The following is a 57,671-nucleotide window of genomic DNA, read 5'->3' on the forward strand; positions in this document are numbered from 1 at the left end:
AATCTGGCAACTTTTTGCCAGACCTGGGACGACGAAAATGTCCATAAATTGATGGACCTGTCGATCAATAAAAACTGGATCGACAAAGAAGAATATCCGCAATCCGCAGCCATCGACCTGCGCTGTGTAAATATGGTTGCTGACCTGTGGCACGCGCCTGCACCGAAAAACGGCCAGGCCGTTGGCACCAACACCATTGGTTCTTCCGAGGCCTGTATGCTCGGCGGGATGGCGATGAAATGGCGTTGGCGCAAGCGTATGGAAGCCGCAGGTAAGCCGACCAATAAACCAAACCTGGTCTGCGGTCCGGTGCAAATCTGCTGGCATAAATTTGCCCGCTACTGGGATGTCGAGCTGCGTGAGATCCCTATGCGTCCCGGCCAGCTATTCATGGATCCGAAACGCATGATTGAGGCCTGCGACGAAAACACCATCGGCGTGGTGCCGACTTTCGGCGTGACCTATACCGGTAACTATGAGTTCCCGCAACCGCTGCATGATGCACTGGATAAATTCCAGGCCGACACCGGTATCGACATCGACATGCACATCGACGCCGCCAGCGGTGGTTTCCTTGCGCCGTTCGTGGCGCCGGATATCGTCTGGGACTTCCGCCTGCCGCGCGTGAAATCGATCAGTGCTTCAGGCCATAAATTCGGTCTGGCTCCGCTGGGCTGCGGCTGGGTTATCTGGCGTGACGAAGAAGCGCTGCCGAAAGAACTGATATTCAACGTTGACTATCTCGGCGGTCAGATTGGTACTTTCGCCATCAACTTCTCCCGTCCGGCGGGCCAGGTGATTGCCCAGTACTATGAATTCCTGCGCCTCGGTCGTGAAGGCTATACCAAAGTACAGAACGCCTCTTACCAGGTTGCTGCTTATCTGGCGGATGAAATCGCCAAACTGGGGCCGTATGAGTTCATCTGTACGGGTCGCCCGGATGAAGGTATCCCGGCGGTGTGCTTCAAACTGAAAGACGGGGAAAATCCAGGATACACCCTGTATGACCTCTCTGAACGTCTGCGCCTGCGCGGCTGGCAGGTTCCGGCATTTACCCTCGGTGGTGAAGCCACCGACATCGTGGTAATGCGCATTATGTGCCGCCGTGGCTTCGAAATGGACTTCGCTGAACTGTTACTGGAAGACTACAAAGCCTCCCTGAAATACCTCAGCGATCACCCGAAACTGCAGGGTATTGCCCAGCAGAACAGCTTTAAACATACCTGATAACCGAATGTCACCTGCATGCCAGGAGCATGCGGGTGTAATTCATTCACGGTAAAGAAATATATCCTATAAATAAGAGTAGTGGCGTAATGATCAGGATGCTAATTCTGATCATTTTTTTGTTTTTTGGGAAATTCATATAATTGAATAATTTGCAATGTAAATTAAATCTTGTACAAATTACAATAGGATGCATCAGCTATTATTCATATCCGTTATTATTGCTTATTTTTGCTCTAATAGATTGAAAAATAAGTGACCTGGAACAATGCTTCTAACCACTTAGGATGCTATTATTTTTTTTTCGTTTAAGCTTTTTTTAAATCGCGATTTGACTTAGGGTGTTAGCGTGCTACATTAAATACAATAATATGTTTCTGTTATAGTGTATTAATGATGCAATCACTACATGGAACTTGTTTAATTGCGTACGCAAAGCATAAATATATTCTTACCATGCAGAATGGTGAATATCGCTGTTTTAACGGTGGTGATTTGGTTTTTGCGGATGCAAACCAGATTTTAGTTGATAACTGTGCAGAGAACGTCGTCTTTGTCACGAAGGAAACACTTTCATTATTTCTCCCAATGCTCAAGGAGGAGGCATTAACTCTTCATGCCTGTAAAAAAGTTCCTTCGTTAATCGTGCATCACTGTACCCGAGATATCCCCGTTTTTCAGGAAGTTGTACAGCTTTCACAGAGTAAAAATCTCCGCTATGGTGAGATTTTACGTAACAGGGCATTAATATTCGCAATATTGTCGGTTTTTCTTGAAGATGAACAGTTTATAGCGCTACTCATGAATATCCTACAGCCCAATATGCGAACTCGGGTTTGTACGGTCATTAACCGTAATATTGCTCATGAATGGTCATTGGCGAAAATAGCCAGCGAGTTATTGATGAGTCCAAGTTTGTTAAAGAAAAAATTGCGTGAAGAAGAGACGTCTTATTCGCAACTGCTTACCGAATGTAGAATGCGACGCGCGTTACAATTCATTGTAATACATGGCTTTTCTATAAAGCGAGTGGCCGTGTTGTGTGGCTATAACAGTGTGTCGTATTTTATTTATGTTTTTCGCAATTATTATGGCATGACACCGACTGAGTATCATGAACGAATAGCTGAAAGAGGGGGTGATAACCCTCTGATGATGGACATTTGTTTGGCAGGAAAGTGTTGTCACCCTGAAAGGATAGTAAGGTTATAATTGCTTTTTGAAGATAAAAAAAAACCGGCATAGGGGACCGGGAAGAGGATAGTCTGCCGTCTCCAGACTAATAAGCCGTTATAACACTCCATGTTGGCACGGGAAACTTTGTGCTCTCAGTGGGTTAAATATAACTTTTGCTGGAGATAAGATCAGCCAATTTTTTATAAACATAAGCTATACACAAATTTAAGATATATCACGCATGCATTTACTTTTTATGGCTTAACTGATATATGCGCTTATGTATGTGATTACTTTTTGGTCCTACCAATTTTGGCAGTTTTGGATTTTTACAGGAGTCATACATCATTTCATTTGTATACTGAAATTGTAATGGTTGTAGTAATGGAATATAAGGGCTTGTCATGACACACGTTTGCTCAGTGATCCTCACCCGCCGTTCATTTGATATTTATCATGAGCAGCAAAAACTCTATTTGCAAAAAGAGAGTATTCTTTTGATGGATAAATATATGGTGGAGAATTTTCCTTTTGATGAATCCCATGCCCGTAGACTAGATATCGATGAAAGGATCATTAGCCATTATTTGCACAATGTCCGTCTTTCGGGTCGGTGTTTAGGGCTGCATGGTAAAAAACGGTTGCTAGTTAACCCAACACCACCAATGCCGCTGGTCACTGCGATATTTGATAGTTTTGCTCAAGAAGATATTGCGTCCAGAACATTAAGTAATATGCTTTACTTTTCCTGTCTTTCGATGTTTTCACGAAATAAAGAACTTATTCCCTTCCTTTTTAATAGCATTAGTACTGTTTCAGGTAAAGTTGAACGCATTATTAGCTGTGATATAGCCAAACGTTGGTATCTGCGTGATATCGCCGAAAAAATGTATACCAGTGAAAGCCTAATCAAGAAAAAATTGCAGGATGAAAATACCTGCTTCAGTAAAATATTGTTGGCCTCGCGAATGTCGATGGCCAGACGATTACTCGAGTTACGACAAATCCCGCTGCCGATGGTCGCAGAAAAATGTGGCTATAGCAGTACGTCGTACTTTATTAATACTTTCCGCCAGTACTATGGCGTAACACCGCACCAGTTTGCGCAACAATCAACTGGGACCTTTAACTGACAGGATTTCTCATTCGAAAGTCGGTCAGGATCTCCCTCACACTTCATGTGAAAATCTTTCCTCATTAACTCTGCCGGGTCACCGGCAAGTTTGCTTTCGCAGTTTGCAAAACACTAAACGTATTTTCAGGAGGAAAAGACGCGGCATGTTCAGGATTATTAAGTTTGCAATTCATACAATTACGGGAATTCTGGTCAGTGTCGTGTTGTTTAAATTGATAACCAACGGTTGGAGCGGGTTCTACTTTCAATGCTGTTTACTGAGTCTGATGTTCCTGGCGGTAAGCTGGCTGTTGAGTGGCGAGTGGTTAGCGGGAAAGAGTAAGGCTGAACCCTCACGTTCAACCTTACTCTCGTTTACGCGTTACGCTTTTTTAAAGCGGGCAAAGAGATGTTCCACCACAACGAAAAAGACCGGAACGAAGTAAATCGCTAGCACCGTTGCTGCAAACATCCCCCCCATAACGCCTGTACCTACTGCGTTTTGCGCACCGGAGCCTGCGCCATGACTGATAACCAGCGGCAGTACGCCGAGAATAAAGGCCAGAGAGGTCATCAGGATTGGGCGTAAGCGCATCCGTGCCGCTTCGATAATCGCTTCCATCGGTGTCTTCCCTTCTTTTTGCATCATCTCAACCGCAAACTCGACAATCAGGATGGCGTTCTTGGCGGAAAGCCCAATGGTGGTCAGCAGACCAACCTGGAAGTAGACGTCATTGCTTAACCCGCGCAGATCTGTAGCCAGTAACGCGCCAATTACCCCAAGCGGTACGACCAGCATTACCGAGAATGGAATCGACCAGCTTTCATAAAGTGCGGCGAGGGCAAGGAACACCACGACCAGCGAGATGGCATATAGTGCCGGGGCCTGGTTGGAAGATAACGCTTCCTGATATGACAGTCCGGTCCATGAATAGCCAACGCCAGTCGGAAGTTTTGCGACCAGATCCACCATAAATTTCATTGCGTCACCCGTACTTTTTCCTGCCGTCGCTTCACCTAAAATCTCCATTGCTGGAATACCGTTGTAGCGTTCCAGACGTGGTGAGCCGTAGGTCCATTCTGTTGAAGAATAAGCAGAAAGCGGCGCCATCGTGCCGGAGGCGTTGCGCACATACCATTGGTTTATATTATCTGGCAGCATGCGGAACGGTGTTCCCGCCTGGACATACACTTTTTTCACTCGTCCCTGGTTAAGGAAGTCGTTCACGTAGCGACTACCGAAAGCGGTGGAAATGGTCTGGTTGATATCGGACAACTCCACGCCCATCGCCTCAGCTTTCGCAGCGTTGACGTTGACTTTGAACATCGGTGTATCTTCCAGGCCGTTCGGGCGTACCCCGGTGACCTGGTCAGGGGATTGTGCTGCCAGAGACAGCAACTCATTTCTCGCCTGGGTCAGCTTTTCATGTCCCAGGTTACCGTTGTCCAGTAGTTCCATATCAAAACCTGACGCTGTTCCCAGTTCTGCTACCGCCGGTAAGTTGAACGGGAAAATAACTGCTTTATTGATGCGGCTAAGAGCCACCATCGCCCGCTGAATAATCGCGGTCACCGAATTTTCTTCGCCGACGCGTTCAGACCACGGCTTCAGGCTGATAAACGCCAGACCGTTGTTTTGCCCCTGGCCGCTGAAACCAAAGCCGCCAACGGTAAACACCGACTGAACATTATTTTTCTCTTTTGTCAGATAGTAATCGGTCACCTGCTGCAGCACTTTAGTGGTGTTAACCATCGTGGAACCTGATGGTAGCTGTGCAGTGGTCATAAATACCCCTTGATCCTCTTCCGGCAAGAAGGAGGTCGGTGTACGCAGAAACAGCACCGCCATCCCGGCACAAATCAGCAGGTAAACCACCATATAACGACCCGTGCAGCGCAGCAGTGAGCGGGTACTGTCGGTATAGTGTTGAGTTGATTTTTCAAACAGATGGTTAAATCGCACAAACAACGCATTCTGTTTGTGACCGCCTTCTGGAACGGCTTTCAAAATGGTGGCGCAAAGGGCAGGCGTTAGACTCATCGCCACAAACACCGAAAGCAACATGGAGGAGATCAGCGTAATGGAGAACTGACGGTAAATTTCCCCGGTCGCGCCGCTCATAAAGGCCATTGGCATAAACACCGCGGAAAGCACAACGGCAATCCCGACCAGCGCACGTTGGATTTGCCCCATTGATTTATGCGTCGCTTCCTTCGGCGGCAGCTTATCTTCTGCTATCACGCGCTCGACGTTTTCTACCACCACGATAGCATCATCAACCAGCAACCCTATCGCCAGCACCATCCCGAACATGGTGAGGGTGTTGATGGTAAACCCGACCGCCGACAAAATCGCGAACGTGCCGAGAATAACGACCGGTACGGCAATAGTCGGGATGATCGTAGCGCGAATGTTTTGCAAAAACAGGTACATGACCAGGAAGACGAGGATGATGGCCTCAACCAGCGTTTTGAAAACTTCCTGGATTGAAATTTTAATAAATGGTGTCGTGTCGTAAGGATAAACCGTCTTCAGGCTGGCGGGAAAATAGGCCGATAAACGGTTGAGCTCCTCTTTTACCGCCCGGGAGGTATCGAGCGCGTTTGCTCCTGTAGCCAGTTTGATCGCGATCCCGGCGGCAGGTTTGCCGTTATAGCGCGCTACGGTGGAATAATCTTCCGCTCCCAGCTCGACGCGGGCAACGTCGCGCAGCAGCACTTGTGAACCATCTTGCTGAACTTTCAGCAGGATTTTGCCAAATTCTTCCGGTGTTTGCAGACGTGTCTGCACAATGATCGAGGCGTTCAGTTGTTGGTCTGCCGCCTGTGGCATTCCGCCCAGTTGACCGCCGGAAATCTGGTTGTTCTGTACCTTGATTTGGGAAATAACATCGGCAGGAACAAGGTTGTATTTATTGAGTTTTTGCGGGTCCAGCCAGATACGCATGGCGTACTCTGAACCAAAGAGCTGCACGCTACCGACACCTGCGGTACGACTTAATGGGTCTTTAATATTAGAAGCCACATAGTCCGCAATGTCGTACTGGTTGAGGCTGCCGTTTTCAGAGATAAACGCTGCCACCATCAGGATATTGCTGCTCGACTTATTGACGCTAATCCCTTGTTGCTGTACTGCTTCGGGGAGTGATGGCATAGCAAGTTGCAGTTTATTCTGCACCTGAACCTGCGCAATATCGGGCGACGTTCCTGTCTCAAAGGTCAGTGTGATGGAGGCATTACCCGCCGCATCACTGGTTGATGACATATACATTAAGCCATCAAGTCCATTCATATTTTGCTCAATCACCTGAGTGACTGAATCTTCTACCGTTTGCGCATCAGCACCCGGATAGGTGGCGCTCACGGTGATGGTCGGTGGTGCAATCTGCGGATATTGCGCCACCGGTAAGTTCATGATCGCCAGCCCGCCTGCGAGCATCAAAATAATGGCAAGTACCCAGGCAAAAACCGGGCGATCAATAAAATAGTTAGCCATGAAAGTCCCCTTAAGCCTGCAACGTTATTGTTTCGATTCGGTGCTGGCGTTTTCCTGGCTGGAGGAAATTGCGCGTGCTTTGATACCTGGGCGAATGCGTTGCAAACCGGAAACGATCACCCGATCGCCAGCTTGCAAGCCAGAGGTAACAACCCACTGGTTGCCGATGGCTTTGGTAGCGTCAATTTCGCGTAACTGCACGACATCATCTTTATCAAGAATGAGCGCCGTTGCTTTGCCCTGAGCGTTGTGAGTAACGCCTTCCTGCGGCACCAGTAACACATTCTGGCGACTACCTTCATCCACTAATGCTGTGACGTACATGCCTGGCAGTAAGTCACCATTTGGATTGGGGAAAATCGCGCGCAACGTGACCGAGCCGGTAGTTTCATCCACCGTCGGGTCAGAGAATTTCAGCGTACCGCTCTGGCTGTAACGTTTGCCATTTTCCAGATTGAGCTGAACTGGCGTACTGCCCTGAACCTGTTTGATTTGCCCACTGGCGACCTCTTCTTTCATGCGCAAAAAATCTTGTACCGACTGCGTGAGATCGACATAAATCGGGTCCAGACGCTGCACCGTAACCAGCGAATCTGCCTGATTAGCAGTAACGAGTGCGCCGACGGTCACTGATGATTTCCCACTGACGCCTGTAATGGGCGAGGTGACGTTTGCGTATTGCAGATTGATCGTCGCCTGCTCAACAGCCGCTTTAGCAACGGTGACATTGGCTTCTGCCTCATTCAGCTGGGTGCGCGCGGTGTCGTAATCCTGACGGCTGACGTAGTTGGTTTTTAGCAACGATGCCTGGCGATTAAAGGTAATGCGGGCATTGCTGGCGGTAGAGAGGGCTTTCGCCAGCGAACCTTTGGCTGAGTTCAACTCTGCCTGCAAGGGCGCAGGGTCAATCTGATACAACGAATCGCCCTGGTTAACTTTATCGCCTTCGATAAAATTGCGCTTAATGATGATGCCACCCACCTGCGGGCGAATCTCAGCAACTTCATAAGGAACAGTTCTGCCGGGCAATTCGCTCATGACATTGATTGAGCCGGGGGAGAGCGTCACCACGCCCACTTCTGGCGTCATGGCGGCAGCATTTTGCGCTGATTTGTCGTCGCATGCGGTGAGTATTACGCCGCAGAATAACAACGGTATTAACAGTTTTCTTTTTCTGTTCATTTTATTCCCTGAAAATTCGTGAAAAATTACGGATTTTTTGAATGTGTGCGGGGAGAGGCATGAGGGATTTACAGACCTGCGGCATAGTGCAAGCCATGGGGATGTATGCCTGTGATGGCGCATGCAGGCCGAGTGACCAATGTGGCGATTTAGATGGCAAAAAAAATGTTGCCGTTCTGCTGACAGTCTCTGCCTGCGTCCGGGCAACGAATGTTTCTACTGGTGGATACATAAACCAGGGGAATAAGTTCGTTTTTGCTTCTCCTTTGGTTATCACCGGGAGTAATGGAGTCAGCATTTGCATCCCTCGTCATGCCAGCCGTCAATTTCAGGCACTTATCGCTGGGCCACATCAACGCCTTCTTAAAAATAAGAAGAGATCCCCAGAGTCACGATGTCGCTCATACGTCTAAGTTTCAGCTTGTACATAATATTGAATTTCTGGATCTTTAATGTCTGCTGCGAAATTTTCAGTGTTGACGTGATATTACTTTCATTTTTGTTCTTCAGGATTAATTGCATAATTTTGAATTGATTATGCGAGAAACATAATTGAGAATTCTTATGAGGCAAGTGTTTTCCATAAGTAATATCAATCAGATTTTTAATGCTTTCTTTACGGCTGATAAAAAAGATAGGCGACTGACTTTTAAGTTTGCTGATGTGGTAAGGTGCCAGAACAATGATTCTTTCAGCATCTAACTTCTCAAGAAACTTAATCGCTTCTTCATCAAGGATATGATTATGATAGGTATCAATGATCACCTTGAATGGTTTGTTACCTATGCTTTTTATCTCTGACAGGGAATTGATTTTTATCATTTCGTGATTATCTTTCAACTGCAAAAAGCCCTGTAAAAGAAAAGAATCCTTCGTCATGAGAAAAATCATAACTTGCTCCTTAGCCGTTATTGTTTCGAACATGTCATCCTTTTCATTATTTACATCCATGTCCGAATTCGTTGTTCAATATAGTAAACGCCTATAAGAACGTTGCCCTTCGTGAACTAATACGTCTATTAACACTAATCAAAACTTGAGATTTATCCATCACGCACTCCATATATTGATCCTAGGTAACATTCCTGGGTGTTATAAATTTGTTAGTGCTAACATGAAATTAACAACTCCCATATTTTTACCAAGAATAAGTTATCAATTTAAAGTTTGTGATTTCTGAATGATAAAACTAAAATAAAAAAGTAATCCGATTTAAATATCGAGTCTCCTTGTTTCTACTTAAGCTGGCAATTGGAATTGCCAGCTTTCTTTTTAATTTTTGGGGAAAATTAACATCAACTGCATTAATTACCTTCTTATTGAGCCAATGCTTGCCAAACCTTGATTTCATTTTCCCACAGCACTTTTAAACATTAAACCTGACTACAGAAAATATCAGCCATGATAATGTTTGAAATGGCTAATTTGCTGTGAAATTTATAAAACCATAAAGGTTTCAGCGAGTTGTTTAATGAGTCGCACGGTAATTATTTCAACGATGGTTTATGTTTTGCCATGGTGGCGATATGAAGCGGGAGTGTTATATGCCTCATAGTCACCATAAGTGATTATGAGGCGGTGTGGGAAATACTGTGCCGACGGTCTGATATTGATTATTTTTTAACGAATAAACTAGCGAAGCTAAACAAGCTGGCAGCGCTGAATATTAGTTCTATCCCCACCAGTGTAGAAACTAGTGTTACAGAAACCATTGGCGTTGCACCCAGGAATATCCATGCAATGATGATATCCAGGATACCAATGACTAGTTGTAGCCAGCTGCCTTTCATTGAACGCTGGCGATACCAGCTCATCAAGCGAATAACCCCAGCGACACAAAACAAGCCAGCGATAAACGCCGCAATAGCAAAAATTCCCAGTTCTGGTGCGCGGATGAAGAAATAGCCGATCAACAAATAGGCGACAGCGACAAGGAAGCCGGATAATACAGGCCAGAAATTATGACTCCGGTTGCTGAATAAACCGACAATAAGCGCAATGCCTGAGCAGATTAATAATGCGCCAACGACTGTGCTAAGGATATCGCCAGAGACAAACGGGAAGCTTATACACAGTAAACCGACAATAAACAGTAGCACAGCAATAAACTGGATTGCTCTCCGATGCTTCTTAAGCATATCCAGATCAAATTTCAAAATTGTTGCCTTATCTATATATAACATAGAACCACCCTATAAATTTAAGAAGAAAAATCCCTACTATCAATCTATGCCAAAAATGCATCCAGGAATGCATGTGATTTAATAAAAATTTCCTAATTAATGTGTCCAACACCCATGTAACTTGTTGTATTTAAATAAAAATATCTTATTTTGATATTTTATCTCAACATGACATACCCAAAAAACCAGGTTATAACCTCAATGTCGAAATTGATTCGTGACGGCTCTTTCACTTTATAGTTGAGGATATTACGATGAAAAAAGTATTAGGTGTAATTCTTGGTGGCCTGCTTCTTCTGCCAGTTGTGAGCAATGCCGCGGATGCACAAAAAGCAGCTGACAATAAAAAACCTGTCAACTCCTGGACCTGTGAAGATTTCCTGGCTGTGGACGAATCCTTCCAGCCGACTGCAGTCGGTTTTGCTGAAGCACTGAATAACAAAGATAAACCAGAAGATGCGGTTATGGATGTTCAGGGCATTGCAACCGTAACCCCAGCTATCGTTCAGGCTTGTACTCAGGATAAACAAGCCAGCTTTAAAGATAAAGTTAAAGGCGAATGGGACAAGATTAAGAAAGATATGTAATTCATGGAATGCGTTGCATCGTATTTCCTTGAATATTGAACAGGCAGGAATACCTCGCGTTAAAAGCAGATAATCCTCCTGTTCATATATACTTTATTTGTTGAATGGGTTGTAAAATGAATATTTCATCTCTACGTAAAGCCATGATTTTCGTTGGCGCTGTAGCGGCACTTTCACTGGTTAATGCACAATCTGCACTGGCTGCTAATGAATCTGCTAAAGATATGACTTGTCAGGAATTTATTGACCTGAATCCAAAAGCGATGACACCGGTTGCATGGTGGATGCTGCATGAGGAAACGGTTTACAAAGGTGGTGATACTGTAACCTTAAATGAAACTGATCTGACTCAGATTCCTAAAGTGATTGAATATTGTAAGAAAAATCCGCAGAAAAATTTGTATACCTTCAAAGATAAATTGGCAAATGTCCTGCCGAATTAACAGGAATAAAGCAAAAAGGAGTAGCAAGTTGAGCCATCTTGCTGCTCCTTTTTGCATTTTTATATGACTGCAGAATTTATTATTCGTCTAATCCTGGCTGCTATTGCCTGTGGTGCTATTGGCATGGAAAGGCAAATCCGCGGCAAAGGGGCAGGGCTTCGTACACATGTCTTAATCGGTATGGGTAGCGCCCTGTTTATGATTGTGTCGAAATATGGTTTCGCTGATGTGCTGGCGCTGGATCACGTCGGGCTTGATCCCAGCCGTATTGCCGCTCAGGTTGTCACTGGCGTCGGTTTTATAGGCGCGGGTAATATCCTCGTCCGTAATCAAAATATTGTCGGCCTCACCACCGCTGCGGATATCTGGGTAACAGCTGCAATCGGTATGGTGATTGGTAGCGGCATGTATGAGCTGGGGATTTACGGTTCTGTAATGACCTTGTTGGTACTGGAAGTCTTCCATCAATTAACTTTCCGGCTGATGAACAAGAATTACCATTTACAGCTGACGTTGGTGAACGGTAATACGCTGTCGATGCTCGACTGGTTTAAACAACAAAAAATAAAAACTGATTTAGTTTCGTTGCAAGAAAATGAAGATCATGACGTAGTTGCTATTGATATTCAGCTTCATGCGGCGACGTCGATTGAAGACTTATTAAAGTCGCTAAAAGACATGACGGGTGTGAAAGGTGTTTCAATCAGCTAATGTGAATATTAATGATATCGACGGGAGTACACCCGGTACTCCCGTCGTATTTAACTATCGAGGACAATCAGCGGAGAATGATTGGCAGGGGCGTTTAATACAGTAATATCCGCGCCGTAGAGCATAGTCAGCGCCTGCTGTGTCAACACGTCCTGCGGTTTACCATTGGCGATAACCTTTCCTTTTTGCATCAATACAACACGGTCGGCATAGCGGGCGGCAAGATTAAGATCGTGCAATACACAGCAGACGTTGAATTGCCGTTCGCGAACTAACTGACGTAATAAACGAAACAGATGCTGCTGATGGTGAATATCCAGCGCCGACGTTGGTTCATCAAGAAATAACCATTTCGGCGAGGGTATTGCTTCCCAAAGTTGTACCAGCAGGCGCGCTAATTGCACACGCTGTTGTTCACCGCCGGATAATTGCCGATAGTCGCGGTTTGCTAACGCCTGACAGTCGCATAGCGCCATTATCTGTGCCGTTTCATCCCCCTGATTACCGGTACGATGCGGATGGCGCCCCATCTGGATCACTTCTTGTACACTGAATGGAAACGCCATATGGCTATTCTGACGCATCACGGCCCGGTGTTTCGCCAGTTCGGTAATTGACCATTCATTTAATGGCTTATTAAATAACCGGCATTCGCCGCTATCAGGTTGAAGATAGCCGGTGAGCTGGCGAAGCAACGTGGATTTTCCCGCACCATTAGGGCCGAGAATGGCAACAATTTCCCCGCCGGGAAAAGTCAGCGAGACATTGTCAGTCAGGCGTCGCCCATGAAGGCTATAAACCAGGTTCCGGGCGCTAATCATGCGATCCTCCGGTTGCGCAGAATCAACCACATGAAATACGGGCCGCCAAGCAGGCTGGTTAGTAATCCGACAGGCATTTCTGCTGGCTGTACCAGTGTGCGGGCAAGCGTGTCTGCCATCAGTAATAAGCAGGCTCCGGCAAGGGCAGAGCAAGGAATTAGCCAGCGATGATTTGCTCCGGTAGTCATGCGAATCAGATGCGGGATCACCAGGCCAATAAAGCCGATAATGCCGCTTACCGATACGGCAGCGCCAACGAGCAGTGAGCTAATCAACAGTAATTGTTGGCGTTTACGCTTTACGTTCACGCCGAGGTAATGGGCTTCTTCATCACCAAGTTGCAGCAAATTCAGCGTTCCGGCGAGACACGTTGTTGCCATAATGGCGGGCAGAATGAAGGAGCTGGCAACCAATAACGTTGGCCATTGCGCCTGACCGAGATTGCCCATCATCCACAACGTGAGTTGTCGTAGCTGTTGCTCATCGCCTATATAGCTCAGTATGCCGATCGCTGCGCCGCACAGGGCATTGATGGCGATCCCGGCGAGTAACAATTGCATCATGCTGCCATCGCGATGGCGCTGCGTGATGAGAAAAATGATGGTGCAGACCACTAAACTTCCGGCGATGGCAAACACCATTTGTTCATAAAGCACCAGCACCACGGGGAAGGAAAAGGGCAGCACAATAGCAACGCCAACCATTAATGCCGAACCGCTACTGACGCCGAGTAATCCTGGGTCAGCCATGGGGTTGCGGAAAAGCCCCTGCATAATCACCCCGGCGGTTGCCAACGCGGCGCCTACCAGCACGGCCAGTAAAACGCGCGGCAGGCGAATATTTAGCCAGATATCGCGGTATTCCTCATCAAGAAGGGCGCTAAAGCTGATTTTTAACGCGCCCTGACTGGCACCGAACAGCACCAGGGCAAGCAATAATAGTGATAGCCCCATAAAGACACTGGCGGATGAAAATGAATCCTTGAGCACGCAAAACTCCGTTATGACGTTGCGGCGCGGAGAGTCTGCGCCGCATGGGATTACGCCGGTTTCAGGTCAGGTTCAATCAGACTGTAGATCTGCTTGTTGAGTGCTGGCGCGTTTGCCAGTTCATGAATGTGTGCGGCGACATCGGCACGGCGGACAAAACCATGACACTCCTGATTTTGTATCCGTTGTGCTTTGCCTGTTGCTGCGCCGTCAAGCAGACCGCCAGGGCGGAGAATGGCGTAGTCTAGCTGGCTGGTTTGCAGCCAGCTTTCCGCCAGTGTCTTTTCGCGCACCGCCTGACCAAACGCGGCTTTTGCCCGATCCGATAAGAACGGCCAACTATCGCCGCATCCCAAAGAAGTCACCAGAATCATGCGACTGATGCCTGCCTTTTCGGCCTCATCAATCACCGTTCTGTGGGCCAGATAATCCTGTGCGCCGCCCATTGTTGAGATGATAAGTGCTTGCGGACCAGCCGCGCGGCAGGCGGCTGCGACTACGCTGGCGTCACAAGCGTCGCCAGTAAAAGCCTGCACACCTTGTTGCGTCAGTTGAGCCGCAGCGTCTGCACGGCGAACGACAGCGACGACCGGACGTTGTTCCGCCAGCGCCAGTTCAAGCGTTCTGGCGCCCACACCTTTTCCGCCCGCGCCAAAGAGTAGCCACGGTGTCATCAGGCGTGTTCCTTTAACGATGCTGCCAGAGCATGGAAGGCGTTGACCTGTTCACTCAGGAGCTGACGATGGTCATCCCTGCCGAGGAAGATTTTCAGCATGGCGCTGCCTTCTTTGTTGAAAAAGAGAATGGATGCGGTGTCCATGCCCATAAATTTACGTTCGATTAAGGCAATATGCGTGCAGTTTTCTGCTTTGATATGCCCGGACATGCCGTGCTTTCCACGCAGATTGAAATAGCCGTGGCGGTGGAAACCCGAAGGCAGTTCGCCGCTAAATTCGAGGATCACATCGGCAGTATGCACCAGCGTGGTGACGTTGCCCCATTCGCAGACGGTATCCCAGACAGTATCGAATTTATCGCCTGACACAACAGTCGGAGAGGGCAGATTTTTCACTACCTCCAGCAACGTGGTGTTGTATTGTTCGGCGATCGCCTCCAGCGTACCGTCTGGCTCCTTTTTCAAAAATTCCTGTAACGAGACATGGCTCATAAATCACTCCTGTTATGGTTTTTCAAGCGCAATCGCTGGCGCATTAAGTACCTGAATCAGTTCATTAAGAGACTGCAAAATGTTGCTTGCCCAGAAACGACCTTCATTGGTCAACCGCAGGCACGTTGAAGCATCGCGGCTTAAGCCTTTTTGGTGCCACTGGGCCAGTAATGGTGCGAGTTTTTCAGCATGTGGCGTAAGTTCGTACAGCGGTACACGCGCCGTTTCAATGCCCGACTGCAAGGTATGACGCCACTGCGCGTTACGTTCGGCGTTACGCATGATCATCATCAGCGGTTTTTTGCCTGCCGCGACGGATTCATGCCAGGTCTGTAGATTGCGTTCGTTCATCCAGGAGTAACCATTAATCGAACCACCTGCGCCGGAACCAAAGGCCAGACAATCGGCACCTTGTTTTATCAGCAGGTTATAGAGATTGCGTTCGCGTGTGGTACGGCCCCAGTGGCTGTTACTGATGCAGCGCCAACCGGCATCGTCCATAAAATCACACCCTTGCAGGTAAAGATCGCGACGCTCCGCCGGAGAGGGCACGGTAGTGCGCCCGTTTTCCACGGCTTTGCCCAGTGGCGTGTTGGGCAGGACGTTGAGCGCATAGAGGTCGACGCCGTCAAGACCGATATCGCGGGCAATAGCCAGATCTTCTCCCCAGGTTTGCGCATCCTGACCTGGCAGGCCAAACAGCAGGTCACAGACCACCGCAGCACGGTCGCGTTTGACCAGGCTTTCCATAAACGCAATGGCGGTTGGGCCATCCGAGGTGCGGGCCATTTTCTTGCGGATTTTGCTGTTAAACGACTGAATACCAATTGAGAAGCGGTTTGCTCCCGCATCAAGGCAAGCGTCGATTCGCTCAGCGTCAAAATTCAGTACCCGGCCTTCAATGGTGATTTCACAATCGGGTGCCAGTGGTAATTTTTCTCGTAGTGTGGTGATGATTCTTGCCAAATCGCGCGCGGAGAGTGCGGAAGGCGTACCGCCACCGAAATAGACCGCATGGATGGGCGCGGACTGATGCAATACGCTGTCTGCCTCCTGTTCGATTTCTCGAATCAGGGCATCGGTATAATGAGCACACGCATCTTCATTAAAACGATTCTGATAAAAACCGCAAAACGTGCAGTGTGTCGCGCAAAAAGGAATATGAAGATAAACCAGTCGCTTACGAGGTGAGGTTGTTTGACTGATCATCTCTTGCCAGGTCTGTGCCAGTTGTTCTTTGGCGACCGGAATGGCCCCACGAAACGGCATCATGGCACGCCTGTCTTTAAATGGCTGGTCACCGTCTAAAGCAAAATGAGGCGTGAGATCCAGGGTGTTTTTCATGTTCATACGTCTGATTTAAATCCGTTTATTGCGGCCAAAGTTGCTGGTGTAAAGACTCAACGACATCAGCAATACGCGGGCCCATTCCCAGAATCAGGTTTTGATCAACGGTGATAATGCGCTGGTTCTTCCAGGCGGCGGTGTGGGTAATTCCGGCAATAGAACGTAGCCGATTAATATCGCCATCGACCATTTGTGAGGTTACGACAATCACTTCAGGGTTAGCCGCAATCAGCGATTCCGCGCTGTAGCTTTTGTACTGCTGGTGGGTAGCGACGTTTTCTGCTCCGGCAAGCGACAGAATGGCGTCTGCGACGCTGCCTTTACCGGCGACCTGTGGCGCGCTGCCGCCAGCAGAGAGAATAAACATCGCTTTAACCGGGGCTTTTTTTGCCGCCACGCTTTGCTGTACTCGCTCCAGGCGTTGGCTGATTTGTGTCACCAGCGCCTCGCCTTGTTCAGGAACCTGTAACGTTTTTTCCAGTTGGCGAATGTTGGCGTACATCTGCTCAAGGGTGGCTGGTACACGCGGCAGAGTGACGACGTTGACCTTTTGCGCCCGCAACTGGTCGAGCACAATTTGCGGTCCTGCATCCTGCCAGGTAATTACGCTATCCGGGCGAAGTGACAAAATGCCTTCGCTGCTGAGTTGTTTCCAGTAGCCAATATGCGGCAGTTTGGCGGTTTCTGGGGGATAAGATGTCGTTTCATCGACACCCACCACGCGCTCGCCAGCACCCATCGCGTAGATTAGCTCCGTCAGTGATCCTCCAGCGACCACAATGCGTTCGGCAGCCGTTGCGCTAAAAGCCCAGCTAAGAGCCAGTACTGCCGTAAACAATTTTTTTCGTTTTACCGCAGTCTTCGCGACAGAGGCCACGGCTGAAATACATAACGTTAGTGGGGAAAAAAGATACGGCCTGTTGGTGATCCTTGGCATCATATGAGAACTCTTATCGAATTGAGAATGATCATGATTATCATTTGAGTTATATATGAAATACAACCGTCGATTCAATACGCAAGGCGTTACAAGCGTATTTATTTTTGATTTTTATCAAGATGCTTCGTCAGCTAACGTTCTTGTTACCGACAAAATTTCAGGGCGGGAAAAAGCTGAGATCTCAGAGATATCGCGGCTTGCAGAGCAAAGAGAAGAGAAAATTATCGCGGTTAACGACAACGTTTCGTTATGAGGTCGTGGGGGACTGCCACAAGAAAAAAATGGTTTTCTGGATACAGGATAGCTTTCATAACCCCCTGTTTATTGTGTTAATGGCGGTTAAAAAAAAGCTTGATCATAAAAAATTGATCGATAATAATTCTCATTATCACGCCTGGCTTTAACAAAATATGACTATATGGATAACAAAATCATAGCTTTTGCAAGGGATAACGCACAGCGCTCTTCACTCCAGATGCGGCATATCGCTTTGCCTGACAAAGAGGGCAAATTGTCCGGGATACCAGGCAATTTCACCGGATATTAACGCCCGTTAACTCACCCGGCGAATATTATCGCTTTGAATTGTAAATAAATTTATTTTTCGCCAGCCATCCCGGTATTAATCCAGGTAGCCAGCATTTTTTATTTTCCTCATGGAGAATCGCTATGTCACGTCCGCAATTTACCTCGTTGCGCTTGAGTTTGTTGGCTTTGGCTGTTTCTGCCACCTTGCCAACGTTTGCTTTTGCTACTGAAACCATGACCGTTACGGCAACGGGGAATGCCCGTAGTTCCTTCGAAGCACCAATGATGGTCAGCGTCCTCGACACTTCCGCTCCTGAAAACCAAACGGCGACTTCAGCCACCGATCTGCTGCGTCATGTTCCTGGAATTACCCTTGATGGTACCGGACGAACCAACGGTCAGGATGTAAATATGCGTGGTTATGACCATCGCGGCGTGCTGGTTCTTGTCGATGGCGTTCGTCAGGGAACGGATACCGGACACCTGAATGGGACTTTCCTCGATCCGGCGCTGATCAAACGTGTCGAGATTGTCCGTGGACCTTCGGCATTACTGTATGGCAGTGGCGCGCTGGGTGGGGTTATCTCCTACGATACGGTCGATGCAAAAGATTTATTGCAGGAAGGACAAAGCAGCGGTTTTCGCGTTTTTGGCACCGGTGGCACGGGGGACCATAGCCTGGGATTAGGCGCGAGCGCGTTTGGGCGAACGGAAAATCTGGATGGTATTGTGGCCTGGTCCAGTCGCGATCGTGGTGATTTACGCCAGAGCAATGGCGAAACCGCGCCGAATGATGAGGCTATTAATAACATGCTGGCGAAAGGAACCTGGCAAATTGATTCTGCCCAGGCTCTGAGCGGATTAGTGCGTTATTACAATAACGACGCGCGCGAACCAAAAAATCCGCAGACCGTTGAAGCGTCTGACAGCAGTAATCCGATGGTTGATCGTTCAACGATTCAACGTGATGCTCAGCTTTCTTATAAACTCTCTCCAGTGGGCAACGACTGGTTAAATGCTGATGCAAAAGTTTACTGGTCGGAAGTTCGTATTAATGCGCAAAACACGGGAAGTTCCGGTGAGTATCGCGAACAGACAACAAAAGGTGCCAAACTGGAGAACCGTTCCACTCTGTTTGCCGAGAGTTTTGCCTCTCACCTGCTGACGTATGGCGGTGAGTATTATCGTCAGGAACAGCATCCGGGCGGCGCGACGACGGGCTTCCCGCAAGCAAAAATTGATTTCAGTTCCGGCTGGCTACAGGATGAGATCACCTTACGCGATCTGCCGATTACCCTGCTTGGCGGAACCCGCTATGACAGTTATCGCGGTAGCAGCGACGGCTACAAAGATGTTGATGCCGACAAATGGTCATCTCGTGCGGGGATGACTATCAATCCGACCAACTGGCTGATGTTATTTGGTTCATATGCCCAGGCATTCCGCGCGCCGACGATGGGCGAAATGTACAACGATTCTAAGCACTTCTCGATTGGTCGCTTCTATACCAACTATTGGGTGCCAAACCCGAATTTACGTCCGGAAACCAACGAAACTCAGGAATACGGCTTTGGGCTGCGTTTTGATGACCTGATGTTGTCCAATGATGCCCTGGAATTTAAAGCCAGCTACTTTGATACCAAAGCGAAGGATTACCTCTCCACAACCGTCGATTTCGCGGCGGCGATAACCATGTCTTATAACGTCCCGAATGCCAAAATCTGGGGCTGGGATGTGATGACGAAATATACCACTGACCTGTTTAGTCTTGATGTGGCCTATAACCGTACCCGCGGCAAAGACACTGATACCGGGGAATATATCTCCAGCATTAACCCGGATACCGTTACCAGCACCCTGAATATTCCTATCGCTCACAGTGGCTTCTCTGTTGGTTGGGTCGGTACGTTTGCCGATCGCTCAACACATATCAGCAGCAGCTACAGCAAACAACCTGGCTACGGCGTGAATGATTTCTACGTCAGTTATCAAGGGCAGCAGGCGCTCAAAGGCATGACCACGACTCTGGTATTGGGCAATGCCTTCGATAAAGAGTACTGGTCGCCGCAGGGCATCCCACAGGATGGACGTAACGGCAAAATTTTCGTGAGTTATCAATGGTAATCATCAGCCCCGATATTTCGGGGCATTTATCTGGAAGGAAGAGAGACAATGAACCACTACACACGCTGGCTTGAGTTAAAAGAACAAAATCCCGGAAAGTACGCGCGTGACATCGCAGGTTTAATGAATATCAGCGAAGCAGAACTGGCATTTGCGCGCGTCACGCACGACGCGTGGCGGATGCGCGGCGATATTCGTGAAATTCTGGCGGCGCTGGAAAGCGTTGGTGAAACCAAATGTATTTGTCGTAATGAATATGCAGTCCATGAGCAAGTTGGCTCGTTCACAAACCAGCATTTGAACGGTCATGCCGGATTAATACTCAACCCGCGCGCGCTGGATTTGCGACTGTTTCTTAATCAGTGGGCCAGTGTTTTCCATATAAAAGAAAACACGGCTCGCGGTGAACGTCAGAGTATCCAGTTTTTTGATCATCAGGGCGATGCGTTACTGAAAGTTTATGCTACTGACAATACCGATATGGCGGCATGGAATGAGCTTCTGGCACGCTTTACCGTCAAGGAAAATACGCCGCTTGAGTTAACAACGGTTGATGCGCCTGTCGCACAAACCGACGTCGATGCCAGTGTTGTAGAACAAGAGTGGCGTGCGATGACGGATGTCCATCAGTTTTTTACGTTGCTCAAGCGCCACAACCTGACTCGTCAGCAGGCGTTCAATCTGGTGGCAGACGATTTGGCCTGCAAAGTACCTGGTAGTGCGCTGGCGCAAATTCTTGAATCTGCACAGCAGGATGGCAATGAAATCATGGTGTTTGTTGGCAACCGTGGCTGCGTACAGATTTTCACGGGTGTGATAGAAAAAGTGGTGCTAATGAAAGGTTGGCTGAATATTTTCAACCCGACGTTTACTCTTCATCTATTAGAAGAGAGCATTGCTGAAGCCTGGGTTACCCGTAAACCGACCAGCGATGGCTACGTAACCAGCCTGGAACTGTTTGCTCATGATGGTACGCAGATTGCGCAACTTTATGGTCAGCGTACTGAAGGGGAACAGGAGCAGGCGCAATGGCGTAAACAGATTGCGGCGCTGACGCAGGAAGGCGTTGCTGCATAACGAGTCATTGTCCGGAGGTCTGGCTGTCGCCGGGCCTCTTTATAAATATCAGCTGGAGATTTCAGACCAGATAATCAATATGTTGATGACGTACCAGCTCATTGATCCGCTTAAGATTGAGGATCATCATAATATTGTGTTTATGGCAGTAGAATGTTTTCAGCGATATTTTGAGTTTCCCCAGAATATCTTCTGTCGTCATTTGATTCGCAATGCAGCTCAGAACCTGATGCTGTTTGCGCGAGAGTGACACGTCTGCTTCAGGTACAGAGCAATAACTGCCATTGAGCAGTGCGATGAAGTCAATAATCGTAATATTTCTCTGGACAAAGGTTACCGGAACTTTCCCCAGACAGCGTTTAATATTAAACGGCGAGAAAACAATGACATGAACAGGCCGCAGGCGTTCAATTTTGTTGAGCATTGATGAGTGGAATACATTATTCATTAATGTATCAATAATCACTAAGGCATTCTGATGCAACGTTAAGTCAATCTCTTCTTCGTTCTGTATATGAACGACATTACCTTTACTTACAATATTTTTCATCGCGGTGAAAAACATGGTGTCTTTGGTAATTATAAGAAACATAACCGACTCCCTTTGCGAACATTAACTTTATAATCAGGTTGCCAAAGGTAATAAAAAGGTCAGAGCTTGTAATTATACTAATTAGCTTGCTGTACATTAATTGAATGTGTTCAAAGATGCAGATATCTCATCAATATCTGCATCTTCAGGTAATGTTATTTGACCAGTTCTGGCGTTACCTGGCTAACCGCATCGGTATAGTAAGGAGTGCCGCCCCAGCCGGGTTCTGGCCAGAATGCGCCGTAGCCGTAATCCCACAGGTTATAGGTTGTGTTCACCACTTCTCGTAAATGCCACACCTGAATCCCCTGCATATTCACTTCAAGGAAGTTATATGGGACTTTATTGATAAAGCCAGGTTGTTCGCCCTGAATGGTTCCGAGGATGGTGACATAGTGGTTACGGTAGTTTACTGGGTCAAGGAAACCACTTTGTCTGGCGAGCAGTCGCCCTTGATAGTTGGCCTCAATGTCAGGTTTCGCATAGCTATCCAACGGCAATACGGCGATTTCTAGCAATGTATCGGTTTTGCCATTAATGACGTTAATGACTTTACCGCCAAAGCGGGCCTGCTGACCAACGTATAAATTTGGTTGGTTATGAACAGCAACAAAACTTTTTTGGATATCAGGCTGGTTATTACCTTTGATATTTTGTGGAATAGAACTACACGCGGCAAGCAATAATGCAAGGCTGACGATGAGAGCACCTTTTGACTTGTTCATGTTACTATCCTTATCAACAAATGTTAAAACCATAATAGATATTTCTTTATGGTTTTCATCTGATTTTCAGGTGATATGCCTGATAGTAACGTAAACCTGTCTGATATTTATATCCTTGCAGATGAGATCCGGAAAGCATTGATGCGTGATGTTATTATGTGTCTCCTTATAATATGGGATATTATAAGGCGGCTCTTATTTCTAATGGCACATGGTGTAAAGATTGTTATTGATGTGATGATAATGGTTTATAAATGTTAGATATGCAAGCCATTCGTAATTTTAACTTTGGGGACCTTCAATTTAAAAACACTTATTATATGACTCATTTTATCTGTTCATTAAAAAAACATTGTTTATCCGTCCTGCATGGATATCAATAAGTTACTGAAATTGCACGATCGAAATTATGTATTTTTTGTCAATAATGAGAGGGCGCAGCCGCCCCCTTTGTTTATTTTAATCGTTTACCCGCCTCATCAACCACTTTCTCGCCATCTTCCTTGGTGAACGCGCCTTGTTGCGCATCTGGCAGAATTTCCAGCACCACTTCTGAAGGGCGGCACAGACGAGTTCCCAGCGGTGTAACCACAATCGGGCGATTAATCAGGATGGGATATTGCAGCATAAAGTCGATTAACCGATCGTCAGTAAATTTATCTTCCGCAAGGCCCAGATCCTCATATGGCTCGACGTTTTTACGCAGCAGCGCGCGTACCGAAATCCCCATATCGGTAATGAGTTTGACCAGTTCATCGCGCGTCGGCGGTGTTTCCAGATAATAGATAATGGTCGGTTCTGTACCGCTGTTGCGGATCATCTCCAGCGTATTACGCGACGTGCCGCAGGCCGGGTTGTGATAAATGGTAATGTTGCTCATATCAGTATCTCATTACGATGTGAAAGAGAGGCGTAGCGCCAGCGCGGTCAGCGTCACAAACAGCACCGGCAGGGTCATGATAATTCCTGTACGGAAGTAATATCCCCAGCTGATTGTCATATTCTTCTGCGAAAGTACGTGCAGCCAGAGCAGCGTTGCCAGACTACCAATCGGGGTAATTTTCGGCCCTAAATCGCAGCCAATCACGTTGGCATAAACCATCGCTTCTTTGATAACGCCAGATGCCGTACTGCCATCAATGGACAACGCGCCAACCAGTACCGTCGGCATATTGTTCATAATAGAAGAGAGGAAGGCGGTGAGGAATCCGGTGCCGAGCGTCGCGGCCCACAGGCCGTTATCCGCCAGCATGTTGAGTACGCCAGAAAGATATTCCGTTAGTCCGGCATTGCGCAGGCCATAAACCACCAGATACATGCCGAGCGAGAAGATGACAATCTGCCAGGGGGCACCGCGCAGGACTTTGCCCGTATTAATCGCATGACCGCGTTTAGCGACGGCAAATAATATCAGCGCGCCCACAGCTGCAATGGCGCTTACCGGAATACCGAGCGGTTCCAGGACGAAAAATCCCACCAGCAGAAACAGTAAAACAACCCAGCCAGTTTTGAACGTAGCAGGATCTTTAATCGCTTCGGCGGGAGATTTCAGTAGCGCCATATCGTAGTTCTGCGGAATATCTTTGCGAAAATAGAGATGCAACATCGCCAGGGTAGCCAGTATCGCGGCGATATCCACCGGCACCATCACCGAGGCATATTCGCGAAAGCCAAGACCAAAGAAATCTGCGGAAACGATATTCACCAGGTTGGAGACGATAAGCGGCAGGCTGGCGGTATCGGCAATGAATCCCGCTGCCATCACGAACGCCAGCGTCGTGCCTTTACTGAACCCTAAAGCCAGCAGCATGGCGATGACAATCGGCGTCAAAATAAGCGCCGCGCCATCATTGGCAAACAGGGCCGCAACGGCGGCACCGAGCAGGACAATCCAGGTAAACAGCAAGCGACCGCGTCCATTGCCCCAGCGTGAAACGTGCAGCGCCGCCCATTCAAAAAAGCCGGACTCATCCAGCAGCAGGCTGATGATAATGACGGCAATAAACGCAGCCGTCGCGTTCCAGACGATATTCCACACCACCGGAATATCACCCGGATGTACCACGCCCGTAACTAACGCCAGTACTGCGCCGAGCGTTGCACTCCATCCGATGCCTAAACCTTTCGGCTGCCAGATAACCAATACGATGGTCAGGACAAAGATAGCGCCTGCCAGTAACATAATGCCTCCCGGATAAAACACATGCGAAAATCCATATGTGTTTGGATAAATTTTTTAACTGCAAATGTTATTACCGTCTGCGGAACAATTTTGTCGAGACAGGTTGCGGACAATCGCCTGAACCTTTTCCTGCTCACACCGCCAGGCCTCATCAATAATTTTCGCCGCCCACGATGGAATATGCGGCGATAAGCGGTAATGAACCCACTTTCCTTGCTTGCGGTCCAGCAACAAACCACTTTCCCGAAGTAACGCCAGATGGCGGGAGATCTTGGGCTGCGACTGATCGAGGGCAGTGCAGAGATCACAGACGCATAACTCGCCCAGCTCGCTGAGCAGTAAAACGATGCCCAGACGGGTATCATCGGCAAGAATTTTGAAGAGTTGGATGGGTAACAGAAATGACATATTGCGCTCCTGATTGTTGCAGGTAGTGTCTCTCTTCAAAGCGGATAAGTCAAAAACATATATGAATTAATGAATGTGTAAGTGCAGAAGATGGTAATAGGTGTGAATTTTGAGTTGGGTATTCATTTGAAAGGCGGTCTGAATCAGGACGTAAAAAAACCGACTTTGCGTCGGTTTTTTACTCTTCAGCCTGAGTTGGTGGCTCTGGCCGGAGTGAGAGAGCTCTTATCTAACAGTTCAATACTATTAGCCAGTGGCTAACATTGCAAGAATTAGCGATTTCTTCAGCTGGCGGAGGGGCCACTTCGGTATATATCGCAGTGAAAGACGATTTATATACTTTCACCGGATTATCGCCGTATTAAGGCTTGTCCGAATCAGGACGTAAAAAAACCGACTTTGCGTCGGTTTTTTTACTCTTCAGCCCTGAGTTGGTGGCTCTGACTGGAGTGAGATGGTCATCATCTAACGCATCAATGCTAATACCATACTGAAACTATTGCAAGGACGTGCTGGTTTTATGACCTGCTCGTACTGTATGATTATCCAGTTAGCTCTGAGGCATTTTCACTCTGGCAATGCGCATAAACGCTTTCAAAGTCCTGATCGGTGGTACGGGTGGTGCCGTTAACTGATGCTCTGGCCGGAGTGAGAGAGTTCTTATCTAACAATGAGACATGCGCCGTGACAGGCAGTGGATGAGTAAGCGGATGCATTCTCACTCCATCGCATGGAGAAAACGGGTGATTGATAAAGCAATCATCGTTCTTGGGGCGTTAATTGCGCTGCTGGAACTGATCCGCTTCCTGCTTCAGCTTCTGAACTGATAGCGGAAACGTAATTAAGGGCTAAGAGCGCACTACTCTTAGCCCTTTAACATTTAACGCATTGTCACGAACTCTTCTGCCGCTGTCGGGTGAATGGCAACCGTGTTGTCGAAGTCTTTTTTGGTTGCGCCCATCTTCAGCGCCACCGCGAAGCCCTGCAACATTTCGTCCATACCAAAACCAATGCCGTGAATACCGACAATCTTCTCTTCTGGTCCAACGCACACCAGCTTCATGCGGCACGGCTGGCGGTGAGTGGTGACGGCGGTATACATCGCGGTGAAAGAGGATTTATACACTTTCACCTGATCGTCGCCGTACTGCTCGCGCGCCTGCGGTTCCGTTAAACCAACAGTACCAATCGGCGGATGGCTGAAGACCACGGTCGGAATGTTGCTGTAATCCAGATGCTCATCCGGCTTGTTATTAAACAGGCGTTCAGAGAGACGACGACCCGCTGCAACTGCCACCGGTGTCAGTTCCACTGCACCCGTGTTATCGCCTACCGCGTAAATACCTTCAACGTTGGTGTTTTGATATTTATCGACGACGATATAGCCTTTTTCGTCGGTTTTAACGCCAGCGGCTTCCAGGTTGATGTTGTCATTGGCAGGCTCGCGACCAATCGCCCAAATCAGGCAATCCACCGTTTCACTGCGACCATCTTCCAGCTCCAGCGTCAGGCTGCCATCGGCATTTTTCACCACCGCTTTCGGGATGGCGTTGGTGTGCAGCTGCGGGCCTTCGGCGTTCATCACTTCAACCAGCGTTTCAGAGATCATCGGGTCGAAACTGCGCAGCGGCGCATGTTTACGCACAAACAGATGCGTTTTCGCGCCCAAGCCGTTAATCACGCCCGCCAGCTCAACAGCGATGTAACCTGCGCCAACAACCGCTACACGCTCTGGCAAAGCAGGAAGGGCGAAGAAACCATCGGAATCAATACCATATTCCACGCCTGGAATATCCGGGTGGCTCGGACGACCGCCGGTGGCGATCAGAATATGATCGGCCGTGATGGTTTCGCCGTTTACCTCTAGCGTTTTGGCATCAACGAAGCGGGCAAAGCCTTTGATTACATCAACGTTATTTTTACCGAGCACGTTTTCATAGGAAGTATGAATACGGTCGATATAAGCGGTACGGCTGGCGATCAACGTTTCCCAGTTGAATTTATTGATAGTGGTATCGAAACCATAATCCGGGCCGTACATATGGATCGCTTCACGGATTTGCGCCGCGTGCCACATCACTTTTTTCGGCACGCAGCCGACGTTCACGCAGGTGCCGCCCAGCTCTTTGGCTTCAATCAGCGCGCATTTCTGGCCGTACATAGCCGCGCGGTTGATGGAGGCGATACCGCCGCTGCCGCCGCCGATGGCGATGTAATCATAGTGTTTAGTCATGACAGAGTGTCCTTATCGTTGATTACCGCGATTGTAGCGCGAGACGTAATAGGTGCCAGCAATGGCTGCAATTACTCCGGCACGATCCAGCTTACGGTGGCGTGCCCGGTGCCAGCCGGAACCAGTTTGCTGTGCAGCCACGGCAGCACGTTATTCATCTGCTGTTCCAGCTTCCACGGCGGGTTAATCACAATCATGCCGGAAGCGGTCATGCCACGGCGATCGCTGTCTGGCAGCACCGCCAGTTCAATTTGCAGAATTTTGCGAATGCCGGTCGCTTCCAGGTCGTGGATCATGCGCTTGATTTGCTGACGCAGCACCACTGGATACCACAATGCGTAAGTGCCAGTGGCGAAACGTTTGTAACCTTCTGCTATCCCGCTGACCACCGCCTGATAGTCGGTTTTCATTTCATACGGCGGGTCGATAAGGATTAAACCACGGCGGGAAACCGGCGGCAGCTTGGCCTTAAGCTGCTGGAAACCGTCGGCTTTTTCCACGCGCGCACGGCTGTCTTTCTGAAATTCAGAACGCAGCAACGGGTAATCGCTCGGGTGCAGCTCGGTCAGTTGCAGGCTGTCCTGTTCACGCAGTAGCTGGCGAGCAATCAACGGTGAACCGGGGTAGTAACGCAACTGACCGCTACGGTTGAAGTGTTTTACCACATTGATGTACGGCTCCAGCTCCGCAGGCAAATCCTCCTGCTGCCAGATACGGGCAATACCTTCGAGATATTCGCCGGTACGCTCGGCATGTTCGCTGCCTAACTGATAACGCCCGGCGCCTGCGTGGGTGTCGAGATAGAGAAACGGTTTATCTTTCTCTTTCAGCGACTCGATGATCAGGCTCTGAACGGTATGTTTAAGGACGTCGGCGTGGTTGCCAGCGTGAAAGCTGTGGCGATAACTGAGCATGGGTAAAGGTGTTCCGGTAAGTAAAAATCGGCCCGTATTCGGGGCGCACAAAAGCGTATCCGGACAGTATACCGAAAAGAGGCCGCCGCCGCGAAAGCGTAACGTTTCTCATTGAAATTCACTACACTTAACCCCATGCTATTGCCATTACGCGCCGGATGAGATGCTTTGTGTCACACCCGGCGAAAGCGCCTGTGAGCGTTTTGTTCCCCTCTTTAACCAGGACTGTACCTATGACGAATCCGTTACTGACTCCCTTTGAATTGCCTCCGTTTTCTAAAATTCTCCCGGAACATGTGGTTCCAGCCGTGACTAAGGCGCTGAACGACTGCCGCGAAAATGTGGAGCGCGTAGTAGCGCAAGGGGCACCGTACACCTGGGAAAATCTCTGCCAGCCGCTGGCGGAAGTGGACGATGTGCTGGGGCGTATCTTCTCCCCGGTCAGCCACCTGAACTCGGTGAAAAATAGCCCGGAGCTGCGCGAAGCCTATGAACAAACCTTGCCGCTGCTGTCAGAATACAGCACCTGGGTAGGGCAACATGAAGGGCTGTATAAAGCGTATCGCGACCTGCGCGATGGCGATCATTACGCCACGCTGAACACGGCGCAGAAAAAAGCGGTTGATAACGCACTGCGCGACTTCGAACTCTCTGGCATCGGTCTGCCGAAAGAGAAACAGCAGCGTTACGGCGAAATTGCTACCCGTCTTTCCGAGCTGGGCAACCAGTACAGCAACAACGTCCTTGATGCGACGATGGGCTGGACCAAACTCGTTACCGACGAAGCTGAGCTGGCGGGTATGCCAGAAAGCGCGCTGGCTGCGGCAAAAGCCCAGGCCGAAGCGAAAGAACTGGAAGGTTACCTGCTGACGCTGGATATCCCAAGCTACCTGCCGGTAATGACCTACTGCGACAACCAGGCTCTGCGTGAAGAGATGTATCGCGCTTACAGCACTCGTGCTTCCGATCAAGGGCCGAATGCCGGTAAGTGGGATAACAGCAAGGTGATGGAAGAGATCCTCGCGCTGCGTCACGAACTGGCGCAACTGCTGGGCTTTGAAAACTACGCCTTTAAATCCCTCGCCACTAAAATGGCAGAAAACCCGCAGCAGGTGCTGGATTTCTTAACCGATCTGGCAAAACGCGCGCGTCCGCAGGGCGAAAAAGAGCTGGCGCAGCTGCGCGCCTTCGCCAAAGCCGAATTTGGCGTCGATGAGTTGCAGCCGTGGGATATCGCTTACTACAGCGAAAAACAGAAACAGCACCTCTACAGCATCAGCGACGAGCAGCTGCGTCCGTACTTCCCGGAAAACAAAGCAGTTAACGGCTTGTTTGAAGTGGTGAAACGTATTTACGGCATCACCGCTAAAGAGCGTAAAGATGTTGATGTCTGGCACCCGGATGTACGTTTCTTCGAACTGTATGACGAGAACAACGAACTGCGCGGCAGCTTCTACCTCGACCTGTATGCCCGTGAAAACAAGCGCGGCGGGGCGTGGATGGATGACTGCGTAGGCCAGATGCGTAAAGCAGACGGTTCGCTGCAAAAACCGGTCGCGTATTTGACCTGTAACTTCAACCGCCCGGTAAATGGCAAACCGGCGCTGTTTACCCACGACGAAGTGATCACCCTGTTCCACGAGTTCGGTCACGGCCTGCATCATATGCTTACCCGCATTGAAACCGCTGGTGTTTCCGGGATCAGCGGCGTGCCGTGGGATGCGGTCGAACTGCCGAGCCAGTTTATGGAAAACTGGTGCTGGGAGCCTGAGGCGCTGGCGTTTATCTCCGGTCACTATGAAACCGGCGAACCGCTGCCGAAGGAGTTGCTGGATAAAATGCTGGCGGCGAAGAACTACCAGGCGGCGCTGTTTATTCTGCGTCAGCTGGAGTTCGGCCTGTTCGATTTCCGCCTCCATGCAGAGTTCCGCCCGGATCAGGGAGCGAAAATCCTCGAAACTCTGGCAGAAATCAAGAAACTGGTTGCCGTGGTACCGTCTCCGTCATGGGGCCGTTTCCCGCACGCTTTCAGCCATATTTTCGCCGGTGGTTATGCGGCAGGCTACTACAGCTACCTGTGGGCCGATGTGCTGGCAGCAGATGCCTTCTCGCGTTTTGAGGAAGAGGGCATTTTCAACCGTGAAACCGGGCAGTCGTTCCTCGACAATATTCTGAGCCGTGGTGGTTCAGAAGAGCCGATGGATCTGTTCAAACGTTTCCGTGGTCGTGAACCGCAACTGGATGCGATGCTGGAGCATTACGGCATTAAGGGCTGATCATTCAGTGAAAATCTGCTTAATTGATGAAACGGGCGCCGGAGACGGCGCCTTATCTGTTCTGGCGGCCCGCTGGGGGCTGGAACATGATGAAGACAACCTGATGGCGCTGGTGTTAACGCCGGAGCATCTGGAACTGCGCAAGCGCGATGAGCCAAAGCTTGGCGGCATTTACGTTGATTTTGTTGGCGGGGCGATGGCACACCGCCGCAAATTTGGCGGTGGTCGCGGTGAGGCGGTGGCGAAAGCGGTGGGCATTAAAGGCGATTATCTGCCGGATGTCGTCGATGCTACCGCAGGGCTGGGGCGCGATGCCTTTGTGCTGGCTTCGGTCGGCTGCCGCGTACGGATGCTGGAGCGTAATCCAGTGGTTGCTGCATTGCTCGACGATGGCCTGGCGCGTGGTTATACGGATGCGGAGATCGGCGGCTGGTTGCAGGAGCGTTTGCAGCTGATCCACGCCTCCAGCCAGACGGCGCTGACTGATATTACCCCGCGCCCGCAGGTGGTCTATCTCGATCCGATGTTCCCGCATAAGCAGAAAAGCGCGCTGGTGAAAAAAGAGATGCGCGTGTTTCAGTCGCTGGTGGGGCCGGATCTCGACGCCGATGGGTTGCTGGATCCTGCGCGGCTGCTGGCGACCAAACGTGTGGTGGTAAAGCGCCCGGACTACGCGCCGCCGCTGGCGAATGTTGCTACGCCAAACGCGGTTGTCACCAAAGGGCATCGCTTTGATATTTATGCTGGTACACCGGCATAAAAGTAAAACAGGGTAGCGTTATCGCTACCCTGTTTTCTTCCAAAATAATCAATGGCTTTCCGGCGTCTCAATCATGCGTTTCAGCCACGGCACCATCAACAGCATCACTACTGCAACGGCCAGTGTAACCAGACCAATCTTACCAAACACGTTGGTATAGACAGGCAGCGTCTCAAGCGGGTCGGTAATGTTGTCTGGTACTGCGGTAAATGTTGCCACATAGCCGCCCAGCAAGAACGCGGCAGCCTGCGTAAGGAACCACATCCCGAGAATAAAGCCCATCAAATGTTGTGGCACCAGAGCGGCAATCATTGCCAGGCCCAGGGCGCTAATAAGCAGTTCACCTAAGCTCTGGAATAAGTAAACCAGCACGATAAACCATGGCGATGTCAGCCCCTGGGCATCCGCAAACCACATTCCCGCTGCGGCGGCTGTCAAAAAGCCTAGCGAGCACATAAACATACCGAGAGTAAATTTCATCGGCATGGAGAGGTCTTTGCCTTTGTTACCCAGATGCGTGTAAATGCCTGCCAGAACTGGGCTGGCGAGCACCACCCAGAACGGGTTAAGCGCCTGGAAGCTCACCGGGTTGATGGAAAAACCGAGAATTTCATGATGCACGTTGTTGATAGCAAAGAAGTTCAGCGACGTTGGCATCTGGGCGTAGAGGATGTAAAACACTACCGCTTCAAGCATCAGCACAAAGGCGACAAACATCTTATTGCGCCCGGTTTTATCCAGCTTGAATGCCTGACGGAAGAAGATAATGGTCACGACGATAGAGAGAACGATCAGTACCAGATTGGCGACTTCCACGTTGTGCATCAGCCATGCGCAAACGAAAATCATCACCACGCTGCCCATCAGCACGTACAACAATTTGCTGAAGTTCATCGGTCGGAAATCTGGTTCAGAACCAATATCTTTCACCATTCCGCGACAGGCGATGTAAACCAGTAGCGCGACAATCAATCCTGCTCCGCATAAGTTATAGGTGACGGAATAGCCAAATCTGTCAGCGATAACCGGTGCTAGCGACAGCGCAATCAACGAGCCGATATTGATCGACATATAGAACAGGGTGAAAGCGCCATCGAGACGAGGATCTTTCGGTGGATAGCACTTCGAAAGCAGGCTTGCCGGGTTGGCTTTAAACAGGCCGTTGCCGACGGCGATTGTTCCCAGCGCGATGAATATCAGGTCTGGCTTGAGTAGCGACATCCCGGTCATGAAGTAGCCCATCGCCAGAACAATTGCCCCAAGGACAATGGTGCGTTTAGTTCCTAACAGATGGTCGCCAACATAACCACCGATCGAGATAAGGCCATAGACCAGCGCAGCGAAGGCACCAAAGGTGACAAAAGCCTGTTCTTGTGAGAAACCGAGCTGTTTAACGAAGAAAACGGCCAGGACGCCTTGCACGCCGTAGTAACCGAATCGCTCCCATAGTTCGACAAAAAAGATCATGAAGAATGGGCGGGGTTGTTGCAGCATCCCAGTGGGTGTTGTTGTATTCATAATTTTTAGCCTTTCAATACCATCATGAAAAGTATGAACGCGTAAGTGATTGCGCGCGAAAGAGTTTACATATGTCTAAAATTCTTAATATTGATGCAATGAATGCATTAATGCACTATCTCAGCAAAAAATAACCAGCTAATCATGCTGATTGTTTGAGTTATGATGGCGTTAAATGCTGTTTTTTGGTGGGGTAAATTTGAATTATTCGATGCGTAGTTGAAGTTTCTGACCGCAGATGAACACCGGCTTGATTGAGCTCTCCCGTGTTTGTACCCGCACGTCGCATTCGGGTACAACACAAAAAGCAGAACGCCCGCATAAGCGGGCGTCCAGGAGCACGTGGGGGAGATATTATTCTTCTTCGTCGCGCAGCGGAACAATCAGCATATCAACGTGAACGGTGTTGATCAGCTGACGCGCGGAAGACATCAGTTTGCTCCAGAAGTCCTGGTGGTGACCACAAACAACCAGGTCCATGTCGTATTTCTTGATCGCATCAACCAGAACCTGACCCAAATCGCCGCTGCCGCTAAGGGTTTCAGTAATTGGGTAGCCTGCGTTGGTGGAGAGTTCGGTCAATGCATGATGAGTCTCTTCGGAAATGCGTTTCTGCATGTCACCCAGATTTACATCAATAAGTCCGGTGTATAGGTCAGAGTAGTTTACATCTACGTGGATCAGAGAAACTTTCGCATTGTAGGGGCGAGCCATAGAGACTGCTTTCTCTACCAGAACTTTGCTTTCCGGGGAGAGATCGACCGCGATGAGAATGTGTTTATAAGCCATAGTGTTACTCCTTCCATAAAGTTGTCGATGACTGGCCAGCTTGCGTTTCTTGTGCCGTTACGTCACCCGCGTCCTGCGAACTACGTGCGCGGGGCTAACCCAGCCGTAAAGATTCAGTGAAAAGACCATCCTTACCTTATAGCGACCTGGATGATCCGTCAATCCGCCTTGCTTACCAATCAGATAATCAAATTTTCTACATGAATGTATTGATAGTGGTTAACCTTATGGAAAAAAAACAACCTGATCTCCTACACTATCTATAGAGCCGCTCGGATGTTTGTCATCACAAAAGCGGTTTCTCCAGGACCTGGTGTTAACTGATTGGCAGCGTATCGGGAGCGGTAGCCCCGGAGGGGAACTCCGCGGGCAGGTCGCCGGGGAGGGGGTATGATAAGCACCGTCGCATTATTTTGGGCTTTATGTGTCGTTTGCATTGTTAACATGGCGCGCTATTTCTCATCACTACGCGCGTTGTTAGTGGTACTGCGTAATTGCGATCCATTGCTCTATCAATATGTTGATGGAGGGGGCTTTTTTACCTCACATGGCCAACCCAACAAACAGGTGCGTCTCGTTTGGTATATCTATGCTCAACGTTATCGCGATCATCACGATGATGAGTTTATCCGTCGCTGCGAGCGCGTGCGTCGTCAGTTTATTCTGACCAGCGCATTGTGTGGCCTGGTGGTGGTAAGCCTGATTGCGTTGGTGATTTGGCATTAAGCGCCACGGTAATAACGCATAAAAAAAGCGGGCCAGTAAACTGACCCGCTCGAGACTGATTACAAACGCAAAATTGCCTGATGCGCTACGCTTATCAGGCCTACATAATCTCTGCAATCTCTTGAATTTGCATGTTTTTGTAGGCCGGATAAGGCGTTCACGCCGCATCCGGCATGAACAAAGCGCACTGTGTCAACAATCTGAAGCGGGCCAGTAAACTGACCCGCTCGTTTTTATGCGTGCGATTACAGGAACTGCAAGGAGATCCAGTACAGCGCACCGGAGAGCAGAACTGCAGCCGGGAGGGTAAACACCCAGGCCATCAGAATGCTGGTTACGGTTTTACGCTGTAAGCCGCCGCCGTCAACCACCATTGTCCCCGCTACGGAAGAGGAGAGTACGTGAGTGGTGGAAACCGGCATCCCGGTATAACTCGCCAGACCGATAGACACCGCTGCCGTCATCTGAGCAGACATACCCTGAGCGTAGGTCATGCCTTTCTTACCGATTTTCTCACCGATAGTGGTCGCCACACGACGCCAGCCAATCATCGTACCGATACCTAACGCCAGCGCGACCGCCATGATGATCCACACCGGAGCATACTCGATGGTGCTCAGCATATCGGACTTCAGTTTCTTCAACAGACGCTGATCATCCGCAGTGACGCCAGGCATTTTCACCACTTTGTCGATAGTGTCAGAAACGCACAGCATAATGCGGCGCATCTGGCTACGTTGGTCAAGCGACAGCTTGTCGTAGCTTTCCACATCGGCGGTCAGCATGCCTTTCAGGCGGTTGAGCGCGTTAATGGTATTCGACGGATGGCAATGGAACTCCGCAGGTTGTGTTGCGCCTGCTTCCGGAGCCGGTACTAACTGATCGGCACCGGTCGCCTGTTTAAGCAGCGCAGGATGCTGCTCAAAGTAAGCTTCCACATTGTTGATGGCATCACGGGTACGGGTGATTTCGTAGCCAGTGGCATTCATATTCACCACGAAGCCCGCTGGTGCGACGCCAATCAGAACCAACATAACCAGACCAATGCCTTTCTGACCATCGTTCGCGCCGTGAGAAAACGCCACGCCGATAGCGGAAAGGATCAGCGCGATACGCGTCCAGAACGGCGGCTTTTTCTTGCCGTCTTTCTTTTCACGTTCCGCTGGGGTCAGGTGGATACGGGCGCGTTTCTTGGTGCCGCTCCAGTAGCGACGCAGCAAGAAAATCAGGCCGCCAGCAAACACCAGGCCGACAATAGGGGAAACGATCAGAGATGCGAAAATACTTAATACTTTCGGGATATTGAGTGCATCCACCACTGACGTACCGGACATCAACGCATTGGTTAAACCAATACCGATGATCGCGCCAATCAGCGTATGGGAGCTGGATGCAGGTAAACCAAAGTACCAGGTACCAAGGTTCCAGATAATTGCTGCCAGCAACATAGAGAACACCATGGCAAGACCATGGGACGATCCCATATTAAGCAGCAGATCCGTCGGCAGCATATGCACAATGGCATAGGCAACACTAAGACCACCCAGCAAAACACCCAGGAAGTTGAACACTGCCGCCATAACCACAGCGAGCTGAGAACGCATCGCGCGGGTATAGATGACAGTTGCCACGGCGTTGGCTGTGTCATGGAAACCATTGATGGCTTCGTAGAACAGCACAAAAGCCAGTGCAAGCAATAATAACAGCCCGGTATGCAAATCCAGGCCAGCAAACAAATGTAGCATAGGACGTTACGCCATTTTGAGGACATGAACGCGGCGCATTATCAGTGACTTTCGCGGCGCGGGCAAAGTGAAATATAGATTTTTTTGATTTGCCTCCTGTATGAATTTCGCTCAAAAAATAATTATCTTATATAATTCAGACAAATACTTCCCCTAAGTAATATTGATGCTGGTGCGACCACTGAGGAATCTTTACAATTCACGCCCGTTTTTTCTAAGAGGAACGCAACGTGGAAAAGTTTGATGCCATTATTATAGGCGCTGGCGCGGCGGGTATGTTCTGTTCTGCGCTGGCAGGTCAGGCAGGGCGCAGAGTTTTGCTGATCGATAATGGCAAAAAACCGGGGCGCAAAATCCTCATGTCTGGTGGTGGGCGCTGTAACTTCACCAACCTTTATGTCGAACCAGGTGCCTATCTGAGCCAGAATCCGCATTTTTGCAAGTCTGCGCTTGCCCGATTTACTCAGTGGGATTTCATTGATCTGGTCAATAAGCACGGCATCGCCTGGCACGAGAAAACGTTAGGGCAACTCTTCTGTGATGACTCCGCTCAGCAGATTGTCGACATGCTGGTGGATGAGTGCGAGAAGGGCAATGTGACCTTCAGATTACGTAGCGAAGTGTTGAGCGTGACGAAGGATGACGCGGGATTCACGCTTGAACTGAACGGCATGACCGTAGGTTGCGATAAACTGGTCATTGCGACCGGAGGCCTCTCGATGCCGGGGCTGGGTGCGTCGCCGTTTGGTTATAAGATTGCCGAACAATTTGGCCTCAACGTGTTGCCGACGCGCGCAGGCCTGGTGCCATTCACCCTGCATAAACCGTTGCTGGAGGAGTTACAGGTGCTGGCGGGCGTGGCGGTGCCTTCTGTGATAACCGCTGAAAACGGCACCGTGTTCCGTGAGAACTTACTCTTCACCCACCGCGGCTTGTCTGGCCCTGCGGTATTGCAGATATCCAGCTACTGGCAACCGGGTGAATTTGTCAGCATCAATCTGCTACCGGATGTCGACCTGGACACTTTTCTTAATGAACAGCGTAACGCGCATCCGAATCAGAGCCTGAAAAACACGCTGGCGGTTCATCTGCCGAAACGGTTGGTTGAACGGTTACAACAACTTGGGCAGATCCCGGACGTCTCGTTAAAACAGCTCAACGTGCGTGACCAACAGGCGCTCATTGCCACATTGACCGACTGGCGCGTACAACCTAACGGCACTGAAGGCTATCGCACCGCCGAAGTGACACTCGGCGGCGTGGACACCAATGAACTCTCTTCACGGACGATGGAAGCACGTAAAGTTCCGGGCTTGTACTTTATCGGCGAAGTGATGGACGTTACCGGCTGGCTAGGGGGCTATAACTTCCAGTGGGCGTGGTCCAGTGCGTGGGCTTGTGCGCAGGATTTGGCTGCAGAATAAGAGGCAAAATGCCCCCCCCCTCTCGTTTTCGCGGTGTAACCAGGGGGGGATTACCTGAACAAAGTCCAGATAAGACGCTCGACGCCTTATCTGAAGCCTTTTCTATTATTTTTTCGCAGACCCCGCTTCTAATATAGAAACGATGGAAAACAGTGTAAAACACACTGCACCTAAGCCAACCAAAACTCGCGAAGGAATAAAATAAGCCATATCGGTTTGCGCAATTTCAGCAAGGAACGCTGCGAGGAACAGGCAAAACAGACAGGTAAATACCGGAATCATGGGTATTCTGTTGGCTAACGAACAGGTGCGTCGCCATACCAGCGCCAACAACCACACTTTGGAGAAAATACTGTAGCAAATCATTCCCAGACAAATAAGAATAATGCCGGGTGCCAGTCTGGCACTTTCATCAGAACTGACTAAAACGTAGATCCCCTGAATAACCGTCAGTGAGCCAAGTAAAATAACCCAATAGCACCACAGCCAATGCTCTTTCATTGAGAACGTATTTCGCGTTTGATGGACAATAGTGGCGACAAGACCAATAAGACAAGCGCAAATTGCCGTTAACCCCAACAGTACGTGACCAGCAACATAATGTGGTGTGATATTTGCACTACGTAACAGCACGACTGACCAAATGAAACCAAAGAGAGTAAGCAGAACGGGAACGGCAATTAAGCCATTACCGATTGTTGAAGAATAAGCCTGCAACGGCGTACCATCACTCTTACTGCCCGAGGCGTTTTTGGGAATTAGCAGAAAATGCCCGGAAGACGCCGCCACGGTTGATACGCAGGCAGCAATCATCCCAACACCGAAAATAACATGCCCGGCAACAAATTCATCGGCCATGACATTATCACTTGCCAGCAGCAACCATCCCCAAATCATAGTTGCGACAGACCCAGCGTAACCAATAACAGGAAAAAGTGTGCTGTAGAGCTTATTCACACCATGCGTTAACTGCGAAATAATAATAAATGCAGTAGTGAATAACGCCAGACATATTGCAGAAAGCGAAATAAGTACATGCCCCGCCACAAAATACTCACTTTGCCCGGAACCTGCTAATACAAAATCACCCAATGCAATACATATTATCCCCATAATTAAAGGGATTAATTTAAATAGCCATCCGATATATATATTCATTTTAAACTCCATGTGTACTTTCTGCTAATATAAGAAAGCGTATCAGTAGTATTTTTAGTCAGTTAAATATAACAATGAGATACCACCAAATGTAACAAGTAACTTTACTATAGCCGGATTTATTGCCCGGAGTGTTAAGTTTTAGATGTGAGTTAATGCTGATAAATAAATATTTATCCTAAGGTAAATTCCGAGTTAATATCTTTATCTTATACCCTAAATAATTCGAGTTGCAGGAAGGCGACAAGCGAGTGAATCCCCAGGAGCTTACATGAGTAAGTGACTGGGGTGAGCGAACGCAGACGCAGCACATGCAACTTGAAGTATGACGAGTATATTTTTATTTTGTTGCTTTAAACGACCTTGTTCGAGACTGCTTTATTTAATACATAAGCCTTTATCATCTTTTTAAAAAATTATTTCGCTTTCGGTAAATATTTGCACCTCGGCGATAATAACGCTATGTGATAGTCATCGGGTTTTCTGTTACGGAAATCTACGCAGTAGTACCTGAGAACCTGTGCAGAAGATTTTTGGTTAAAAACGCTATCGGACAGAAGAACATCGCGATGTATCACAAGCTGATGGTAATCAAATAGACAACATGAATATAACTGTTAGTATTTAATTGATTTCACTTATGAGTATGCGTGTTTCATTTACGGCCAGGAATGCTGATGATGACAACATTACTACCCGTTTTCACCAGACCTTCCCCGTTGGCGCTCAGTTTGCTGCGCCCTGGCCGCCTTTGCCGTTTCCTTCTTATCCCGGATGGAATAATTCGCTGAACGTCGTTCGGTGGCAGTTGTAACACGCGTCGATTGCTTACAGGGATTATGGCGGGTCGATTATGGATAATATTAAGCGCCATCTGGCGTGGTGGGTTGTCGGGTTACTGGCGGTGGCTGCTATCGTGGCGTGGTGGCTGTTGCGTCCGGCAGGTGTGCCGGAAGGCTTTGCCGTCAGCAATGGGCGCATTGAAGCGACGGAAGTGGATATCGCCAGCAAAATTGCCGGGCGTATCGACACCATTCTGGTGAAAGAAGGCCAGTTTGTTCGCAAAGGCGAAGTGCTGGCGAAGATGGATACTCGTGTGTTGCAGGAACAGCGACTGGAAGCCATCGCGCAAATCAAAGAGGCGCAAAGTGCCGTTGCCGCCGCGCAGGCTTTGCTGGAACAGCGGCAAAGTGAAACTCGTGCCGCACAGTCGCTGGTTAATCAACGCCAGGCTGAACTGGACTCCGTAGCCAAACGTCATACCCGTTCCCGCTCGCTCGCCCATCGTGGGGCTATTTCTGCGCAACAGCTGGATGACGACCGCGCCGCTGCCGAAGGCGCCCGTGCTGCGCTGGAATCGGCAAAAGCCCAGGTTTCGGCTTCTAAAGCCGCTATAGAGGCGGCACGCACCAATATCATTCAGGCGCAAACGCGCGTCGAAGCGGCACAAGCCACTGAACGGCGCATTGCCGCAGATATCGATGACAGCGAACTGAAAGCCCCGCGTGACGGACGCGTGCAGTATCGGGTTGCCGAGCCAGGCGAAGTGCTGGCAGCAGGTGGTCGGGTGCTGAATATGGTCGATTTGAGCGACGTCTACATGACCTTCTTCCTGCCAACCGAACAAGCGGGCACGCTGAAACTGGGTGGTGAAGCCCGGCTGATCCTCGATGCTGCGCCAGATCTGCGTATTCCTGCGACCATCAGCTTTGTCGCCAGCGTCGCCCAGTTCACGCCAAAAACCGTCGAAACCAGCGATGAACGGCTGAAACTGATGTTTCGCGTCAAAGCGCGTATCCCACCGGAATTACTCCAGCAGCATCTGGAATATGTCAAAACCGGATTGCCGGGCGTAGCGTGGGTGCGGGTGAATGAAGAACTTCCGTGGCCTGACGACCTGGTGGTGAGGTTGCCGCAATGACGCATCTGGAACTGGTTCCCGTCCCGCCTGTCGCGCAACTGGTGGGCGTGAGCCAGCATTATGGAAAAACCGTTGCGCTGAACAATATCACTCTCGAGATTCCGGCCCGCTGCATGGTCGGGCTGATTGGCCCGGACGGCGTCGGTAAGTCGAGTTTATTGTCATTGATTTCCGGTGCTCGTGTCATTGAGCAGGGCAACGTGATGGTGCTGGGCGGCGATATGCGCGACCCGAAGCATCGCCGCGACGTTTGCCCGCGCATCGCCTGGATGCCGCAAGGGCTGGGCAAAAACCTCTACCACACCTTGTCGGTGTATGAAAACGTCGATTTTTTCGCCCGCCTGTTCGGTCACGACAAAGCGGAGCGGGAAGTGCGAATTAACGAGCTGCTGACCAGCACCGGGTTAGCACCATTTCGCGATCGTCCGGCAGGGAAACTCTCCGGCGGGATGAAGCAAAAACTTGGGCTGTGCTGTGCGTTAATCCACGACCCGGAACTGTTGATTCTTGATGAGCCAACAACGGGGGTTGACCCGCTCTCTCGCGCCCAGTTCTGGGATCTGATCGACAGTATTCGCCAGCGACAAAGCAACATGAGCGTGCTGGTCGCCACCGCCTACATGGAAGAGGCCGAACGCTTCGACTGGCTGGTAGCGATGAATGCCGGAGAAGTGCTGGCAACTGGCAGCGCCGAAGAGCTGCGGCAGCAAACGCAAAGCGCCACGCTGGAAGAAGCGTTTATCGCTTTGTTACCAGAAGCGCAACGCCAGGCGCATCAGGCGGTAGTGATCCCACCGTATCAACCTGAAAACGCAGAGATTGCCATCGAAGCGCGCGATCTGACCATGCGTTTTGGTTCCTTCGTTGCCGTTGATCACGTCAATTTCCGCATTCCACGCGGGGAGATTTTTGGTTTCCTTGGTTCGAATGGCTGCGGTAAATCCACCACCATGAAAATGCTTACCGGACTGCTGCCCGCCAGCGAAGGTGAGGCGTGGCTGTTCGGGCAACCGGTTGATCCAAAAGATATCGATACTCGCCGTCGGGTGGGCTATATGTCGCAGGCGTTTTCGCTCTATAACGAACTCACCGTGCGGCAAAACCTGGAGTTACATGCCCGTTTGTTTCACATCCCGGAAGCGGAAATTCCCGCGCGAGTGGCTGAAATGAGCGAGCGTTTTAAGCTCAACGACGTTGAAGATGTTCTGCCGGAGTCATTGCCGCTCGGCATTCGCCAGCGGCTTTCGCTGGCGGTGGCGGTGATTCATCGCCCGGAAATGTTAATCCTCGATGAACCCACTTCTGGCGTCGATCCGGTGGCGAGGGATATGTTCTGGCAGTTGATGGTCGATCTCTCGCGCCAGGACAAAGTGACTATCTTCATCTCCACCCACTTTATGAACGAAGCGGAACGCTGCGACCGTATCTCACTGATGCACGCCGGAAAAGTGCTTGCCAGCGGTACACCGCAGGAACTGGTTGAAAAACGTGGAGCCGCCAGTCTGGAAGAGGCATTTATCGCCTATTTGCAGGAGGCGGCAGGGCAGAGCAACGAAGCCGAAGCGCCACCTGTGGTACATGACACTACCCACGCGCCGCGTCAGGGATTTAGCCTGCGCCGTCTGTTTAGCTACAGCCGTCGCGAAGCACTGGAACTGCGACGCGATCCGGTACGTTCGACGCTGGCGCTGATGGGAACGGTGATCCTGATGCTGATAATGGGTTACGGCATCAGTATGGATGTGGAAAACCTGCGCTTTGCGGTGCTTGACCGCGACCAGACCGTCAGTAGCCAGGCGTGGACGCTCAATCTCTCCGGTTCCCGTTACTTTATCGAACAGCCGCCGCTCACCAGTTATGACGAACTTGACCGTCGGATGCGTGCGGGCGATATCACGGTGGCGATTGAGATCCCACCCAATTTCGGGCGCGATATCGCGCGTGGTACGCCTGTGGAACTCGGTGTCTGGATCGACGGTGCAATGCCGAGCCGTGCCGAAACGGTAAAAGGTTACGTGCAGGCCATGCACCAGAGCTGGCTACAGGATGTGGCGAGTCGACAATCCACGCCTGCCAGCCAAAGCGGGCTGATGTACATTGAGACGCGCTATCGCTATAACCCGGACGTAAAAAGCCTGCCAGCGATTGTTCCTGCGGTGATCCCGCTGTTGCTGATGATGATTCCGTCGATGTTAAGCGCCCTTAGCGTGGTGCGGGAAAAAGAGCTTGGGTCGATTATCAACCTTTACGTGACTCCTACCACCCGCAGCGAATTTTTGCTTGGCAAACAGCTGCCGTACATCGCGCTGGGGATGCTGAACTTTTTCCTGCTCTGCGGCCTGTCGGTGTTTGTGTTTGGCGTACCGCATAAAGGCAGTTTCCTGACGCTCACCCTGGCGGCGCTGCTGTATATCATCATCGCCACTGGAATGGGGCTGCTGATCTCCACCTTTATGAAAAGCCAGATTGCCGCCATTTTCGGTACGGCGATTATCACGTTGATCCCGGCGACACAGTTTTCCGGGATGATCGATCCGGTAGCTTCGCTGGAAGGGCCTGGACGTTGGATCGGCGAGGTTTACCCGACCAGTCATTTTCTGACTATCGCCCGCGGGACGTTCTCGAAGGCACTTGATCTGACTGATTTGTGGCAACTTTTTATCCCGTTTCTGATAGCCATCCCGCTGGTGATGGGCTTAAGCATCCTGCTGCTGAAAAAACAGGAGGGATGATGCGCCATTTACGCAATATTTTTAATCTGGGTATCAAAGAGTTGCGCAGCCTGCTCGGCGATAAAGCGATGCTGACGCTGATTGTCTTCTCGTTTACGGCGTCGGTGTATTCGTCAGCGACCGTCACGCCAGGATCATTGAACCTGGCGCCGATCGCCATTGCCGATATGGATCAATCGCAGTTATCGAACCGGATCGTTAACAGCTTCTATCGCCCGTGGTTTTTGCCACCGGAGATGATCACCGCCGATGAGATGGATGCCGGACTGGACGCCGGACGCTATACCTTCGCGATAAATATCCCGCCTAATTTTCAGCGTGATGTCCTCGCCGGACGCCAGCCGGATATTCAGGTGAACGTTGATGCCACGCGCATGAGCCAGGCATTCACTGGCAACGGTTATATCCAGAATATTATCAACGGTGAAGTGAACAGTTTCGTCGCGCGCTACCGTGATAACAGCGAACCGTTGGTATCGCTGGAAACCCGGATGCGCTTTAACCCGAACCTTGATCCTGCGTGGTTTGGCGGGGTGATGGCGATCATCAACAACATTACCATGCTGGCGATTGTATTGACCGGATCGGCGCTGATCCGCGAGCGCGAACACGGCACGGTGGAACACTTACTGGTGATGCCGATAACGCCGTTTGAGATCATGATGGCGAAGGTCTGGTCGATGGGGCTGGTAGTGCTGGCGGTATCGGGATTATCGCTGGTATTGATGGTGAAAGGCGTGCTGGGCGTACCGATTGAAGGTTCGATCCCGCTCTTTATGCTGGGCGTGGCGCTCAGTCTGTTTGCCACTACGTCAATTGGCATTTTTATGGGGACGATAGCGCGTTCAATGCCGCAACTGGGGCTGCTGGTGATTCTGGTGCTGCTGCCGCTGCAAATGCTTTCTGGTGGCTCTACGCCGCGCGAAAGTATGCCGCAGATGGTGCAGGACATTATGTTGACCATGCCGACGACACACTTTGTCAGCCTTGCACAGGCCATTCTCTACCGTGGTGCCGGATTCGAAATCGTCTGGCCGCAGTTCCTGACGCTGATGGCAATTGGCGGCGCGTTTTTCACCATCGCGCTACTGCGATTCAGGAAGACGATTGGAACAATGGCGTAAGGAAGGGAAACTTGACTTCATACTGTGATGTCATACTATTGATGTCATAAAGTGAAGTCATAAGGACATGCCATGAGAACCCAGGTACAGGCTTTACGGAAGAAACAAAAAAACACATTGGATCAAATATTTAAATCTCCTGTTCCTCAAGGGATCAAGTGGTCTGATATAGAGTCACTGGTTAAAGCATTAGGCGGAGAAATTAAGGAAGGGGTTCGCGTTGTAAGTTCATACTAAATATGAGCGTTGCGTGTTTCCATCGGCCTCATCCGTCGCCAGATACCGATAAAGGCGCTGTAGAAAGCGTGCGTGACTGGTTACTAAGTATAGGGGTAAAACCATGATCAAACTGAAGACGCCAAACTCTATGGAGATTGCCGGGCAACCTGCTGTTATTACCTACGTGCCAGAACTAAATGCATTTCGTGGCAAATTCCTGGGCTTGTCAGGTTATTGTGATTTTGTCTCTGACAGCATTCAGGGGCTGCAAAAAGAAGGGGAGCTTTCCCTGCGAGAGTATCTTGAGGATTGTAAAGCTGCGGGTATTGAGCCGTATGCGCGTACAGAAAAGATTAAAACCTTTACGTTACGCTATCCAGAATCGCTGAGTGAACGCCTTAATAATGCGGCTGCGCAGCAACAAGTCTCTGTTAATACTTATATTATTGAAACGCTGAATGAGCGTTTGAATCATTTATAAATTTTAGCGGCGTACATTACGCAGAATATCTGCCTTTACAGGATCTATCTATGCAACTGAACTTAATTATATAAATTAAGTTCAGTTAATATCTTTTCTTTCCTCGTTTTAGAAATAACTCAATCTTCCTTCGGTAAGCACTGCAAATGCCCGTGCCGCACGCCGCGTTGGGCGATAACGTCATCGGCAAAATGCTGCACGTCGCCCATGTCACCTTTCAGCACGGCAATTTCCAGACAGTCGTCGTGATTAATGTGCACATGCAGCGTGGCGACCGAGAGATCGTGGTGGTGATGCTGCGTGGAGACAATACGGCTGGCTAAGTCGCGTTTTTCGTGTTCATACACATACGACAGCACCGCGAAACCTTGTGTGCCGTGCTGCTGGGTAGCTTCCTGCGCCAGGGCGCTGCGCAGAATATCGCGGATAGCTTCGGAACGGTTGTTATAACCACGACGCTGGCTCAGGCTGTCCAGCGTCTCCAGTAAATCGTCATCAAGCGTGATGGTGACTCGTTGCATTTGCGTTAAACCTTTTCTGTGGCGCGACGGCGCACGGGGAATGCGGGTAATACCGCGTTTTGTAGCACACGTCCGGCGTCAGAGGAAAAGGTTAATTTATCTCCCACCACCTGGGTTTCGACGATTTGTCCGTTGTCCATCACCATCACCCGCTGACAGAAGCGTTCTACAAGACGTAAGTCGTGGGTGATGAACAGGCAGGCGGTGCCAAACTGTTGTTGTAGCTTTTTCAGCAGGCGAATGACGCCCGCCTGTAACACGAGATCAAGGTTAGAAACGGCTTCATCCAGAATCAGCAGTTTCGGTTCGACCGCCAGCGCGCGCGCCAGGCAGACGCGCTGGAGCTGGCCGCCGCTTAACTGCGGTGGGCGCTTGTCGAGCACGCTGTCGTCGAGGTCGACCGCCTTCAGCATTTCGCTGGCGCGCGCCAGTTGCTCCGATTTTTTCAGCGATAGCAGGTGGCGCATCGGTTCACGCAGGATCTCGCGCACGGTTTTGCGCGGGTTAACGGCGCTGATAGAGTCCTGAAATACCATCTGAATATCGCGACGGAAGGCTTTTCGCTGGGCGCGATTAAGTTTCGTCAACGGTTCGCCGCGCCAGCTAATATTCCCTTGTGAGGGCGATTCTAAGCCTACCAGCAGCCGCGCGAGAGTGCTTTTCCCGCAGCCGCTACGCCCCAGCAGGGCGACGGTTTCACCGCTTTTCAGGGTCAGGGAAACGTTATTCAGCACCGCCTGATGCTGGTGCTTACCGCTAAATCCACCGTGCGCATAGTGATGGGAAAGGTCGCAGACGTTAAGTAAAGTCATGATGCCAGCTCCATACCATAAAGGGCGAGATGAGCGGAAACCAGGCTGCGCGTCACCGCATGTTTGGGGGCGTTAAACAGCGTTTCTACATTGCCCTGTTCGACAATCTTACCGTGCGACATCACCGCCACGTCATCCGCCAGACGCGCCACAACGCCCATATCATGGGTGACCAGCAGCATTCCCGGCGCTGGTTTTTGCATAATGCTTTCCAGCAGATCGAGGATGCGCGCCTGCGCCACCACGTCAAGGTCGGTGGTGGGTTCATCAGCGATGATAAACGGTGATTCACACAGCACCGCCATCGCAATCATCATGCGCTGTAACATGCCGCCGCTCATCTCGAACGGATACAGCTTCAGCACGCGTGCGGCGTTTTCCAGCCCTACCGCTTCTATAGCGGCGATAAGCGTGGCGTCGTCGGCGGGTTTCCCCTGCGCCAGGCAGGTTTCCCGCGCGTGGGTGTGCATGGTGTGCAGCGGATTAAAGGCGCTGCGCGGGTTCTGCATGATGGTGGCAATTTTGATGCCGCGCAGGGCGCAGGGAGAAACCGGTTTGCCATCGGCTAAAATTTCCCCCGCCGTCTGGCGAACGCCAGCGGGCAGAATGCCCAGCGCTGCGGCGCAGGTCAGTGATTTTCCGCTGCCGCTGCCGCCGACTAACGCCAGCACGCGCCCGCGTTGCAGGGTTAACGATACACCGTGCACCAGCGGCTGCGCGGCCTGTAGCGCGATATTACGTAGTTCAATCTGTTGCGGCATTAGTGTGCGTGCTCCGTCACCAGATGAGGATCCAGATGATCGCGCAGTGCGTCACCCACCAGGTTAAAGGCCATCACGCTGATAAACAGCGCCAGCCCCGGCCAGAACATTTGCAGCGGCTGGGTCCAGATATACTGGCGCGCGTCGTTAATCATCACGCCCCATTCGGCGGTCGGCGCGGTCACGCCGAGGCCGAGGAAGGACATACCCGCGACGTGCAGCATCATATGGCCGATATCCAGCGTTGCCAGCACCAGCAGCGAGGGGATCACCGCACCTGCCAGATGATCAACAAACACCCGCACATGGCCCGCACCAGAAAGTCGTGACGCCAGCACAAACTCGCGCTGGCGCAGTGAAATCACCAGGCTGCGCACCATGCGTGCATACCACGCCCAGTGCGACAGGGCGATGGCGATAATTACGTTGGTCAGCCCGGTGCCGAGCACGCCAACCATAAAGAACGACAGAATCGAAGTCGGGAAGGTCATAAACATATCGGCAACGCGCATGGTGGCCTGATCAACGCGCCCGCCAATCAGTCCGGCGCTGCCGCCAATAACCAGCCCTAATGTCAGTACCAGCAGCAGGCAGGCCATTACCGAACCGAGCGACACGCGGGTCGCCGCCATCAGCCGCGAGAAAATATCGCGCCCTAAATGATCGGTGCCCAGCCAGTGCTGCGCATCCGGCGAAAGCAGGCGCGAAGGCAAATCAATCGCCTGGGGGGCATACGGCAGCCACCACTGGCTGGTGAGCGCAATCAGCGCCAGCAGGGCGATAATGATCTGCGCCAGGCGAACCGACCAGCGGGAGGAGAGGAAAAAGTTCACGCGTGCGCTCCTTCATGACGACGAATACGCGGGTCCAGCGCGGCGTTGAGCAAATCGACAATCAAATTACAGACCACAAAAACCACCACCATCATCAGCGTAAAGCACTGGATCACCGGATAGTCACGGTTGAAAATCGCCGACACCGCATAGCGCCCGACGCCCGGCCAGGCAAAGATGTTTTCGATAATCATCGTCCCGCCAATCAGTTCGCCAATGTGCATCCCCACGGCAGTGATCATCGGCAGCGAGGCATTGCGCAGAATATGGCGGCGTTCGGTCTGTTTGTCATTCAGGCCGCGCAGCCGCGCCCAGGTCACATGACGCTGACCGGCGACGTCCAGCATACTGGCGCGCAGCAAACGCGCGTTAATCGCCAGCGACATAAAGGCGATGGATACCGCAGGCAAAATGATGTGCTGCCAGCCGCCGTAACCCATTGCGGGTAGCCATTGCAGATACACCGAAAACGCCATCACCAGTAAAAACGCCAGCCAGAAGTTAGGCATCGACACGCCGAGAAACGCGATGAAACGGACGGCGAAATCGGGCAAGCGATCGCGGTGGCGCGCCGCCCAGATACCGAGCGGCACGGAGGTGAGCAGAATTAATACCAGCGCCGCACCCGCCAGTTCCAGCGTGGCGGGCAGGAAGTTCAGCATATCGTCCAGCACCGGGCGTTGGCTGGCGAATGAGATACCGAAATCGAGATGCAGCGCCTTCCATAGCCAGGTGCCGTATTGCACGTACAGCGGCTGATCCAGCCCCAGCATGGTGCGGGTAGAGGCCAGCATCTCCGGCGTCGGCGGCAGGTTAGATAAACGCAAATAATCAAGCGCCGGGTCACCGGTGCCGAGGCGCAGCATCAGGAAAATGATCACCGAGGCGGCGAGCACCATCGGGATCAGCAGCAGAAAGCGGCGTAATACATAACGCAACATTAAGGTTTCACCGGTTTAATCTGTTCGAACGGGATTTCGGTGGCGATCGGCGCGTAGGGGATGTTACCCAGTTCCGGTTTTGAAACCACCATCATTGAGATGTAACTGATAGGCAGATAAACCGCCTCGTCATGCAGACGGGTCAGAATGTCGCGATACAGCGCCTGACGTTGCGTTTCGTCATGGGTCGCCAGCACTTCGCCGATCTCTTTATCAATCAGCGGCTTGTCGGCTAAACCTTGCTGTGCCTGGAAGTCAGCGTGCGACGGTACGCGCATTGAACTCAGGAAGGCGTGTGGATCGTATGGCGCGCCCCAGGTGCGGTGGAAAATCATGCCAAAACGACCGTCGCGCTGACGAGCATAGATACTGCTCTCTTCTTCGCCAATCAGCGAGACATCTGCGCCAATCTGGCGCATATCAGCCTGAATGATTTCCGCCATCGATTTGCTTAACGCATCGGTGCCGATGAACGACAGTTCAATGCGCAGCGGCTGACCATTTTTCTCGCGGATGTCTTTGCCAGCAGGCAGCGTCCAACCGGCTTTTTCCAGCAACTCTTTCGCTTTCTGCGGATCGTACTGGCGCGGTTTCAGGCCGAGGTTGGCGTAGGGTACAGAAGGGGCAAACAGAGTGTCTGCGACCTGCTGGGTGCCATACAACGCGTTATCAATCAGCGATTTTTTGTTTACCGCGTAATTGAGAGCTTCACGTACTGCCAGCTCGTTGGTGGGGGCTTTGGCGGTATTAAGTGCCAGCATCACGGTTTCGATCGGCTGTGACAGTTGGGTATGGTAAGCCGGATTCTGGCTAAAGCGGGCGAAGGTATCGAGCGGTAATAACCCTTCGTTTCCGTACAGCAGGTCGATATCGCCAGTTTCAAACGCCACCGCGCGGGTAGTCGGGTCCGGGATCACGTTAAACGTGATCTTTTTAATCGCCGGCTTTTCGCCCCAGTAGTTTTCGTTTCGGACGAAGACATCGTACTGATTCAGTTTCGATTCCTGCAATACCCACGGCCCGGTGCCAATCGGCGCTTTAATCCCGTTCATGGTTTCATGGTTTTTAAACTGCGAGGGGGCGATAAAGCGGAAAGGGCGTGGCAGGGCCAGTTCTTGCAGGAAAGGATAGTAGGCGCTTTTCAGGGTGATTTGCAGCTCGTTTTTACTGAGTGCTTTGACATCAACAATCTGGTTTGCCAGCTCCAGCCAGGCGTGACGTTGACGGTTATCGAGCACTGCGCGGAAGTTTTCTGCCGCCGCCTCTGCATCAAACGGTTCGCCGTTAGAGAATTTCACGCCATCACGCAGAGTGAAGGTCCAGGTTTTGCCATCTTCCGAATGGGTCCAGCTTGTTGCCAGCCACGGGATCACCGAACCGTCTGCCTGATATTTCACCAGCGGTTCATAAACCATGCTCTGGGCGAACATCTGATTAGGCGTGTAAAGGTGTGGGTTTAGTGGCCCGACATTCACCGGCCAGGCGGTGGTGATTTCATCTGGCGCGGCGGCATGAACGATAAAAGACGCACAAGCCAGCAGCGCAAATAGAGTGCGGCGGAGTGTGGAGAGCATGGTAACCCCAATGGATTAAAATAGATGGCGGAAATAAGTATGACGATTTTAAATATTCGTCATACTGATTACCTGTTCTGGATCAAGAGATAGGCAGTCGGACGGGCGGATCAGTTAACTGAATCGATCCATTGCACACTGTCGGCGGTGAGCGTAAAGGGGGTAGGGGTGCAGATTGCCAGACTTAAATTGTCGAGCTGGCAATGGCTGACTGACAGCGATGACTGATAGGTGCTGTCTACGCTGACGATTTGCCAGGCGCTGCCACCACGCTGTTTAACGATGGCTTCTTTGCGCGTCCAGATGCGCCAGAACATTTCCAGTTGCTGATCAGGATGCACGGCGTCCATCTCAGCATGTTCCCCGAGGCTGAACACCGCGTTCGCCAGCCAGCGCCAGTTGGCGCGCGGGCGAATCACTTCGATATCGCAGCCGACTTCGCCTTCATCGCTCAACAGCAGGGCGATATCGTCACCGCTATGGCTTAAGTTGAACCATAGCGGCGTTTCCGGCGCGAATGCCGGTTTGCCTTGTTCGCCATAGATGATCTCCGGTAGCGGGGAAAGCGTGTGCGAAAGCAATGCACGCCCCGCCAGCCAGCGTTCGCGTCGTGGACCTTGCGGTGCTTGATCGTGTAAAGCCGGTGGCAGTGGAGCTGCGCTTAAGGTCGAAACTTTCCCCAGAACTATCCGATACATATCAGGGCCAACGTTTAATGATGATGGATGTATTAATGCCGCCAAAGGCAAAGTTGTTACTCTGCAAAAACTCACAATCAACCTTGCGGGCTTCATGCATGATGTAATCCAGCGCGCCACAATTCGGGTCTGGTTTATTCAGGTTTAGCGTAGGAGCAAACCAGCCTTCGCGCATCATTTGCAGACTCATCCAGGCTTCGAGCGCGCCACAGGCACCAAGCGTATGACCAAAATAACTTTTCAGCGAGGAGAGCGGCACATTATCACCGTAAATGGTTGCTGTCGCCAGACTTTCTGCCACATCGCCGCGATCGGTCGCCGTGCCATGCGCCGAAATATAGCCGATATCTTGTGCGCTTAACCCGGCGATTTTCAGCGATTGCTCCATACAATACTGCATGGTTTCGCGCTGCGGCTGGGTAATATGTGCCGCGTCGCAGTTAGTCGCAAAGCCGACGATTTCACCGTAAATGGTTGCGCCGCGCGCTTTGGCGTGCTCCAGTTCTTCGAGAATGAGCGTCCCAGCGCCTTCACCAATCACCAGCCCGTCGCGGTTTTCATCGAACGGTGAAGGTGTGGTTTTCGGCGCATCATTATGCTGGCTGGTGGCGAAAAGCGTATCAAATACCGCTGCTTCTGAAGGGCATAACTCTTCGGCACCACCAGCAACCATCACCGTTTGATAACCGTGGCGAATGGCTTCCCACGCATAACCGATCGCCTGGCTGCCGGAGGTACAGGCGCTGGAGGTTGGGATCACCCGCCCGCGCAGGCCGAAAAAGAGGCCAGTATTAACGGCGGTGGTGTGCGGCATCATCTGCACATAGGTGGTGCCAGTGATGTTATTGGTGTGCTTTTCCGTCAGCATGGTGGCAAATTCGCTCACCGGACCGGTACTGCCGGTCGATGAACCGTACGCAATGCCCGTTTCGCCGCTGGTTAATATCGGATCGCCAATCAACCCTGCCTGCTCTAACGCCAGCTCGCTGGCGCGGGTCGACATTTGCGACACGCGGCCCATCGCACGGATACGCTTGCGGGTGTAGTGCTCCGGTAGCGTGAAATCATCAATAGGCGCGCCAAGCAGGGTGTGCAGGCCATCGTAGACCTGCCACTCCGGCATTTTGCGCACCGCGTTTTCATACGCCAGTAAGCGTGCAGAAACGTCCTGCCAGTTTTCACCAAAGGCAGTCACGCCGCCCATTCCTGTAATCACTACGCGACGTGTCATAACATCCCTCCGTTGATGGAAATAACCTGGCGGGTGACGTAACCTGCAATATCAGACATTAAATAGCTGGCAAGCCCGGCAACTTCTTCCGCCTGGCCCATGCGTTTCATTGGGATCATCGACATTGCCTCTTTCAGGGCGCTCTCTTCCATTTCGATCATCCCGGTATCAATAAGTCCCGGCGCGATGCAGTTGACGGTGATTTTGCGCTTCGCGAGTTCGATAGCCAGTGCTTTTGTTGCGCCGATAATTCCGGCTTTGGCAGCGCTGTAATTCACCTGGCCGCGATTGCCCATTACGCCGGAAACCGAGGACAGCGTGATGATGCGTCCACCCTGGCGTGCACCGATCATCGGCATAATGCACGGCTGAATGACGTTGTAGAAACTGTCGAGATTGGTGTGGATCACCGCATCCCAGTCGTCATCGCTTAAAGCCGGAAAAGCGGCGTCGCGGGCGATCCCGGCGTTACTGACTACGCCGTACCAGGCGCCGTGTTGCGCGATCTCGTGCTCCAGCACTTCCCGACATTGTTCGCGGTTTGCGACGTCGAAACTGAGCAAACGCCCGTTACCACCGTTGGCGACAATGGCATTCAGCGTTTCCTGAGCGCCTGCGGCGTCACGGTGATAGTGAACGCCAATGTTAAAGCCGTCTGCCGCCAGTTGGCAGGCGATGGCGCGACCAATGCCTTTGCTGGCACCAGTAACCAGAACTGAACGACTCATCAGGACGCTCCTTGTTGAAACAGGGTGGTAAGTTCTTCCGCGGTCGGCTGGAAGGTGTTAATGCGGCCCGTCGCCTCGCCGTCGTTGATGCTGCACTCAAAACTGCCGAAGCGATCGTCTTGCATCAGCAGTTTGACGGTAATGGTCAGCGTCTGGCCTGCGGGCAGAATGCCAGTGGTGCAAAGCAATTCACGCGCGCCCAGTACCATCCCTAACTCAATACTGTTTTTGCCCTGCTGGTGGCGATGCCAGCCAGACCAGACGCCGACGGTTTGCGCCATCAGTTCAAGGGCAAACCAGCCAGGGAGATTGCCGTCCGGGTCGAGAAACGGTGCCAGTACGCCACTGGGCGAGACTGTTACGCGGCAGACCGCGCTGTCATCGCTGACGCTCACCACTTCTTCCAGCAGTAACATGGGCGCGTCGTGGGGCAGATAAGCGCCGGGTGATAAATAGTGGCTCACGAAACCCTCCCGAGCAGAATGCTGGCGTTATTGCCGCCAAAGGCGAAGGAATTGGACAGGATCACCGGACGTGCCAGCGGCTGCGGTTGTTCGATAATGCCACACGGTGGCAGCCTGGGATCGCGCGGCGACAGGCTGAAGTCCTGAGCGGGCAGCGGTAAATCACGCTGTAAGATCAACATGCTGATTGCTGCCTCGGTAATGCCCGCCGCGCCCAGCGTGTGTCCGGTCAAATGTTTGGTGGAGCTGCAAGGTACGCGTTCGCCAAACAGGGCGTTAACCACCATTGATTCAATCTGATCGTTGAGTTGTGTGGCGGTGCCGTGCAGGTTGATATAGCCGACGTCATCTGGCGTAAGCTGCGCATCGGTCAGCGCCTGATTAATAGCGCGGATCGCCCCTTCGCCCTGCGGATGCGGGGCCGAAATATGGTAAGCGTCGCTTGATTCACCAACGCCCAGCAACGCGATGGGCTGCGGTTCGCGGGTTAATAACATCAGCCCCGCCCCTTCGCCAATGGTGATACCTGCGCGGTCACGACCAAACGGCTGACATAAAGTTGGCGACAGTGATTCGAGGCTGTGAAAACCGTTAATCGGCATACGGCTCAGGGTATCTGCGCCACCCACAATGGCGGCATCGACCAGCCCCGCCTCGATAAGCCTGCGCCCGCTGATCATCGCTCTGGCACTGGAGGAGCAGGCGGTTGAAAGGGTATAGGCCGGGCCGTCGAGCGCCAGCCAGTGGCTGAGAAAACGCGACGGATCGCCGAGTTCCTGTTGTGCATAGTGCCACGTGGTGCTCGGCTGTCCGTTGGTGCGCAGCTTAACGTGCGTGTCGCCTTCATGCAGGCCGGAGGTGCTGGTGCCAAGCACAATCGCGATGCGCTCGCGGCCATATTTCGCAATAGCGTCATCAACCTGCGGCTGGATCTGCGCCAGCGCCGCCAGCAGGATCTGATTGTTGCGCGAGCGGTGCGCAGCGAATTTTTCCGGGATAAGCGGAAGCTCGCCATCCACGCCAGCCAGGACCGCCTGCGGATGCCCCTGCAACCAGCCTGCGCGTGGGCGCATTCCGGGAGCAACACCGCGAGCCAGGTTGGCTGCGATTTCGTCAAGGTTATCTCCCAGGGCGTTGATCATGCCAACGGCGGAAATATAAATCATATCAGTCACCTAAGTATTGAATGGTGATGTGGTATTTAAAGACATGCTGCTCAATGCTGATTGGCACGCGTTTGCCCTTGCGATTCAGATAGGTGATTTCCGTGACCAGTTTGCCGCTGGCGTTACGCAGCTCGCGTTTGTCGCCGTTGTCGCGAAGCGTCCAGCCTGCGGGGAGTTGCGGTTGCCAGGCGCTAATCGGCCAGTGGCTGAGCATTACGTCAGCCAGTACCTGACTTGCGGGCGGTAACTGTGGGACGACGATGGATTGCTCGGCGCGTAGCCCTTGCGCATCGTAGGTCACCAGAAACAGGCGAATGCCGACCGACGACAGCCCGGCAAGGGTGATTTTCTGGTCGTCGGCGTTAAGCATCACTAGCAGCGACTGGGTTTTGCCGTTGAAGCTGCCGGTCAACAGTTGCTGGGAATTGACGGCGGGTGAAATCCCCGGCGCAGGCAGCGTGATGCGCGTGCTAGGTTGCAGCCACGCCTGCGGGCGACCTTCCTGTTCCGGTTGCGAGTGGCTACAGCCGGTGAGGATAAGCGTAGCGGTCAGGGCGAACGCTCGCCAGAATGTGGGTTTGATCATTTTTTTGTTCTCTTTTTATCGGGCATAGCCAGCGGCGAAAGCAGGAAGGCAGTGAAAATACCGCTCACCAGCACAATGCCAAAACTGCTGATGGCCTGGGTGGCGCTGAATACCAGCATTCCCAGCGTCAGTAAGGTGGTGAGCATTGCCAGCGTGATCGCCAGGAGTGAAGTTAACGGTGTACCGCGCGGATTACTGAAAAACAGTGTGTAGTTGATGCCGATGCCAAGCACCAGCACCAGCGCCAGTAGCGAAAAGAGATTCACCGCCTGCCCGCTCATCGCCAGCACTGCCAGACCGCAGCCCAGAGAAAGCACCGAAGGTACAAGGCTGATAAGCCCTGTGCGCCAGCCGAGGCGGGCCACCGCGCCGCAGGCAATTACTGCCAGCGCCACCAGCAACAAGCCGGTTAAGACGTAGCGGTAAAGTGCGAACAATTCATCAAAGGTACTTTTGCGATCAACCCAGGCAATGCCGCCAGGGTAATAGCTGGCTATTTCCTGCAACAACTCGCTACTTTTAACCCCTTCAACCGGCACCAGTACGCCGCTTGCGCCGTTTTCCAGCGTCAGCCACAGCAGACGCCAGCCTTCACTGGCGGGGCTTGCCAGCCATTCATCAACGTTCACTGGCATGGCGTTGAGATCTGGTTTCACCGCCGTCAGCCCGGCATTTTGCAGCGCTTTCGTTACCGTCGGGGCCGCCGTTTTCAGCAGGTCTAAATCTTCCTTCTGCCGCGCCAGGGAGTTCAGCGGAATAGTGCGGTAGTTGCTGATAAGGCCGTCTTTTTTCGCTTTCTCCAGCGAGGTGGTAAATGTCTCCAGTCGTCCCAAGGTTTGCTGTGGGGAGTCGCCGTAAACTACAAACCATTTTTGATCGACGCTTTGTCCGGTCAGGGCGGTAATGGCTTTTTCCTGCGCCAGAATATGCTGCGGCAGCGCCTGTAACTGCGAGATATCGTCATCGACGCGCAGCATTGACATCCCCGCCAGCGAAAACAGCGCCAGCGCGACGGGCAGACCCCGCGACAATTTTTTATTACGCCGCCACGCTGCCAGCCAGCGCAGCATCAGCGCCATCGCCGGAACCGGACGCACCGGCAGGCCACGACACAGCCACGGATGCCAGAACAGGACGGTCAGACAGGAGGTGCTCAACCCGACGGCGGCAAAAATCGCCATCTGGCGAATACCGGGGAAGGGGGCGAGCATCATAATCAGATATGCCGCCACGGTGGTGAGCAGCGCCAGAAGCAGGGCATTACGCACTTTCGCCAGGCTTTGCCACGGCGAAACGTCGTTGCCGTGCACCATCCGTTCGGTGAGGTAATAGAGCGTGTAGTCAGCGGAAATGCCGATAACGCTCATGCTCATCACCAGCGTCATCAGGTGTAATTCACCGAAAATCAACAAGGTGGCGACCGTTCCCGCCAGCGCGCCGATGCCGATGGAAATCACGCAAAGCAGCAACGGACGTAGAGAGCGGAACACCGCCACAATCAGCAATATCACCCCCAGCAGCGTTGCCACGCCCAGGGTGGAGATATCTTGCTTCGCCTGTTGGCTGGCGTAATCGCTGTAAAACACCGTGCCGCGCGAGAGCAGCTGCGCCTGCGGGTAACGTGTTTTCAGATCTTTTTCCAGCGTATTCAGGGTCGTGATGAGCTTGTGGGTTTGCTGCATATCAAACGACGATCCCGCCAGTTCTCCGTGCAGCAGATACCAGTAGTTGCCCTGGGGATCCTGCGTCACCAGCCAGCCGTCCATCAGTCGTAAACGCTGGCCGTTTTTCGCCATCGCCAGCTGCGAGCCGCGCATTAACATCAGCGGATCGTTTTGCAGCTCCTTGCCGCTTACCCCGGAGAACGCAGAATAAAGCTGGGAGAGGATCCACTGCGCCTGCGCTTCGCCGCCGTTTTGCAGGCGGACGCGAGTGTCGGGGTCAATCAGGCCGTTGCGGTGCTGCCAGAAAAATGCTCCCCACGCCTGCTGGCTGGCGGCATCCATTGGCCCTTTAACGTCGCCGAGCGCAGCGGATTTTTGCAGCAGCGTCAGCCACTCCTGAGCCACCCTGGGATTAGCCTCTTTACCGGGGCTGACCAGCCACACCAGTTGGCGGTCCAGACGCTGCATAAAGCCGTCATTCAGCGCTGGGGGAATATCGCCCATCGCCTGTTTGGGTAACATTGCCAGCACGCTACTGTTCAGCCGTGATTGCGGCAGCAGAATCAGCAACGCCGCCGCCATGACCAGGCAGACGATCCCCCATAACAGCGCGGGGCGTTTACTGGGCGGCAAAACGTTGGCGTTCGTCATC

The 57,671-nt window shown here is 51.3% G+C and carries 55 protein-coding genes and 3 pseudogenes (1 of these 58 running past the window's edge); 21 read left to right on the plus strand and 37 right to left on the minus strand.

Translation table 11 applies throughout. The features are described from left to right. The 3 genes from FEK46_RS15085 to gadW all read left to right on the plus strand — a co-directional run. On the plus strand, window positions 1-1,227 hold a 1,227-nt coding region (locus tag FEK46_RS15085; RefSeq protein ID WP_138194694.1), incomplete at its 5' end, for a glutamate decarboxylase. A 396-nt stretch (window positions 1,228-1,623) separates the two neighbouring features. Then, a complete protein-coding gene (gene gadX / locus FEK46_RS15090) occupies window positions 1,624-2,439 on the plus strand; it encodes a DNA-binding transcriptional regulator GadX (protein ID WP_130261003.1) in 816 nt (271 codons plus the stop codon). 368 nt (window positions 2,440-2,807) lie between these two features. After that, complete coding sequence (gene gadW, locus FEK46_RS15095) at window positions 2,808-3,536, plus strand: acid resistance transcriptional activator GadW (RefSeq protein ID WP_130209198.1); 729 nt, start codon at window positions 2,808-2,810, stop codon at window positions 3,534-3,536. Between the two features lie 363 nt (window positions 3,537-3,899). Here the strand turns inward: gadW and mdtF are convergent, their stop codons facing one another. Beyond that, window positions 3,900-7,013 (minus strand): multidrug efflux pump RND permease MdtF, encoded by a 3,114-nt coding sequence (gene mdtF / locus FEK46_RS15100; RefSeq protein ID WP_135559189.1) that lies wholly within the window; start codon window positions 7,011-7,013, stop codon window positions 3,900-3,902. A gap of 24 nt (window positions 7,014-7,037) precedes the next feature. Next, entirely contained in the window at window positions 7,038-8,147 is a 1,110-nt protein-coding gene (gene mdtE / locus FEK46_RS15105; RefSeq protein WP_346460520.1) for a multidrug transporter subunit MdtE, read from the minus strand. A gap of 107 nt (window positions 8,148-8,254) precedes the next feature. Between mdtE and FEK46_RS23995 the strand changes: the two are divergent. Continuing rightward, a pseudogene (locus tag FEK46_RS23995) lies at window positions 8,255-8,539 on the plus strand (hypothetical protein); the annotation flags it as partial. 19 nt (window positions 8,540-8,558) lie between these two features. On the opposite strand, the gene gadE reads toward FEK46_RS23995, so the two are convergent. Next, window positions 8,559-9,086, minus strand: a complete 528-nt coding sequence (gene gadE, locus FEK46_RS15115; protein WP_064527778.1) for an acid resistance transcriptional activator GadE — start codon at window positions 9,084-9,086, stop codon at window positions 8,559-8,561. 722 nt (window positions 9,087-9,808) lie between these two features. After that, window positions 9,809-10,378: an acid-resistance protein HdeD gene (gene hdeD / locus FEK46_RS15120; protein WP_130221293.1), complete on the minus strand. Its 570-nt coding sequence runs from the start codon at window positions 10,376-10,378 to the stop codon at window positions 9,809-9,811. A 254-nt stretch (window positions 10,379-10,632) separates the two neighbouring features. Between hdeD and hdeA the strand changes: the two genes are divergently transcribed. The 3 genes from hdeA (at window position 10,633) to FEK46_RS15135 (ending at window position 12,119) form a co-directional block, all read left to right on the plus strand. Then, window positions 10,633-10,965: an acid-activated periplasmic chaperone HdeA gene (gene hdeA, locus FEK46_RS15125; protein ID WP_130209189.1), complete on the plus strand. Its 333-nt coding sequence runs from the start codon at window positions 10,633-10,635 to the stop codon at window positions 10,963-10,965. 116 nt (window positions 10,966-11,081) lie between these two features. Beyond that, window positions 11,082-11,408, plus strand: coding sequence for an acid-activated periplasmic chaperone HdeB (gene hdeB / locus FEK46_RS15130; protein WP_130209187.1), 327 nt, complete (start codon window positions 11,082-11,084; stop codon window positions 11,406-11,408). 63 nt (window positions 11,409-11,471) lie between these two features. Continuing rightward, window positions 11,472-12,119, plus strand: coding sequence for an MgtC/SapB family protein (locus FEK46_RS15135; RefSeq protein WP_130260996.1), 648 nt, complete (start codon window positions 11,472-11,474; stop codon window positions 12,117-12,119). Window positions 12,120-12,169: 50 nt separating this feature from the next. Here the strand turns inward: FEK46_RS15135 and FEK46_RS15140 are convergent, their stop codons facing one another. From FEK46_RS15140 to shuT, 6 genes are read right to left on the minus strand one after another with little or no spacing between them, the layout of a single operon-like run. Then, window positions 12,170-12,940 carry a heme ABC transporter ATP-binding protein gene (locus tag FEK46_RS15140; RefSeq protein WP_130209183.1) on the minus strand — a complete coding sequence of 257 codons (771 nt, stop codon included), beginning with the start codon at window positions 12,938-12,940 and terminating at the stop codon, window positions 12,170-12,172. After that, window positions 12,937-13,929, minus strand: coding sequence for an iron ABC transporter permease (gene shuU, locus FEK46_RS15145; RefSeq protein WP_214251097.1), 993 nt, complete (start codon window positions 13,927-13,929; stop codon window positions 12,937-12,939). The genes FEK46_RS15140 and shuU overlap by 4 nt, the downstream gene beginning before the upstream one ends. A 50-nt stretch (window positions 13,930-13,979) precedes the next feature. After that, entirely contained in the window at window positions 13,980-14,603 is a 624-nt protein-coding gene (gene chuY / locus FEK46_RS15150) for an anaerobilin reductase (protein ID WP_130260994.1), read from the minus strand. Next, window positions 14,603-15,097: a heme utilization cystosolic carrier protein HutX gene (gene hutX / locus FEK46_RS15155; protein ID WP_135559190.1), complete on the minus strand. Its 495-nt coding sequence runs from the start codon at window positions 15,095-15,097 to the stop codon at window positions 14,603-14,605. Before hutX ends, chuY begins: the two co-directional genes overlap by 1 nt. Before the next feature lie 12 nt (window positions 15,098-15,109). Further along, the gene (gene hutW, locus FEK46_RS15160; protein WP_135559191.1) at window positions 15,110-16,447 is read right to left on the minus strand and encodes a heme anaerobic degradation radical SAM methyltransferase ChuW/HutW; all 1,338 of its coding nucleotides are present in this window, start codon (window positions 16,445-16,447) and stop codon (window positions 15,110-15,112) included. Between the two features lie 19 nt (window positions 16,448-16,466). Continuing rightward, the gene (shuT, locus tag FEK46_RS15165) at window positions 16,467-17,381 is read right to left on the minus strand and encodes a heme ABC transporter substrate-binding protein ShuT (RefSeq protein WP_135559222.1); all 915 of its coding nucleotides are present in this window, start codon (window positions 17,379-17,381) and stop codon (window positions 16,467-16,469) included. A 55-nt stretch (window positions 17,382-17,436) separates the two neighbouring features. Between shuT and FEK46_RS23420 the strand changes: the two genes are divergently transcribed. The 3 genes from FEK46_RS23420 (at window position 17,437) to chuS (ending at window position 21,113) form a co-directional block, all read left to right on the plus strand. Beyond that, the gene (locus tag FEK46_RS23420) at window positions 17,437-17,637 is read left to right on the plus strand and encodes a hypothetical protein (protein ID WP_165383169.1); all 201 of its coding nucleotides are present in this window, start codon (window positions 17,437-17,439) and stop codon (window positions 17,635-17,637) included. Window positions 17,638-18,053: 416 nt separating this feature from the next. Continuing rightward, complete coding sequence (gene chuA, locus FEK46_RS15175) at window positions 18,054-20,036, plus strand: TonB-dependent heme/hemoglobin receptor ChuA/ShuA (RefSeq protein WP_135559192.1); 1,983 nt, start codon at window positions 18,054-18,056, stop codon at window positions 20,034-20,036. A 48-nt stretch (window positions 20,037-20,084) separates the two neighbouring features. Further along, window positions 20,085-21,113, plus strand: coding sequence for a hematinate-forming heme oxygenase ChuS (gene chuS, locus FEK46_RS15180; protein ID WP_135559193.1), 1,029 nt, complete (start codon window positions 20,085-20,087; stop codon window positions 21,111-21,113). 61 nt (window positions 21,114-21,174) lie between these two features. Here the strand turns inward: chuS and FEK46_RS15185 are convergent, their stop codons facing one another. From FEK46_RS15185 to FEK46_RS23575, 6 genes are all read right to left on the minus strand, one after another. Further along, window positions 21,175-21,705 carry a LuxR C-terminal-related transcriptional regulator gene (locus tag FEK46_RS15185; RefSeq protein WP_130209174.1) on the minus strand — a complete coding sequence of 177 codons (531 nt, stop codon included), beginning with the start codon at window positions 21,703-21,705 and terminating at the stop codon, window positions 21,175-21,177. A 155-nt stretch (window positions 21,706-21,860) separates the two neighbouring features. Next, the gene (gene slp / locus FEK46_RS15190; protein ID WP_130209172.1) at window positions 21,861-22,430 is read right to left on the minus strand and encodes an outer membrane lipoprotein Slp; all 570 of its coding nucleotides are present in this window, start codon (window positions 22,428-22,430) and stop codon (window positions 21,861-21,863) included. Between the two features lie 454 nt (window positions 22,431-22,884). Beyond that, window positions 22,885-23,310: a glutaredoxin-dependent arsenate reductase gene (gene arsC, locus FEK46_RS15195; protein ID WP_130209170.1), complete on the minus strand. Its 426-nt coding sequence runs from the start codon at window positions 23,308-23,310 to the stop codon at window positions 22,885-22,887. Window positions 23,311-23,322: 12 nt separating this feature from the next. Further along, window positions 23,323-24,612, minus strand: coding sequence for an arsenite/antimonite:H(+) antiporter ArsB (gene arsB, locus FEK46_RS15200; protein ID WP_135559194.1), 1,290 nt, complete (start codon window positions 24,610-24,612; stop codon window positions 23,323-23,325). 54 nt (window positions 24,613-24,666) lie between these two features. Next, window positions 24,667-25,020 (minus strand): As(III)-sensing metalloregulatory transcriptional repressor ArsR, encoded by a 354-nt coding sequence (arsR, locus tag FEK46_RS15205; RefSeq protein ID WP_135559195.1) that lies wholly within the window; start codon window positions 25,018-25,020, stop codon window positions 24,667-24,669. Window positions 25,021-25,562: 542 nt separating this feature from the next. Continuing rightward, window positions 25,563-25,736, minus strand: coding sequence for a hypothetical protein (locus FEK46_RS23575; protein ID WP_205714089.1), 174 nt, complete (start codon window positions 25,734-25,736; stop codon window positions 25,563-25,565). Window positions 25,737-25,763: 27 nt separating this feature from the next. Here FEK46_RS23575 and dinQ point away from each other — a divergent pair, with 27 nt between their 5' ends. Then, window positions 25,764-25,847: a damage-inducible type I toxin DinQ gene (dinQ, locus tag FEK46_RS15215; RefSeq protein ID WP_001295215.1), complete on the plus strand. Its 84-nt coding sequence runs from the start codon at window positions 25,764-25,766 to the stop codon at window positions 25,845-25,847. 53 nt (window positions 25,848-25,900) lie between these two features. On the opposite strand, the gene gorA is transcribed toward dinQ, so the two are convergent. Both gorA and rlmJ read right to left on the minus strand, forming a co-directional pair. Then, window positions 25,901-27,253 (minus strand): glutathione-disulfide reductase, encoded by a 1,353-nt coding sequence (gene gorA / locus FEK46_RS15220; RefSeq protein WP_135490468.1) that lies wholly within the window; start codon window positions 27,251-27,253, stop codon window positions 25,901-25,903. A 71-nt stretch (window positions 27,254-27,324) separates the two neighbouring features. Beyond that, window positions 27,325-28,167, minus strand: a complete 843-nt coding sequence (rlmJ, locus tag FEK46_RS15225) for a 23S rRNA (adenine(2030)-N(6))-methyltransferase (RefSeq protein ID WP_130209162.1) — start codon at window positions 28,165-28,167, stop codon at window positions 27,325-27,327. Between the two features lie 233 nt (window positions 28,168-28,400). Between rlmJ and prlC the strand changes: the two genes are divergently transcribed. Together prlC and rsmJ are read left to right on the plus strand one after the other, a co-directional pair. Further along, window positions 28,401-30,443 (plus strand): oligopeptidase A, encoded by a 2,043-nt coding sequence (gene prlC, locus FEK46_RS15230; RefSeq protein ID WP_001298719.1) that lies wholly within the window; start codon window positions 28,401-28,403, stop codon window positions 30,441-30,443. 7 nt (window positions 30,444-30,450) lie between these two features. Next, a complete protein-coding gene (gene rsmJ, locus FEK46_RS15235) occupies window positions 30,451-31,203 on the plus strand; it encodes a 16S rRNA (guanine(1516)-N(2))-methyltransferase RsmJ (RefSeq protein WP_135559197.1) in 753 nt (250 codons plus the stop codon). A gap of 48 nt (window positions 31,204-31,251) precedes the next feature. Here rsmJ and dtpB read toward each other — a convergent pair whose 3' ends face one another. Both dtpB and uspA read right to left on the minus strand, forming a co-directional pair. After that, a complete protein-coding gene (dtpB, locus tag FEK46_RS15240) occupies window positions 31,252-32,721 on the minus strand; it encodes a dipeptide/tripeptide permease DtpB (protein ID WP_130209158.1) in 1,470 nt (489 codons plus the stop codon). Between the two features lie 354 nt (window positions 32,722-33,075). Further along, window positions 33,076-33,510, minus strand: a complete 435-nt coding sequence (gene uspA / locus FEK46_RS15245) for a universal stress protein UspA (protein WP_000323571.1) — start codon at window positions 33,508-33,510, stop codon at window positions 33,076-33,078. A gap of 390 nt (window positions 33,511-33,900) precedes the next feature. On the opposite strand from uspA, the gene uspB reads away from it, so the two are divergent. Beyond that, complete coding sequence (gene uspB / locus FEK46_RS15250) at window positions 33,901-34,236, plus strand: universal stress protein UspB (RefSeq protein WP_124038640.1); 336 nt, start codon at window positions 33,901-33,903, stop codon at window positions 34,234-34,236. A gap of 74 nt (window positions 34,237-34,310) precedes the next feature. Here uspB and FEK46_RS23930 read toward each other — a convergent pair. Next, window positions 34,311-34,409, minus strand: a pseudogene (locus FEK46_RS23930) (hypothetical protein); the annotation flags it as partial. Between the two features lie 72 nt (window positions 34,410-34,481). Further along, window positions 34,482-35,981 (minus strand): inorganic phosphate transporter PitA, encoded by a 1,500-nt coding sequence (pitA, locus tag FEK46_RS15255; RefSeq protein WP_130209156.1) that lies wholly within the window; start codon window positions 35,979-35,981, stop codon window positions 34,482-34,484. A 230-nt stretch (window positions 35,982-36,211) separates the two neighbouring features. Here pitA and FEK46_RS15260 point away from each other — a divergent pair, with 230 nt between their 5' ends. Next, window positions 36,212-37,405 carry an NAD(P)/FAD-dependent oxidoreductase gene (locus FEK46_RS15260; protein ID WP_131161880.1) on the plus strand — a complete coding sequence of 398 codons (1,194 nt, stop codon included), beginning with the start codon at window positions 36,212-36,214 and terminating at the stop codon, window positions 37,403-37,405. A 105-nt stretch (window positions 37,406-37,510) separates the two neighbouring features. On the opposite strand, the gene FEK46_RS15265 is transcribed toward FEK46_RS15260, so the two are convergent. Next, window positions 37,511-38,563, minus strand: coding sequence for a DUF2776 family protein (locus FEK46_RS15265; RefSeq protein WP_135559198.1), 1,053 nt, complete (start codon window positions 38,561-38,563; stop codon window positions 37,511-37,513). A gap of 677 nt (window positions 38,564-39,240) precedes the next feature. Here FEK46_RS15265 and FEK46_RS23735 point away from each other — a divergent pair. From FEK46_RS23735 to FEK46_RS15290, 6 genes and pseudogenes are all read left to right on the plus strand, one after another. Next, window positions 39,241-39,354 (plus strand): hypothetical protein, encoded by a 114-nt coding sequence (locus FEK46_RS23735; RefSeq protein ID WP_214251098.1) that lies wholly within the window; start codon window positions 39,241-39,243, stop codon window positions 39,352-39,354. 62 nt (window positions 39,355-39,416) lie between these two features. After that, complete coding sequence (locus tag FEK46_RS15270) at window positions 39,417-40,484, plus strand: HlyD family secretion protein (RefSeq protein WP_130217806.1); 1,068 nt, start codon at window positions 39,417-39,419, stop codon at window positions 40,482-40,484. Further along, entirely contained in the window at window positions 40,481-43,216 is a 2,736-nt protein-coding gene (gene rbbA, locus FEK46_RS15275; RefSeq protein ID WP_135559199.1) for a ribosome-associated ATPase/putative transporter RbbA, read from the plus strand. The genes FEK46_RS15270 and rbbA overlap by 4 nt, the downstream gene beginning before the upstream one ends. Continuing rightward, window positions 43,216-44,340, plus strand: coding sequence for an ABC transporter permease (locus FEK46_RS15280; RefSeq protein ID WP_135559224.1), 1,125 nt, complete (start codon window positions 43,216-43,218; stop codon window positions 44,338-44,340). Before rbbA ends, FEK46_RS15280 begins: the two co-directional genes overlap by 1 nt. A 72-nt stretch (window positions 44,341-44,412) precedes the next feature. Then, a pseudogene (locus FEK46_RS15285) lies at window positions 44,413-44,684 on the plus strand (type II toxin-antitoxin system HicA family toxin). Next, a complete protein-coding gene (locus tag FEK46_RS15290) occupies window positions 44,681-45,040 on the plus strand; it encodes a type II toxin-antitoxin system HicB family antitoxin (RefSeq protein WP_000593555.1) in 360 nt (119 codons plus the stop codon). Before FEK46_RS15285 ends, FEK46_RS15290 begins: the two are co-directional and overlap by 4 nt. A gap of 119 nt (window positions 45,041-45,159) precedes the next feature. On the opposite strand, the gene nikR is transcribed toward FEK46_RS15290, so the two are convergent. The 14 genes from nikR to FEK46_RS15360 all read right to left on the minus strand — a co-directional run. Then, a complete protein-coding gene (gene nikR, locus FEK46_RS15295) occupies window positions 45,160-45,561 on the minus strand; it encodes a nickel-responsive transcriptional regulator NikR (protein ID WP_001190062.1) in 402 nt (133 codons plus the stop codon). Between the two features lie 5 nt (window positions 45,562-45,566). Then, window positions 45,567-46,373 (minus strand): nickel import ATP-binding protein NikE, encoded by an 807-nt coding sequence (nikE, locus tag FEK46_RS15300; protein WP_135559200.1) that lies wholly within the window; start codon window positions 46,371-46,373, stop codon window positions 45,567-45,569. Continuing rightward, entirely contained in the window at window positions 46,370-47,134 is a 765-nt protein-coding gene (nikD, locus tag FEK46_RS15305; RefSeq protein ID WP_135559201.1) for a nickel import ATP-binding protein NikD, read from the minus strand. Before nikD ends, nikE begins: the two co-directional genes overlap by 4 nt. Further along, window positions 47,134-47,967, minus strand: a complete 834-nt coding sequence (gene nikC / locus FEK46_RS15310; RefSeq protein WP_135559202.1) for a nickel ABC transporter permease subunit NikC — start codon at window positions 47,965-47,967, stop codon at window positions 47,134-47,136. The genes nikD and nikC overlap by 1 nt, the downstream gene beginning before the upstream one ends. Next, window positions 47,964-48,908: a nickel ABC transporter permease subunit NikB gene (gene nikB / locus FEK46_RS15315; RefSeq protein ID WP_000947068.1), complete on the minus strand. Its 945-nt coding sequence runs from the start codon at window positions 48,906-48,908 to the stop codon at window positions 47,964-47,966. Before nikB ends, nikC begins: the two co-directional genes overlap by 4 nt. Beyond that, entirely contained in the window at window positions 48,908-50,482 is a 1,575-nt protein-coding gene (gene nikA / locus FEK46_RS15320) for a nickel ABC transporter substrate-binding protein (RefSeq protein ID WP_130209129.1), read from the minus strand. Before nikA ends, nikB begins: the two co-directional genes overlap by 1 nt. Window positions 50,483-50,592: 110 nt before the next feature. Further along, window positions 50,593-51,180, minus strand: a complete 588-nt coding sequence (gene acpT / locus FEK46_RS15325) for a 4'-phosphopantetheinyl transferase AcpT (RefSeq protein WP_130209127.1) — start codon at window positions 51,178-51,180, stop codon at window positions 50,593-50,595. 1 nt (window position 51,181) lies between these two features. Further along, window positions 51,182-52,411: a beta-ketoacyl-ACP synthase gene (locus FEK46_RS15330; RefSeq protein ID WP_135408181.1), complete on the minus strand. Its 1,230-nt coding sequence runs from the start codon at window positions 52,409-52,411 to the stop codon at window positions 51,182-51,184. Continuing rightward, a complete protein-coding gene (locus FEK46_RS15335; protein WP_000091660.1) occupies window positions 52,408-53,139 on the minus strand; it encodes a 3-ketoacyl-ACP reductase FabG2 in 732 nt (243 codons plus the stop codon). Before FEK46_RS15335 ends, FEK46_RS15330 begins: the two co-directional genes overlap by 4 nt. Next, window positions 53,139-53,603, minus strand: a complete 465-nt coding sequence (locus FEK46_RS15340) for a 3-hydroxy-fatty acyl-ACP dehydratase (protein ID WP_130209123.1) — start codon at window positions 53,601-53,603, stop codon at window positions 53,139-53,141. Before FEK46_RS15340 ends, FEK46_RS15335 begins: the two co-directional genes overlap by 1 nt. Beyond that, complete coding sequence (locus tag FEK46_RS15345) at window positions 53,600-54,769, minus strand: beta-ketoacyl-[acyl-carrier-protein] synthase family protein (RefSeq protein WP_135559203.1); 1,170 nt, start codon at window positions 54,767-54,769, stop codon at window positions 53,600-53,602. The genes FEK46_RS15340 and FEK46_RS15345 overlap by 4 nt, the downstream gene beginning before the upstream one ends. A 1-nt stretch (window position 54,770) precedes the next feature. Further along, window positions 54,771-55,355, minus strand: a complete 585-nt coding sequence (locus FEK46_RS15350; protein ID WP_135559204.1) for a DUF3261 domain-containing protein — start codon at window positions 55,353-55,355, stop codon at window positions 54,771-54,773. Beyond that, complete coding sequence (locus tag FEK46_RS15355; protein ID WP_135559205.1) at window positions 55,352-57,670, minus strand: MMPL family transporter; 2,319 nt, start codon at window positions 57,668-57,670, stop codon at window positions 55,352-55,354. The genes FEK46_RS15350 and FEK46_RS15355 overlap by 4 nt, the downstream gene beginning before the upstream one ends. Beyond that, on the minus strand, window positions 57,639-57,671 hold the 3' end of the coding sequence (locus FEK46_RS15360) for an outer membrane lipoprotein carrier protein LolA (protein WP_135493079.1). The gene runs 573 nt beyond the window's last position; only the last 33 of its 606 coding nucleotides appear in the window; its start codon lies off the right edge, out of view — the gene reads right to left on this strand; the stop codon is at window positions 57,639-57,641. Before FEK46_RS15360 ends, FEK46_RS15355 begins: the two co-directional genes overlap by 32 nt.

The sequence above is a fragment of the Escherichia sp. E4736 genome (assembly GCF_005781225.1).
In the GTDB taxonomy this organism is placed as follows: Bacteria; Pseudomonadota; Gammaproteobacteria; order Enterobacterales; family Enterobacteriaceae; genus Escherichia.

What these genes read in the sequence shown, in the direction of transcription:
- gadX (WP_130261003.1), top strand. Translation starts at nt 1,624, where the DNA reads ATGCAATCACTACATGGAACTTGTTTAATTGCGTACGCAAAGCATAAA.
- gadW (WP_130209198.1), top strand. Translation starts at nt 2,808, where the DNA reads ATGACACACGTTTGCTCAGTGATCCTCACCCGCCGTTCATTTGATATT.
- mdtF (WP_135559189.1), bottom strand. Translation starts at nt 7,013, where the DNA reads ATGGCTAACTATTTTATTGATCGCCCGGTTTTTGCCTGGGTACTTGCC.
- gadE (WP_064527778.1), bottom strand. Translation starts at nt 9,086, where the DNA reads ATGATTTTTCTCATGACGAAGGATTCTTTTCTTTTACAGGGCTTTTTG.
- hdeD (WP_130221293.1), bottom strand. Translation starts at nt 10,378, where the DNA reads ATGTTATATATAGATAAGGCAACAATTTTGAAATTTGATCTGGATATG.
- hdeA (WP_130209189.1), top strand. Translation starts at nt 10,633, where the DNA reads ATGAAAAAAGTATTAGGTGTAATTCTTGGTGGCCTGCTTCTTCTGCCA.
- hdeB (WP_130209187.1), top strand. Translation starts at nt 11,082, where the DNA reads ATGAATATTTCATCTCTACGTAAAGCCATGATTTTCGTTGGCGCTGTA.
- FEK46_RS15135 (WP_130260996.1), top strand. Translation starts at nt 11,472, where the DNA reads ATGACTGCAGAATTTATTATTCGTCTAATCCTGGCTGCTATTGCCTGT.
- FEK46_RS15140 (WP_130209183.1), bottom strand. Translation starts at nt 12,940, where the DNA reads ATGATTAGCGCCCGGAACCTGGTTTATAGCCTTCATGGGCGACGCCTG.
- chuY (WP_130260994.1), bottom strand. Translation starts at nt 14,603, where the DNA reads ATGACACCGTGGCTACTCTTTGGCGCGGGCGGAAAAGGTGTGGGCGCC.
- hutX (WP_135559190.1), bottom strand. Translation starts at nt 15,097, where the DNA reads ATGAGCCATGTCTCGTTACAGGAATTTTTGAAAAAGGAGCCAGACGGT.
- hutW (WP_135559191.1), bottom strand. Translation starts at nt 16,447, where the DNA reads ATGAACATGAAAAACACCCTGGATCTCACGCCTCATTTTGCTTTAGAC.
- shuT (WP_135559222.1), bottom strand. Translation starts at nt 17,381, where the DNA reads ATGCCAAGGATCACCAACAGGCCGTATCTTTTTTCCCCACTAACGTTA.
- FEK46_RS23420 (WP_165383169.1), top strand. Translation starts at nt 17,437, where the DNA reads ATGAAATACAACCGTCGATTCAATACGCAAGGCGTTACAAGCGTATTT.
- chuA (WP_135559192.1), top strand. Translation starts at nt 18,054, where the DNA reads ATGTCACGTCCGCAATTTACCTCGTTGCGCTTGAGTTTGTTGGCTTTG.
- chuS (WP_135559193.1), top strand. Translation starts at nt 20,085, where the DNA reads ATGAACCACTACACACGCTGGCTTGAGTTAAAAGAACAAAATCCCGGA.
- FEK46_RS15185 (WP_130209174.1), bottom strand. Translation starts at nt 21,705, where the DNA reads ATGTTTCTTATAATTACCAAAGACACCATGTTTTTCACCGCGATGAAA.
- slp (WP_130209172.1), bottom strand. Translation starts at nt 22,430, where the DNA reads ATGAACAAGTCAAAAGGTGCTCTCATCGTCAGCCTTGCATTATTGCTT.
- arsC (WP_130209170.1), bottom strand. Translation starts at nt 23,310, where the DNA reads ATGAGCAACATTACCATTTATCACAACCCGGCCTGCGGCACGTCGCGT.
- arsB (WP_135559194.1), bottom strand. Translation starts at nt 24,612, where the DNA reads ATGTTACTGGCAGGCGCTATCTTTGTCCTGACCATCGTATTGGTTATC.
- arsR (WP_135559195.1), bottom strand. Translation starts at nt 25,020, where the DNA reads ATGTCATTTCTGTTACCCATCCAACTCTTCAAAATTCTTGCCGATGAT.
- FEK46_RS23575 (WP_205714089.1), bottom strand. Translation starts at nt 25,736, where the DNA reads ATGCATCCGCTTACTCATCCACTGCCTGTCACGGCGCATGTCTCATTG.
- gorA (WP_135490468.1), bottom strand. Translation starts at nt 27,253, where the DNA reads ATGACTAAACACTATGATTACATCGCCATCGGCGGCGGCAGCGGCGGT.
- rlmJ (WP_130209162.1), bottom strand. Translation starts at nt 28,167, where the DNA reads ATGCTCAGTTATCGCCACAGCTTTCACGCTGGCAACCACGCCGACGTC.
- prlC (WP_001298719.1), top strand. Translation starts at nt 28,401, where the DNA reads ATGACGAATCCGTTACTGACTCCCTTTGAATTGCCTCCGTTTTCTAAA.
- dtpB (WP_130209158.1), bottom strand. Translation starts at nt 32,721, where the DNA reads ATGAATACAACAACACCCACTGGGATGCTGCAACAACCCCGCCCATTC.
- uspA (WP_000323571.1), bottom strand. Translation starts at nt 33,510, where the DNA reads ATGGCTTATAAACACATTCTCATCGCGGTCGATCTCTCCCCGGAAAGC.
- uspB (WP_124038640.1), top strand. Translation starts at nt 33,901, where the DNA reads ATGATAAGCACCGTCGCATTATTTTGGGCTTTATGTGTCGTTTGCATT.
- pitA (WP_130209156.1), bottom strand. Translation starts at nt 35,981, where the DNA reads ATGCTACATTTGTTTGCTGGCCTGGATTTGCATACCGGGCTGTTATTA.
- FEK46_RS15265 (WP_135559198.1), bottom strand. Translation starts at nt 38,563, where the DNA reads ATGAATATATATATCGGATGGCTATTTAAATTAATCCCTTTAATTATG.
- FEK46_RS23735 (WP_214251098.1), top strand. Translation starts at nt 39,241, where the DNA reads ATGATGACAACATTACTACCCGTTTTCACCAGACCTTCCCCGTTGGCG.
- FEK46_RS15270 (WP_130217806.1), top strand. Translation starts at nt 39,417, where the DNA reads ATGGATAATATTAAGCGCCATCTGGCGTGGTGGGTTGTCGGGTTACTG.
- rbbA (WP_135559199.1), top strand. Translation starts at nt 40,481, where the DNA reads ATGACGCATCTGGAACTGGTTCCCGTCCCGCCTGTCGCGCAACTGGTG.
- FEK46_RS15280 (WP_135559224.1), top strand. Translation starts at nt 43,216, where the DNA reads ATGCGCCATTTACGCAATATTTTTAATCTGGGTATCAAAGAGTTGCGC.
- FEK46_RS15290 (WP_000593555.1), top strand. Translation starts at nt 44,681, where the DNA reads ATGATCAAACTGAAGACGCCAAACTCTATGGAGATTGCCGGGCAACCT.
- nikR (WP_001190062.1), bottom strand. Translation starts at nt 45,561, where the DNA reads ATGCAACGAGTCACCATCACGCTTGATGACGATTTACTGGAGACGCTG.
- nikE (WP_135559200.1), bottom strand. Translation starts at nt 46,373, where the DNA reads ATGACTTTACTTAACGTCTGCGACCTTTCCCATCACTATGCGCACGGT.
- nikD (WP_135559201.1), bottom strand. Translation starts at nt 47,134, where the DNA reads ATGCCGCAACAGATTGAACTACGTAATATCGCGCTACAGGCCGCGCAG.
- nikB (WP_000947068.1), bottom strand. Translation starts at nt 48,908, where the DNA reads ATGTTGCGTTATGTATTACGCCGCTTTCTGCTGCTGATCCCGATGGTG.
- nikA (WP_130209129.1), bottom strand. Translation starts at nt 50,482, where the DNA reads ATGCTCTCCACACTCCGCCGCACTCTATTTGCGCTGCTGGCTTGTGCG.
- acpT (WP_130209127.1), bottom strand. Translation starts at nt 51,180, where the DNA reads ATGTATCGGATAGTTCTGGGGAAAGTTTCGACCTTAAGCGCAGCTCCA.
- FEK46_RS15330 (WP_135408181.1), bottom strand. Translation starts at nt 52,411, where the DNA reads ATGACACGTCGCGTAGTGATTACAGGAATGGGCGGCGTGACTGCCTTT.
- FEK46_RS15335 (WP_000091660.1), bottom strand. Translation starts at nt 53,139, where the DNA reads ATGAGTCGTTCAGTTCTGGTTACTGGTGCCAGCAAAGGCATTGGTCGC.
- FEK46_RS15345 (WP_135559203.1), bottom strand. Translation starts at nt 54,769, where the DNA reads ATGATTTATATTTCCGCCGTTGGCATGATCAACGCCCTGGGAGATAAC.
- FEK46_RS15350 (WP_135559204.1), bottom strand. Translation starts at nt 55,355, where the DNA reads ATGATCAAACCCACATTCTGGCGAGCGTTCGCCCTGACCGCTACGCTT.
- FEK46_RS15355 (WP_135559205.1), bottom strand. Translation starts at nt 57,670, where the DNA reads ATGACGAACGCCAACGTTTTGCCGCCCAGTAAACGCCCCGCGCTGTTA.